Consider the following 57,671-nt stretch of genomic DNA (forward strand, 5'->3'; position numbering starts at 1 on the left):
AACTCCTCTGCCACTACAACAAAATATTGCAAATGCCGTAATTCCATTTTGGACACCCTTTTCACTTTCAATTAATACATCTAATATATTAATAACATATAATTTATATATTAGACAAATTTTTCGAATGAACGTATAGTAGAAATTGTTAATTCTTTTTTACAATTTTTATGTAAAAAAAGAAAGAGGTGGGTACTGTATGAAATGGTGGAAATTAGGCGGACAAATTTTATTATTATTTTGTTTCGCTTGGACAGGTGAATGGATTGCAAAACAGGCACACCTCCCAGTTCCAGGAAGTATAATCGGTATTTTTTTATTGTTAATTTCATTAAAATTTAACCTAGTGAAAAAAGAGTGGATACAGGACGGAGCAGACTTTTTATTAAAAGAACTTATTTTATTTTTCATTCCTTCTGCAGTCGCTATCATACGCTACAAAGATACACTATCACAATATGGAATCGATATCATTTTAATTATTATGATTAGTACACTTTGTGTCACTCTCGCTACAGGACTCCTAACAGAATTGCTACTAAAGCGGAAAGGATCAACACAATGATCGGCTTTCTTTGTTTACTATTAACACTATTCACATATTGGATATCGAAGAAAATGTATCAACGCTGGAATTGGAGCTTACTTTCTCCTCTTCTCGTCTGCCCTATTATTTTAATTGCTTTATTACTCGGACTAGACACACCTTATGAAACATATGAAACAGGTGGTCAATGGTTAACAGAATTATTAAAGCCTGCAACAGTTGCTTTCGCATGGCCAATCTATAAATACTTTGATTTACTCAAGAAACATGGAATAGCTATTTTACTTAATGTCATTGTCGGTTCATTTTTATCAGTTATTACTTCAGCACTACTAGCTAATTATTTTCAAATTGATTCATCGTTAGAACATAGTTTAGCGCCTCATATTGTAACGACACCAATTGCAATGGCCATTTCAGAAATGATCGGTGGTATGTCACAATTAACAGCTGTATTTGTTGTTTTAACTGCGTTAACAGGAGCATTGCTCGGACCTGCTCTCATACGTATATGCCGTATTAAAACAGCGCTCGCAAAAGGCATTATGTTAGGCACTAGCGCAAATGGAACTGGTACATCAAAAGCATTCGAAATCGGCCCTGTAGAAGGAACCATTGCAAGTTTATCTATGCTTTTAACAGCAGGAGCTAGTTTAGTTATCGTTCCGCTTTTCTTGTCGTGGATACATTGAAAAAGCAAGTGTTTAAACACTTGCTTTTTTATTTATATATTTATTTAAAACCTCATAATCCTCCGGGAAAGATAGCGTTAATTCCTTCATTTCATCTATCCTCTTCCAAGCAATTTCATGTATTAACTCATCAGGATCTTGGATTTTCATACTACCGCCTATTTTTTTAACGACATAATAATGAACGTATACAGGAACCCCGTATGTAATACCCTCTTTTTCGTATATTTTATTTACAACTTCCACATTGTAACCTGTTTCTTCCCAAACTTCTCGAATACAACATTCTTCTAGTGTCTCTCCCTTTTCAAGCCCTCCACTTGGAACAGACCACCTTTTTTCTTCACCCTTTTGCCCTTGCAACACCATTAAAACTTCATTTTTTTCATTTATACATACTGCTGCACAACCTATCCATCTTTCCATATACATCCCTCCCCCTACAAAAATTCACCTTCTTTATCATTTTCTCCTTGAAAAAGGAGGAAAAAAGTAAACTAATGACGAAAAATCACATTAACTTCATAGACAATCCCTTCTTAGAAATTAAAAACGGAAGGATGAAAATATGATTTCTAAATATGTTGTGGAATGTGTCTTTTGTGAAGAAAATCGAAAATCACGCCAAGCTATCGTAACAGTTCCCGCCACTACTCAGCTACTAGCCATTGAAAAAGTTCGTGCGGAATGTAAACGTCGTTTCGGAAAAGCTTTATTATTGCAAACAGAAATTAAAGAAGAAATAACTTTTGAACAAAAAGAAAGCCGACCATAAATTGGTCAGCTTTCTTATCCGATCATATTTTCACATGAAGATTAGGGGCATCCTCTTTAAGGATCGGGATTTTCCCATTATGTACGTTCCATAATGGTCATCGAACAATATATTTCTATGCAATTAATTATTGAATAGAATAGGGCAAAACTTGTTCGCATTTTTAGAAAAGGGATAGGGATATAATTCAAGTAGTACTTCGAATACTCGAACTTTACAATCATTATATTAAAGCAAATCCTTTTATATGGGAAATATGAATTACTTACATAATTCATTCGTAAAACATATTAGTTTGCTATATTATTTTTATTCCATCAATAACATACATCCAGCTACAACTGGTGTCATAATCATTGAAAGCTTCAAAAGCATACGTGGTGCATAATTTGTAAACTTCGCCCCGATATACGCTCCTAACATCGTGCCAATTAATACTTGCAATAACAGTATATAATCTAGGTAGCCTTCTGAACTATATCCTAGCCCACCTCCAATCGCAATCGGCAATATGACAAGCATTGTTGTTCCTACAGATTGCTGGATTGTTAATCCTAATAGAACCATTAATCCAAGTTGAATAAATGGTGCAGAACCAATCCCAAATGAACCAGCCATCATTCCAGTGACTAATCCGAGACATATACATTTCATTATATTGTCTTTCGAAAAATCTTTAATTTCTGCTAAAAGTAGTTCTTCCCTATTTTGAAACTTAATTAATTTAACAAACATAAAAATTGCAGATAAAAATAACATCCCAGCTGTAAACCAATGAAGAAGATGCGGTGGTATAAGTGAACCAAGCTTTGCACCAATATAAGAACCAAGTGCTCCACATCCACCAACAATCCCTCCTATAGTAACTACAACATTTCCTTCACGATAATGACTTATAACCCCAGATAATGTCGTAAATGCCATTGCAGTTAAAGACGTTGCAAGCGCAACATGAATAGGAATGCGGAATACTAAAGTGAGTATTGCAATAATAAAACCAGCTCCCCCTGCTCCAACAAATCCTAATAAAACTCCCATTACTAACATCGTTATAATAATTGCCACAGACTTTCCCTCCAGTAAAGCAATTATCCATCATATTCTTCCTTGCATACAAATAAAAAGCATCCTAGATGGATGCTTTTTATTTCAATAATATGTACTTAATCTTGATTAATCAAAATAACTGCAGGGCCAGCGACTACTACTCCAGCTACTTCTATCTTTTCAAATTCCTTTACTGTAATAGATATAACTCCTTCTCTTTCCATTAATTCTTTACTCAGGACATCAGTCGGGATTGCTTTCACCGTCTTACCTCCTTTTCATTTATACAATATGATAAAGTGAAACTTTGAAGTGGGAGTCTTATTGCCCGCAAATATCGAGATAAAAACAACCCAATGCATCCATATATATGCATCACCTCCGCTTTCATTCCTTATTCCCTTCAAAATCCTTCTCTCCCTTCTGTAACATATTGAAAAATAAAAAAGAAGCTATAACATATAGCTTCTCTCTAAATTTATTTAATCTCTTAGTATCTCATATTTCATAACTCTACTATTTCTATCAAATTGTAAAACAAGCTGTTCACTATCTATTGAAATAAAGCCACGTTCAGTTCCAAGATAGTACGAAGTGGTAATCCCTTCTTCTCCATTTCTCGTTTCAGTAGGTGCTCCTAATAATTTTGTAATTTCTTCATTTGATTTCCCTGTTAATTTATATTTTTGCATTAGATCATCTACCATATGTACCCGTTTCTCTTCAGCATGTAACCACCGATTTTGATTAAACTTTGAAGTGTATGTATTCATACTTAATTGTGCAGTACACACTATTAACGGAATGAGTGCTACTATTAATACTCCCGACATTTGCTTCTTTTCTTCATTACGATTTTTAGAAACATATAAGATAGATTTTTGAATCATGATTAATAAAGCAAATGGCATGATTACTACAAAAATACTCTTTACACTTAATAACGTATGAGTTATATCGATAATGTAAATAAACGCAAGATACATTAGTATATACAAACAAACATAAACATACAAAATACCCCTTAATATAGCACGCAGAAAGCCCACCTCTTTTTAATTCATTTTATAATTCATCCGATTAATGATTTCTCGAAGTTTTTCTAACTCTTGATCTGTATATATTACTTTCCCTGTTAAGATCTCATTTCTAAAGAACATTACAATTTGCTCTCTATCTTTTAATCTCGGCGTTTTTTCTTCAGACAGATCTAGCACTTCTTTCCCACTCTCATTATAAAAATATACAATCGGTTTTACGTTTTCCTTTACAATATCAACTTGTATTTCTTTCAAACAATTGTATAGAATATGGGATAGTTTCTTCGCTCTATATACTGGATTCCCTTCATTTTTTACTTGTATCGTTAATGAATCTTCACCTGTAATACATTCAAACGTCTCTTCTTTCTCTACTTCTTGTTGATACTTGCCAATTTCATCAATCATAAATGAATATATACTAGCATTTTCTTTCGTTAAGCCATGAATTAATTTCCCTGTCCATTCTTTCGTCTCAAGTAGATACATACCCGTTTTACTTAAGACAAGATGATGAATGCGAAAATCATTTCCTCCGTGCTGACTTTTAATAAAAACATTCGGCATAATATGAAATTCATTGTCTAGTATTATGCCTTGTTCTACGAATCCACGCTTCATATAATGTAATGTTTCGTGTGTATTCACTTCAGCTCCATTTTTCGTATACTCTCGCAAATTTGCAATTAACTTTTGAAACATGTGTATTTCGTTACTATGTTTCTCTTGTATTTCACTTCGTTCTTTACTATGTTGCATAGCTAATTGATTTTTCATCATACGCATATTTTCAAGTTCTCTAGCTGCACTTATTTGTAAATCATTGTATTTCTTCTGTTCCATATTTTTTAATGTATTTTGTTGTTCTTTATGCTCTGTAACTGTAGCTGCAATTTCAGTTTCATACGTTTCAATTGCTTGTTTCTTTTCAAATTCTACTTGCTGACTCTCTGATTCTAGCTGTTTATTTTTATAGAACAGCACGAATACTACAGCTAATAATAATAAAATCACACCTATTAGCACATAATCCATATCCTTACTCCTTTATTCCATTTTCATTTATTTTTATAAACATCCAATATATTATACTATGCTTTCAATATACACTTTGTAAAAATTACATATTTTTAATGAAGAGAGACTTTAATAAGCGATTTTTCTCATTCCCCACTGATTGTTTCAGGTTGCCCGCAAATAGCAGAATAAAAGGAATCTCAGGCGAGATACCTTTTACGTGCATTTTATTGTACACCATACTGAATATAACTTGAATCATAGTATATCCAGCCATTTCCACCTAAACCAAGCCAACCATCTTGCTTACACCATACTCTATAAGCCTCACCGCGATGTAACTGTCTTATAACATTTCCATTTAATGATGGAGCATCCCGCAGATTCACATTATCACCAGTAATAGTCGCCACATAATGTTTATACTGAATGTAACTTGGATCATAGTATATCCATTCGTTTCCACCTAAAGCAAGCCAACCATCTTGTTCACTCAAAACTTCATACGATTCTCCTCTATTTAGCTGGCGAATTACACTAGATTGTAAAGATGGTCCACTCCGTAAATTTACATTATCGCCTTTAATTACAGCAACGCCGTAGACTGCAGTAGCAGTACTAGGTGGAGAAACATTTCCACCACCATTTGTTCCATTTCCTTGCAAAGCTTCTAATGAAACCGCTGCTGATACGTCACAGTTTCCTACTACACCTGAAATTTGACCAGAATCTGTGTATTGCCATGCTGTCCACTCTGTCCATCCACCAGCATCAGCAGGCGGCGTACTAGAGTATTTAGAAATCCAAAGTGGAATATCACTTAATCCGTTAATTCCAAATTCATTAATATACCAAACTCCTGTATATAACATGACATCTTTTCCAGTAGCCTGTTTCACATAATTTATGAAACTTCTTGCCCAATTAGATATAGCAGTACCAGTTAAATTACTATTACTCGGATCTATCGGTGATTCTAAATCTAAAACTGGTATTAAGTCTGTCTGATTGCTTTGTAATATGTTCACAAAATGTTTCGCTTCTGAAATTGCATCATTTAGTTCTGGATGTGCAAAATGGTATGCACCGATTAATACATTCGCATTTCGCGCTGCTTGTACATTTCGAACCAAAGTAGGATCAAGATTATTCACACCTTCTGTCGCTTTTGCATACGCCGCTGAAATACCCGATCCCTTCACTGCATTCCAATCAATGTTCCCTTCCCAATGAGACACATCGATAAACGTAATATTTGAACTAGATCTATCTTGCATATAAAAGCTCCTATCAATTTTTTTCATTTCGTATACATACAATATGTACAACTTTAATAAAGGGTCACGACGTTTATACTATCGACATTGAGAGCAAACATATTTTATAAACAAAGTAAAAAGGCCTTGTAATTACAAGGCCTTTTGTAAAATTCCTTTATTTTGTAGTAAATACATATTATAATACAACCCTTGCTCACTCAGTAATTCTTGATGTGTTCCTCTTTCTACTATTTCTCCATCATGCATAACAAAAATTTGATCTGCATCTTGAATTGTAGATAATCTGTGTGCAATTGCTATAGTCGTTCTCCCTTTTCGCATTTGCTGTAATGCTGTTTGGATCGCCTCTTCTGTTTCTGTATCAATATTAGCTGTTGCTTCATCTAATACTAATACTTTCGGATTCGTTGCTATCGTTCTAGCAAAAGCAATTAATTGTCGTTGACCACTAGAAAATGCAGCTCCTCTTTCTACTACTTCCGTTTCATACTGTTCTGGTAATTTTTCAATAAACGTATTCGCTTGCACAAATTGTGCCGCTTCTTTTACTTCTTCATCCGTAATTTCTTCATTGTACATACGAATATTTTGTTTTACATTTCCCGCAAATAAAAATGCATCTTGCAATACGAGTCCTATTTTCTTTCTAATTTCTCTTTCTTCAAATTCCTCTAAATCTACACCATCTATTACAATATTTCCGGACTTAATATTATAAAATCGCATTAACAAATTCATAATGGTACTTTTTCCGCTACCAGTGTGCCCAACGAAAGCCACCGTTTGCCCTTGTTTCACGTGAAAAGATACATCTTTTAAAACATCACGTTTTCCATCATACGAAAAAGTAACATTTTTAAATTCAATTTCTCCATTAACGACTTGAGGATTTCCATCTCCTTTTTGAACTGGTGCTAAATCTTTCTCATCCATTAAATGAAATACACGTGATGATGAAACAAGTGCCTGTTGGAAAAATGATAATTTCATCATCATCTCATTTACAGGCTGGAAGAAACGATGTATATAGTTAACAAACGCATATAAGACACCTACTTCAACAGGACTCTTCAGCGCATCAATTCCAAATAAACCAAGTACTAACGCAATTGCTATAATATGAACTAAATCCGTTGCTGGGCGTAAAAGTAACGCGTCTAACTTTAACGTCCGTCGCCCTGCACTATAATGTTTATTATTCACTTCTTCAAACTCTTTTCTCATACGCTTTTCTTGTCTGAACACTTGAACAATATTCATTCCTTGAATGGACTCATTCAACTTTGCATTTAACACGCTTAATTGATTACGTACTTCTAAATAAAAGGCTGCACTCTTCCGGCGATATAGCACCATAATTGCAAACATTATCGGAATTAATACGAGAGAAAATAGCGCTAGTTTTACATTTAATAAAAACATTGCTACTAAAATACCTATTAAAAAGACTACATTTTTGACAAATGTGGATAATACACTGACATAAAAATCTTTAATTGCTTCCGTATCATTCGTTATGCGCGATACAAGCGTACCAATCGGCGTACGATCAAAGAAACTTAATGACAACTTTTGAACATGATTATATACTTCAACACGCATATCTTGAACAATTTTAAAAGCGATATTTTGAAAATACAATAAGTCTAAATAAGTAAATAATACTTTTAATAAGTGAGCAATAAGATACACTACAAATAGAGTAACAAGTGCTGATTGATCAAAGTTACGTGGTACTAAATGTTCATCAAGAAATTGTTTAATTAAAAAAGGACCCATCATTTCAGTTACAGTTGCACCAACTAAAAAGATAAATGCTAAAGATAGTAACCTTTTATATGGCTTCATATAAGAAAGTAATCTACTTAAATCACTCCGCTTCTTCCCGGTCATCATACGCCACCTTTCTCGACTAATGCTTCTAACTGCTGGCTCTCGTACATTTCTTTATACCAACCGTTTTCTTTCATTAATTGTTCATGTGTACCTCGTTGCACAATTCTGCCTTCATCCACAACAAGTATAAGATTGGCATGTTGAATTGCACTTAAACGATGAGCAGTAATAATCGTTGTTTTTCCTGCTCTTTCCCTCTTTAATGCATTTAAAATCGTTTCTTCTGTTTTTGCATCGACCGCTGATAAACAATCATCTAAAATTAAAATTTCCGCATTCGTTAATAAAGCACGTGCAATAGAGATTCTCTGTTTTTGACCTCCAGATAACGAAACGCCTCTTTCTCCCACTACCGTTTCATACCCTTCTGAAAATTGGAGGATGTCATTATGAATACAAGCAATCTCTGCAGCGCGGGTTATTTCATTATATGTAGCATCCGCCTTTCCGAAGGCAATATTCTCCCCAATACTCGCTGAAAATAAAAAATGATCTTGCGGCACGTATGAAATGGCAGAACGGACACCGTAAAGTGTTACATCGCGAATATCCCGCTCCCCAACTTTTAATTCACCACTAAAATGATCATACTCACGGATTAAACATTTTAATAAAGTCGTTTTCCCTGCTCCTGTACGTCCGACAACGCCTAGTGTCTCACCCTTCTTCAAATCAAAGTGAACATCTATTAGCTGTAACAGTTCATTTTTCTTATATGAAAATGAATCGACCGCAAATGTAACATCACCGCTTGCTACTTTATGTACAGCATCTTCTCTATTTACTACATCTGATTTTTGCGAGAGAATTTTTTCTACACGGTCATACGAAGCACGCCCACGCTCCATAATATTAAACAACCATCCAAAGGCTAACATTGGCCAAACGAGGGTACCTAAATACGTTGTAAATGTAACGAGATCACCTACAGTTAATTCACCCCTCACAACTAATACTGACCCGTAACACACTGCAATTAAAAAAGAAAATCCAACGATAAGAGAGATTGTTGGATCAAACAACGAATCAATACGTGCGACTAACATATTTTTATGTACAACATCTTCTGATTTTTTTCGAAATGCTTGTAAATCTTCTTTCTCTTGTCCAAGTGATCGAATTACCTTCATCCCACTCATACTCTCTTGCACTTTATCATTGATTTCTGAAAACGATTGCTGCGCTTTATGAAACCTTTTATGTAATAACGTTCCATAATAATTTGTCGAAATCGCTACAATCGGCATTGGAATTAAGCTTAACAATGTTAACTTCCAACTAATTGTAAAACCCATCGCTACGAGTACACATCCCCCAACCGCTAATGAGTCAACAAGTGTTAAAACACCCGATCCAGCAGTTTGTTGAATCGCCTGAATATCATTAGTCGCATGCGCCATCAAATCACCCGTACGACGTGATTGATAGAAAGATGGGCTCATCCTTGTAAAATGTTCATATAAATTCTTTCGTAATTGACGGGCTAGTTTTAACGAAGATCCAAAAATCATAATACGCCATAAATAACGTAATATGTACATAGTAATCCCTACAACTACTAACAGAATAACCCACTTCAACAATTTTTCAGATGTTAATGTTCCATTATTAATTTCATCTACTACAATACCTAGTACTTTCGGAGCTACAAGTTCAAGAAGCGCGACACCAAATAACATAATAATTCCGATTATGTACGCTCGTTTTTCTTGTTTAAAAAACCACGCTAAATTAATAAATACCTTCATTTTTATCCTCCTCCCTTAAAATGAGCGATGTTTTCAGTTTACCAAGAATACTGAATTTTTAAAAGTTTTAAACTACATAACTAACAAAAAGAAAAGACACTCTTAGCGAGTGTCTTTTAGCGCTTATTTCGTTTGTTGCTTATTCATCGCGCTCATCATTTGATTGATTTTCTTTTGGGAAGGTTTTTGTCCCATTTGCATCATCATCATTTTTAACATTTGTTCATTAATTGGTGGATTTTTTTCTAAGTAGTTCATCATGTATTTGCGGGCAATGAAAAATCCTAACGCCACGCCTGCTACTAGTGCTACTACGCCCACTAGAATACCTAACCAAATTGGCATATATTTTCCTCCTTCATGTTGTCTACCTTACAGTGTACTAAAACCTTTTCAATAAGACAAGATACAATTCGACATTTTTTACACATATGTTCGTACTTGTTTTAGAGGATTCAACCATCCGTACTTTGTATTTTCATAATCCATAGCTAAAAATGTTAATTCACACTTTCTTAACACCTCAAAGAAAGTCGTTTCCATAGAAACGTTTCCAGAGGTATTCATGCGAATATAGTGCGGTTTCACCATTATTTCGCCGTATTCCGCTCCTGTATAAAGTGTATGTGTATGATGTGTTCGATCATATTTACCAAGAACGCGCAAAGCTTGTTCTAATTTATGGTGAATTTTCATTACTTGTAATGGCATCGTTATATACATCATTTGTTTATATAACACTTTTTTCTCCGAAAGGGACCCAGATTCTGAAAATCTAGCAAATAAATCAAAAAACAAATATTCACGACCAAAGTAAGCTTTCGCAATATCCTCTTGAATTAAATACAATTCATACGTTTTCATCTTTCGCCTCCCAATCTGGACAACCTTTTCCCTTCATTATATAGAAGAAATTTTGCAATGATTGTCTGACTGCGGAGAGATAAAAAACTTTTTCTGTCGAAAAAACTCATTTACATAGAAAAATCTCTCCATGCCGGAGAGATTTTTCTAAAATCATTAAAGCATTTCTTTTACTTTACGAACAACGTTCTCTACAGTAAATCCATACTCTTCCATAATCTTCTCACCAGGAGCAGAAGCACCGAATGTATCGATACCTAACACATCTCCGTCAAGACCTACGTAACGGTGCCATCCGAATGTAGCACCCATTTCGATTGCGAAACGTTTTGTTACTGCTTTTGGTAATACAGATTCTTTGTACTCAGCTGTTTGAGCTTCAAAGCGATCCATAGATGGCATGCTGACAACAGCTGCGTCAACGCCGTCTACTGCTAACGCTTTTTGCGCTTCAACAGCTAGACTTACTTCAGATCCAGATGCAAGTAAGATTACATCAGCTGTTTCTTTCTTGCTTGCAGAAACTACATATGCACCTTTTGCTACTTTTTCATACGTATCTTCTTTTGCACCTTCTAATGTTGGAAGGTCTTGACGAGTTAATACTAAAGCAGTTGGTTTGTTTGTAGATTCTAGAGCTAGTCTCCAAGCTGCAACAGATTCGTTACCATCAGCTGGACGAATAACAGATACATTTGGCATTGCACGTAGCGCTGCTAATTGCTCGATTGGTTCATGTGTTGGACCATCTTCACCAACAGCGATACTGTCGTGTGTGAATACATACGTTACTGGCAATTGCATTAATGCTGCAAGACGAATTGCTGGACGTAAATAGTCAGAGAATACGAAGAACGTACCACCGTAAGTTTTTAAACCGCCATGTAGTGCAATACCGTTCATTGCTGCACCCATTGCGAACTCACGTACACCGTACCAAATGTTTTTTCCGCTGTAATCATCTCTTGTAAAGTCTTTTTCGTTATTCATGTATGTTTTGTTAGAACCAGCAAGGTCAGCAGATCCACCGAAGAATGATGGTACAGACTCTGCAATTGCATTAATTACAGCACCTGAAGAATTACGAGTTGCTGCTTTTGATCCTAATTCATAAGTTGGTAAGTTTTGCTCCCAACCTTCTGGAAGAAGACCATTCATTGCCGCTTGTAATTCGTTTGCTAATTCTGGATATGCTTGTGCATATTCACCTAGCATAGTGTTCCAGGCTGCTTGCGCAGTTTCACCAACATCTTGTACAGTTTTACGGAAGTTGTCATATACTTCTTCTGCTACATGGAAGTCTTGCTCAGCAGTCCAAGCATATGCTTCTTTCGTTAATTTTGTTTCGTCTACACCAAGTGGAGAACCATGTGAAGCTGATTTTCCTGATTTGTTTGGAGAACCGAAACCAATTGTCGTTCTTACTTCAATTAGCGTTGGGCGTTTTTCGTCAGCTTTCGCTTCTTCGATTGCTTTCGCGATAGCTTCAATATCGTTTCCATCCTCAACACGGATTACTTGCCATCCGTATGCTTTGTAACGATCTTCTACACTTTCAGAGAATGAACGATTTAAATCGCCATCTAATGAAATATCGTTTGAATCATAAAGCACAACAAGACGACCTAATTGTAAATGAGCAGCTAATGAAGATGCTTCAGCAGAAACGCCTTCCATTAAATCTCCATCACCACAAATAGCGTATGTATGATGATCTACTACATTATACGCATCACGGTTATATTTAGCCGCTAAATGTCTTTCAGCCATTGCCATACCTACAGCAGTTGCAATACCTTGTCCAAGTGGACCAGTAGTTGCGTCTACACCTGCTGTATGACCGTACTCAGGATGTCCTGGAGTTTTGCTTCCCCATTGACGGAAGTTCTTTAAGTCATCCATTGTTAGATCATAACCAGATAGGTGAAGTAGGCTGTATAGTAACATTGAACCATGACCTGCAGATAATACGAAACGATCACGGTTAAACCACGTTGGGTTATTTGGATTGTGTTTCATAAATTGAGTCCATAATGTATAAGCCATTGGTGCTGCACCCATTGGCATTCCTGGGTGACCAGAGTTTGCTTTTTCAATCGCATCGATGGATAATGTGCGAATCGTGTTGATAGAAAGTTGTTCGATTGAATGTGACATGCTATTCTTCCCTTCGCTTATATTAGTAAACGTTTTATACATTTATATGATAGCTTCCCACGCAAGATTATACAACATGTATCGACAAATATGTTGATATTTTTTTGGTTTTTCATAAAAAAATCAATGATTTCGGGAATGTATGGGTATTCAATATGACATACTTTTTCATTATTTTTATTTTAAAAAGAAAGGGAATTATCTGTATATTTATTCATCATTTTCAAATTCCATAATGCAAAATATATCCTTCCCCATTTTTCACTCTGCAAAGCAAACGAATAAAAGAATTTAAATCTTGGCATAATTTATCTCAATCAAATACGTATCTTTCATATTCTCCATCAGTATTATTATCATTTTCCCATTGAAACTGCCCTGTCAGTTCGATTGTTTCTGGCGCTAGAGAAAACATGTTAACTAGCGAACAAAATAACTGTTCTGCTATCACTGCCCCTTGCTGTTCTATTTTCGTAATACCATAATAGTGAATTCCAAATCCTTCTGCTCTTTTCGCTGGATAATAAGTCGGAAGCCAATGGGTAAAATCTAATAGATATACGATTAGCTCATCACTTAATACAACACACTCATCTATCGTTGCCTCTTCTTTATATAGAAAACAAAGTTCAATCCAATCTATACCTATAAAATCCAACCCTTTTTCTTCATTCGAAACAAATACAAACTCGTGCTGTAAAGCCAAATTATCCCCCCTATTGCTCACATTTATTATTCTTATTATATAAAAAAGCACCTTTTATAGGTGCTTAAAATAAATTATACAATTTTCTTCCGTATCGAACTTGAAATAAAATCAATGATAATTACCATTAAAATAATACCCAATAAAATAATACCCACACGAGACCAATTGCGTGAACTCAGTGCAAAAATTAGAGGCGTACCAATCCCACCTGCTCCAATAACACCTAAAATAGCAGCGGATCGTACATTAATTTCGAACCTGTATAACGTATACGATAGAAAATCCGGTAATACTTGTGGCAATACTGCATACCAAAGTATTTGAAAGCGATTCGCACCTGTAGCTATTAACGCTTCCGTCGGTCCTTTATCTATATTTTCAATTCCTTCTGAATATAATTTCCCTAACATTCCGATAGAGTGTAATCCTAAAGCTAGAACTCCGGCAAAGGAGCCTGGTCCAACAGCTTTTATAAATAAAAGAGCCATAACTAATTCAGGAAATGTACGAACAAAACTAAGTACAAATTTCCCAGTTCCTGCCGTTAATTTTCCACCGCTCATATTCGTTGCCGCCCAAAAAGCGAATGGAACAGATAAAAAGGCAGAAATAAATGTACCTAATATCGCAATTGCCAACGTATCAATTAAGCCATGTAATAAATCTTCACCATCTGGCAAAGATACATACGACCAATCTGGATTCAATACACCTGTCATAATTGCTTTTGTAATTTCTCCTGCCGTATCCTTTATTCCGATACGATAAACTTAACTAAATCTATACAATTCAATCAAATTTACACAAGTTAGTGCTTCATCGTGTTCTCGCAACCCCGAAGGGACGAGGGGTATAACACTCCACACAAGGCAGTATCGTTACCTCCTATTATCAAGCATTTATTTTACCCATCTTGATAAATTTATCGACGCACTTACATCCCTATCGTGATGGCTATTGCACCCAACACAACGCCACTCACGTATTTTTAAACTCCACTGTCCTTCTGGTTGAACTGAATGGTCGTATATTTTACTCCGCAACATGAGCAAATCTTGCTTGAGGCGAACCATTTATCAGCTTTTACATACGCAATGCCATACTTCTCGCACTTGTATGACAAACATTGAAAGAAGAAGTTTAATTTTTGAAAGGAAAATGCTTTCGATAGTTTTTTGTTTTTTAACAGGTTTGAGATAGGTAAGTCTTCCACAACAATTCTCATTGGTTTGGTTTTCACCAATGTAGCTGTTGCTTGATGGATATGGTTATTTCGGATATTCGTAATTTTCCTAGATAACCGCAGGTGCTCAATTTTAGCTTTTTCATATCCGGCAGATTGAATTTTCACACCTTTTTTAAATCTTCTAGACATATCTCTTTGTGCTGACTTTTTCCTTTTCAAAAGTTTTTTAACCTTGGCATCTTTGTTTATATTTCGTTCTTTCGTACCATTAGAAGCTACAAACAGCTCTTTAAACCAACATCCACACCAATCAACTCATCGGTTAGTTCTTGTGATTCAAAGTCTTCTTGGAACCCTACACTCATCCACCAGTGACGACCATCAAATGTAACTCTTGGATTGGATGGTTTTTTATTTCTTGGTAGTTGTTGGCTTGTTTTCACTACTCCAATGGACTGCATATGAACTACTTTCTTTCCTATAGTCAGTCTTTCATAATTGGCATAAAATCCTTGGATTAAATCTTTTTTGGATTTATAAGAAGTGTGATAACCATTTTTGTACTTTTTGAACGAATTTTTTCTCGCCGTATCAAAATCTTTTGAAGCCTGTTTGGGAACTTGTGCATTGATGTCTTTTAACCACTCATAATTCTTTCGCTTCTTGATCTTTGTAAATCGTTTCTGTAAAGCTAACTGTGAAACAGATTTTCCAAATAGCTTATAATATCTATCACTCATTCTTTTACAATAGTTATAAGCAAATCTTGCGGCACCAGCATGGTTTCTAAGCATTTTTTCTTGTTCAGGCGTTGGAATCAGTCTGACTTTCTTCGCCAATATCATCAGAATGTAACTCTTTTAATGGAAGATTTGTTCTTCTGAATCGTAGCGTGTTCCACCAGCATTCTCCTGAGACTACTAGGATACAAACCTGTTAATTCCGATACTTGACTAACTCGTGAAAATTTCATTATTATTCTCACCTCATTGAATTTACCATGATGCATAGATTCGGTAGATTCAATGAGACTTGATAGATTTAATTAAATTTATCTCGTTCAACTAGGGGCGCAATTCCTTAGCCAGTTCTCTTATGAACTTCTCATGTTTTCACATGAGCGCAGACTATATGTTTATCTCTTTAGAGATAGAGGATTTTTCCATCACCATAGGCTTGTGATGTACTCTCGTCAGTTATACGAGATAGTCGTTGAACGTTCATCTTATCCATTTTGACTTAGATGATTCGAGGCGGAAGACCCATTGTTCTAGTGTTTAGGATTTAACCTTGCACCATCTGATTGATTTTTTCTGCTTTCGCAACATTCACGCTCACCATTTCTAGCCACGTTGTAGTTCAATCAGCTTTAGGGATTGCCCGCAGTTAACCCTCACTACTAGCCAATCACTTGACTAGCAGGGCTTACTGATATATTTAATTAACTTTGGTTATAATTGGTTAAATAAATCGTAACAGTTAGTTACCCTCTAGCGGGACTCCTGAAAAAGCCCATACATAAACAAATGTAATTGCTATAAAAATAAACCAGCGATACACACTCGGTTTCTTCGGTTTTGGTACAATTATCGTCGTTTTACTCATTATAATTTCTCCCGCAACAATGTACTTACATAATCAATTAACAATACAATAACAAGAGTATAAATAATAATAGATGCAGTTTGTTGATATTGTAAAAATCCAAGTGTACGGTCATAATACAACCCAATACCACCCGCTCCTACTAAACCTAAAACAGCTGCTGCACGTACGTTCACCTCAAATGTATAAAGAACATAGGAGACAAAATGTGCTTTCACTTGCGGAATTACCCCATACACAATCCATTGCACTTTATTTGCTCCTACTGCTGTCATCGCCTCTAATGGACCTGGATCAATCGATTCCATTGACTCATACAACAATTTCGCCACGAGCCCAATTGAGAAAAAAGTAAGAGCTAAAATACCTGGAAGTGGTCCTATTCCAAAAATAGCTACGAAAATTGCCGCTAATAATAAATCTGGTATCGTTCGGATAAAATTTAAAACCAATCGAGCTGGACCGTACAAAAATGTACTAGTAAACACATTACTTGCCGCAAATAGTGCCAGTGGAATAGCTAAAATCGCTCCTAAAGTCGTCCCAATAATCGCCATACGTATTGTATCTAACATCGCTGTTGTAATAACTTGAAAATAACTCCAATCAGGCGGCACCATCTCTTTTAACAAATCAATCATATTAGGAAAACCAACTACTAGTTTTGAAAATGATGCGTCGACCTGTACACTACTTCCCCACAACAGTAAAATGACTAGAATAGCCGTTAACATATGTTTCAACTTACTCGGCGGCTTCGGTATCGATTTTGAATATATCGTCGCGTCATTCATTTAACTGCCACCTCTAATAATTCACTTTTCTGCGCTACGTCTCCATAAATTTCAGCAAATTTTTCATCCGTTGCCTCTTCTACTGAACCATTAAAAACAATTTCGCCTGCATGTAATCCAATAATGCGTGTCGCATATTGCCTAGCTAAATCAATAGAATGTAAGTTTACAATTGTTGTAATCCCAAAATCTTCATTAATTTTTTTCAAATCATCTAATACTTGCTTTGTTGTTAGCGGATCTAACGACGCAACAGGTTCATCTGCCAATATGATTTTTGCTTCTTGCGCCAACGCTCTAGCAATCGATACACGTTGCTGTTGTCCTCCTGATAATTCATCAGCTCGCGCATATGCTTTTTCTAAAATATTCACCCTTTTTAACGATTGAAAGGCAAGCTCCAAATCTTCTTTTGGAAATAGACCTAACGTTGTACGAAAAGTCGAATGGTATCCAACACGCCCAGCTAATACATTCTTCAAAACCGTTGATCGTTTTACAAGGTTAAAACTTTGAAAAATCATACCAATATCCCGGCGCATGCGTCGTAATTCTTTTCCTTTCGCAGCAGTAATAGACTCACCTTCAATCAAGATTTCTCCTTCTGTAATCTCATGAAGGCGATTTACCGATCTAAGAAGTGTAGACTTTCCAGCCCCCGACAGCCCTACCATTACAACAAACTCACCTTTTTGAATGTTCAAGTTTATATTATTCAATCCTTTTGTACCATTCGGATACATTTTGGAAACATTTCGAAATTCTATCACACATCTTACCTACCTTCTATGTATTCAAAATGGCAAACTAACTGGAAACATATACCTTCCAGTTAGCTGCCATTTCCATATGTATTATTGCGTTTTTACTTTCTTTCCATATTCACGAACGATATCAAATTTACTATCATCAGATTTAACATATCCTTCATGTGAATATACTTCTTTAATGATTTTGTGACCTTCCTCATTCTTTCCTATTTCAATGAAAGCGTCCTGTAATTTCTTACTCCACTCTGCATCTAAATCAGAACGTACCGAAATCGTATCGTTTGGAATTTTTTCCGTAAATTTCACTATTTTCGTTTGATCGAATATATTCGGATAATCTTTTTTCACAATATTACGAGCATCTTGGAATACAACAGATGCATCTACATCACCATTTAAAAGAGCAATCAGCGACTGATCGTGACCTTTTAATGTAACAGGTTTCACATCCTTTAGCGGATCAATTCCCTCTTTTAACAATACAGCCGCAGGCCATACATACCCCGCTGATGACGTTACATCTTGATAACCAATTTTTTTACCTTTTAAATCTTTTACACTGTTAATATTTGAATCTTTCTTAACTACAAACTCAGATTTATAAAAGTCTACTAAATCCTTTGTAGGAGCTCCCGTTTCATCATCTACTCCAAAACGTTGTGCTTGTAAAATTACGTTTGCAGCCTTTTTCTCATGCGCTAGCACATACGCTGTTGGAGGTAAAAAACCTACATCTACTTGCTTAGACGCCATCGCTTCTACAATTGTATTGTAATTCGTTGAAATGCTAACTTTTACCGGAATATTTAATTTATCACTTAATAACTTTTCCAATGGTTTTGCCTTTGCCTCTAACGTATCTGCATTTTGAGAAGGAACAAATTGAACATTTAAAGTCTTCGGTACATAACCTTTTTTCGTATCTTCAGTTTTACTTGCACTTGATTCTTTCGTTCCACAACCACTTAATAATCCCGCCGCTAGTACAACTGTCGTACTCATTGCAAAAACTTTTTTCAACATATTAATGCCTCCAATTTTGTTGTTATAAAATTGCCTTCCGTAAACATGAAGAAATATATCACACATTTTCACGTACAATTGCTTATTTACAGAATCTTTACACATTCTATACATTCTCATTAAAATTCTCTTCATATATTTGATATGCTTAATTAGTAGATAACAATAGAAAAGGTGAATGATATTGAATCCAAATCAAATTGTAACTTTAAACATTTTATTAACAAGTGATATACATGGCACTGTTTATCCAATTCACTACCAAGATAACTCCCAAGCTGAAATTGGTTTAGCCAAAATTTCTACTCTTATAAAAAAAGAACGTTCCCAAAATAGAAACGTTCTTTTAATTGATAACGGTGACTTAATACAAGGAACACCCTTCACTTATCATTACGCTACATATGAAGAAGATAAGAAAAATCCAATGTCTTTATTAGCGAACTATTTACGTTATGATGCTGCAGTTATTGGGAATCATGAATTTAATTATGGAATGGACATATTAAATAATGCTATTTCTACTGCAAACTTTCCGTATCTATCAGCAAATATTTTAGATAAAAACAGAAAAGAACCTTATTTCGGGAAACCATATATAATAAAACATATTGAATCAAATATAAAAATTGCTATTTTAGGGATGACAACGCATTACATTCCCAATTGGGAACAACCCCATCACATTCAAGATTTACAATTTGAAGATGCATTAGAAACAACAAAAAGATGGGTTTCTTACATTCGCGAACACGAGAAACCCGATTTATTAGTCGTAGCCTACCATGGGGGATTTGAACGCGATTTACAAACTGGGGTACCGACTGAAGTTTTAACAGGTGAAAACCAAGGATATGCAATGTGCCATGAAATTGAAGGTATAGACATTTTACTAACAGGCCACCAACACCGGGAAATCGCTCACACCGTAATGAATGGTGTAACAATTTTACAGATTGGATGCAATGGACACTCCGTTGGAAAAGTAACAGTAACATTCGAAAAAACAGAAAAAAAATGGGTAAAAAAAGAGAGTTATTCACAATTATTGCCCGTACAAGGAATTGAGGCTGACCAAGATATTCTTTCCTTGGTTGCCGATTATGAAGAAAAAACACAAAATTGGCTCGATCAACCTATTGGAGTAATCTATGGGGACATGCAAATTTCAGATGCTATGCAAACTCGTTTGCAAGACCATCCTTTTATTGAATTCATAAATAAAATACAGATGGATATAGCTAATGTTTCCATTTCTTGTACAAGCTTATTCCATAATACATCTCCAGGTTTCCCTAATCGCGTAACAATGCGTGACATCGTTTCTAATTATATTTATCCAAATACATTAAAAGTAATTAGAATAACTGGAGCGGATATAAAAGATGCCCTTGAACTCTCTGCTTCTTATTTCATATTAAAAGCAGATGGAACTATCATCGTAAACCCTACCTACATAGAACCAAAGCCGCAACACTATAATTACGATATGTGGGAAGGAATTTCGTACGTATTAAACATTTCCAAACCAATTGGCGAGAGAGTAGAATCCTTACAGTATAAAGGCGCTCCACTTCATATGAATGAAGAATATGACGTCGTTATGAATAATTATCGCGCAAGTGGCGGAGGGAACTTCTTTATGTTTCAAAATAAGCCCGTAATAAAAGACATACCAACAGATATGTCTGAACTTATCGCTAACTATATATTGAAGCACAAAAATATAGAAGCAACCGTCAATAACAACTGGAAAGTTATTAAATAACGGATATAATAAATAAAAAAGATGGGCTTCGCCCATCTTTTAGTTTAATTTTGCATTATCTTGCTTTTTTAAAGCTTTTAATTTCGCCGGTGTAACATCAGTACCTTCTTCGTTAACAACTTTAATTCCTTTAAGTTCGTTTAACATATTTTGACGAAATCCTTTTAAATATTGTTCACGTAGCGATTGGCGCTCACGTTGTTCTTCTTCAGTTAAACCTTCAGCTTTTGCTTTTTTCGCTAAGAAGTTAATGCGTTCAATGAGTTCGTGACTTTGCATCTCGAATCCCCCTTTTACTCAAAACTGATTATTATCATACAATAGTTAGTCCTCTTTATCAAGCAATTGCTTTGTATATTCTACATATCTTCGATGTACAGTTGCTTTTGAAACATCATGACCAAAACCACGAAGTGTTGCTGCAATTTCTTCAAAAGTTAATTCATTCCGGCGTAAACGTACAATTTCCTCAATTGGCACTTCTTTTTTCTCACGTCCTATACTTAAATGACGATTTTTCAAATTATTCTCTGGACGAAATCCTTTCTCTACCGCTCTTTGCATGCCACGTTTAATTTTTAAATTGTGGATCTTTCTTTGATACTCTTCAACAATCCCAATTATATCTAGTACCATCGAATCAGAGTCAGAGAGTTCTAATTCTCCATTATGCGTATGCGTATATACTTTTATTCCCTCTTTATGTAAACAGTGCATTAATGCAATCTTTGCATTCCCTCTACCAAGGCGCGTTTCATCTTGTATGAGAAGTACATCAACTTGTTCATCGCGAATTGTATCTAGCACTTCTAATATGCCATCACGTTCAATTGTATAACCACTAGCCTGCTCCTCAATCACCTTTACAACATTCATTTGATAGCGCTCAGCTAAATGCAATAATTCATCTTTTTGACGCAATAATGATGTTTCCTGTTCTTCTTTTGTTGTGCTCACACGCGCATAAATAATTGCATTCATTTTGAACCCTTCTTTCTCACTATATTTTCCTTATAGTGTATCATAAATTCGTCTTTCGTTCGAACTTATGTTTGTAGAATGTTTTTTCGCATGTTATACTTATTAATAAGAAAAATGAAAGAAAACGAGGTGTTAGAAAACATGGAAAAGTTAACGAAACGCCAGCAAGACATTCTCGACTTTATTAAGCTAAAAGTGCAAGAAAAAGGATATCCACCTTCCGTACGTGAAATCGGTCAAGCAGTCGGCCTCGCTTCTAGTTCTACAGTGCACGGACATTTATCACGACTAGAAGAAAAAGGATATATTCGACGCGATCCAACAAAACCACGAGCAATTGAAATTTTAGGTGACAACCGAATGGATACAGAGACACAATCTGTTATTCAAGTTCCAATTGTCGGAAAAGTTACTGCTGGATTACCAATTACAGCAATTGAAAGTGTAGAAGATCACTTCCCACTTCCAGCTAGCATTGTTGCTGGAGCAGACCAAGTATTTATGTTACGTATTTCCGGAGATAGTATGATTGAAGCTGGTATTTTCGATGGGGATTTAGTTGTTGTTCGCCAACAACAGTCTGCATACAACGGTGAAATTGTAGTCGCTTTAACAGAAGATAACGAAGCAACTGTTAAACGTTTCTATAAAGAAAAAGACCATTTCCGTCTACAACCGGAAAACTCTTCATTAGAACCTATCATTTTAAAACAAGTATCAGTTATTGGAAAAGTAATTGGCGTATATCGTGATTTACATTAAGAATAAAAAAAGAAGATAATTACCTTATTTATATACGGTAATTATCTTCTTTTTTTGTATTTTGATAGATTTTCATGCATTTTATTTCTTATGAACGAGTTTCAATCGTCACATCGCCAGCAGCTGTTTTACCACTAATCTTTTTACTACCATTGCCAATTGTTATATTTTTATTTTCTTCATTAAAAATCATTACTTCACCAGCAGCACTTTGCCCAGTTATAACTGCATCTTGTGGTTTTTCTAATAAAGTAATATCTACATCCCCAGCAGTTGAACTTGCCTCTACATCATATTTAGGATCATGATCCATAATATGCACTTCCCCGCTAGCCGACTTCGCAGTTACTTTTCCTATTACCTTCTTAAAGCTCACCTCACCAGCTTTTGAAGATCCTTCCACACTTCTTGCTGTGACATTTTTCAAATCTACTTCTCCAGCGAGTGTCCCAACACTTAAACAATCACTTTTCACATCACTTATTTCTATTTGTCCAGCTGATGAATTTATTTTTATCTCTTGGTATGAACGTTCAGGCACGAGGAGAGTTATTGTAGACGTTTGAAATCTAAAATCGTAAAAAGAAAAATCAAATGAAGCACCTTTTTCTCTTTCCCCAATAATTTTTAATGTGTCACCATCTTCGGCAATACGAACCTCGTGTTTACGTACATCTCCTGATTGCTTTACATAAAAAGAAGAGTCGGGAGATTTTTGGACAACAATATCCCCAGCATCTAACTTAACTTCTATATTTTTTAGTGTTTCGTTTTTAATTACGTCTTCTTTATTTCCTTCTTCTGCAGTTTGCACTGCTTTTTCATATGTTTGTGAAATCCCTATTACTCCAATAATGATACAAGCGATAGCTACTAACAATATTTTCTTCATCATCTACTCTCCTTTTATCATTTTGAAGTTCCATATTACATAACGTACGCATAACTTTTTAAACCACTTCGTACTATAATAAGCGATAATACATAACAACAAACCTACCCCAACAAACGTTATACTAACGAATAAATCCAACCATATAAAAGTACCCATAAATACTTTTCCAATAACGAAAAATGGTGTCACTACACTAGCAATTCCACCGATCCAGAAGGAAAATATAAAAGCAATAATTGCAACTAACGGGCCTAACACAATAATAAAATTAAACAAACTAAGTCCAATCGCTGCCATAACAGCCCTTGTTATATTAGTAGTAGATGGGTCCTTTTTCATTTCATCAAAGCGATACAAAGCAAGTAAGTCTTTCGCAATTACTTTCGGAGAGCCAAGACCCTTTATTATTTCCGATTCAGTTTTTCCTTCTTCTATTCCAAACTGAAAATGCTCTTCATAATCAAATAAAATATCTTTCCTCTCTTCTTCCGGTAACTTTCTAAGATGACTTGATAATTCTTTAAGAAACTGTTCTTTACTCATCCCACTCCACCCCTTCAATAATTTCTTGTACGCCTTTTGCAAAATCACGCCACTCCGTTACTAACAACTTTAGTTGCGTTTCCCCTTGCTCAGTTAGTTGATAATATTTACGAGGCGGTCCCTCTGTAGATTCTTTTAAATACGTTTGAAAATATCCTTCTTTCGTTAAACGACGTAATAAAGGATACACTGACCCTTCCGATATTAAAAATTTATTTGAGATTTGCTGTACAAGTTCATAACCGTAACAATCTTTACGTTTCACAAGTGCTAAAACACACAGTTCTAACACACCTTTTTTAAACTGAACGTTCAAGGTCAATCCCCCTTTCTCATTTCAGTACTGTTCAATACACGGTACCTGTTATATCCATAATATACCACTTAGTATTATTCATTGCAAGGTACTCATTTATATTTACTCCCAAAATGTAGAAAACGTACAAATAAAAGCCTGAATAATGTCCTGTTATAACTGGCCATCACTCAGGCTTTTATTCGATTCGAACTGTATGAATACAAAAATTCATTCACTCTTTCCCTTCTAAGAACCAACTTCCATTTGTGCCCCTAATAAACTTCGGAATACACCTTTTCTCTCTTTAGCCAATTGATTAAATTCACCTTTTTGGACAATTTCACCTTTTCCTAAGACGATAACTTGATCTGCATTACGTATCGTAGATAAACGATGCGCAATCACAACAATAGTCATTGTTCCTTTCAATCTTTCTATTGCTGATTGGATCTTCACTTCATTTTCAGTATCTAACGCACTCGTAGCTTCATCTAATACTAAAATCGATGGCTTTCTTAAAATAGCCCGAGCTAATACAAGTCGTTGACGTTCACCACCTGAAAGTCTCACCCCACGATCTCCAATCAGTGTATCAAGCCCATTAGGAAGCATTTGTACAAATTCAGCGGCGGCCGCAAAATTTAATGCATCCCAAATTTCTTCCTCACTTGCATTCGGTTCAATCATCAATAAATTATTCCTTATGCTCGCATTAAATAAGAAAGGATCTTGTGGTACATAACTAATAGCCCGTCTTAATGACAATAAATTATCTGTTGTAAGTGGCGTACCATCTATTAACACTTGACCTTTTTCTGGCTGGATTAATCCCATTAATACATCAATTAATGTACTTTTTCCTGCACCAGAATGCCCCACAATGGCCGTCATACTATTTATTGGAATTTGCACATTAATATTTTGAAGTGCGTATAAAGATTCTTGCTTATTATAACGAAAGTGAACATCCTTACACTCAATACCTTGCTCAATACAAATCGGCTTTATATACTTTTGCTGATGTATATCCTGCATTTCAACCGCTTCCTTACATTCCTCTTGCAGCTCCCATAATGACTTAAAAGCCGGAATACTTGCAGCTAGTTGTTCTAAATTTGATTGAATTGTCATGAATCTCGGCCATAGTCTAGAAAAAATGAGGATGATTAATAGTAATTGGGTGGATTGCGCTTGAAACATACTTACTGATAATAATAAAAAACATGCAATTAATATAGCCATTGAAACTTTATAAAACAATTGAGAGCTCGATCTTATTCTCATATACTCCATTTGCTCATTGCTCATCTTTTCTGTTATAGATTGTAACCAATCTATACGTGATGATTCCAAAGTATTACTCTTTATATCTTTAATTCCATTAAAATGATCTGTTATACCAGAAAGATAGTTTTTTGCCAATTCTGAGGTCTTACCGCCTAGTATTCGTGCTTTTTTTATAAAAACACGAGAAGCTACCAAGAATAATAAGCCAAAGACCAAAACAAATATAGTTATTTGAGGAGATAGTAAAAACGCAATCCCCACCTGTATAAATGTAAACAGAATAGCAGCTAACAATTGTAAAATTAAATTAACCCCATAACTTACACGAGCTAATTCTGTAGTTAATATATTTATTAGGTTTGTTTTCCTTTTCTCTAAAAAAAAACTCCACTTTGCTTTTAAAATCATACTATATGTTTCTATTCTTAACTCTCGTACAAAAGCTTGTTGCGTTCTCGCATCCCTTAGCGTTATATTTCTTTGTAGTAAATTTTGACCTAACACTATTAGTATATATATACCTAAAATAGAAGCTAGACTTGTTGTTTTGGGGAAATCCTGCAAAAATCTAGAGACAGGTGCAATAAAAGTAGTCTCCTCGTCTATATTAATTATTCCAGTCATACTTATCATAGGAATTAATAAAACAATACCTATCCCTTCAAGTAAACTTATTAAAACCATACCAAATAAATTCACATACAGTATTTTTCCCGCTGAAGAATATAATTTCTTCATAAAATATATAATATGATTCATCGATGTTCCCCCTATAACAAAGCAAGCTTCTTTGTTTTCCTCCAAAGGCATAAAAACGGACGTAAAGGAAAATATAAAAAATGAAGAAATTTAGGTAACGGTAAGGTTTTTTCATCAATTGGATAAGGATAAAGTTGGCTCAAAATAAATATAATTTTTTGCTGATTAGACATCAGTGAAAATAAATGTCTACTATGATAGGAACGTACTTCTTCAGGAACAGGTTCTGAATGTAAATTTATCATTTTCTTGAAATAAAACAGTGCTTCTTGCGCTAACTGCTTCGACTGTTTTTTAGCTACTAATTCCGTCATCCTTTCATCTAGCCGTACACCTAGCAATTGTGATGCCAAAATTAATGCTTGTCCTCCTAAATGAAGCACTTGATATTTTCTCATTAATTTATGAATCTCATTCCAGTTAAGATCTTGACCGACAATTTTTTTTATGTCTACTAACCAACGTAACCTGGACCAACCATGTCTAGCACCATGAGATACAAGAAATAAAAATAAGTCTTCCTTTCCTAACATATATACCGAATTACTTGTAAGTGTACTTTTTCTCTTTCGCTTCCAAAGTTCTTCAAACCCAGGTTCCTTACCAGGTCCGGGATTTAACCTCCAATGAATCTCAAGCTTAATCTGCTTTGTTGGATGAAAAAATGTTATATGATGATGCCTCCATTTCCAATCATTTAATATCGTTTGAATATAATCATCTTTTACATACCCCTGCTCTAAAAGTAGCATTTCTACTTTTTCTAAATTTCGCATCGGAATTAGAACGTCCAAATCACAGGATGTTCGTAAAGAAATATCCCCATATAAGTCCTGAGATAGTACAGGTCCTTTTAGAAAAATCATACGAATTTCATTTTCATTACATAGTTTATTTATTCGTTCCATTTCAGCGCTTAAATAAAGCATGTGAAATGTATTTTTTTTATATTTTCTATTCAAGGTTTGTACAATATGTGAAGGAATTAGTTCCTCATCCACCTGTTTAAGTTTTTGATATATCACCGGATAAATGCGATGATGCACAGCTTGCTCAAGAAACACCTCCCAATCAATATCCGAAAACCATTCATTACTGTAAGTTTGTACTGTTTCATCATCTTGTAACTTCAAAATTGCAAAAAGAAGTTTCAATTCCTTAGACATGAACTCTACATCCAGACCAAAATCTTTCTCCATTTTATTCTCCTTTAATAATGTCCTCACTTAGCCTCTTTGCAAATGATCCAACGACAGTAAATTTCTCCATTCCTTCTGATCCAGTAACATAAAAAGAACCGCTCCGTAACCATGCATGCGCAATTAATTCCCCATGACTATCCTTAGCAGTTCCTAAATAAAGAGTACTCTCAATGTGACGTTTTTCGAGCATTTTCATCCCAGCTATAGCTTTAACAAGACACTGACTTTCCCAAAAAGTATAACGACTCATAATAGAAATAGCTTCAGATACCTTCTTTAGTGTATCCCCGTGTGGCTGAATTTGGGCAACTGATGTTTCGTTCATGTAATCCCCTAAAGAAGGTGCAACTTTGGAAAAGGTAATACTTTTTAGTACACGCGCCCACCCTAAAAAAATAAAAGCCTCTAAAAATAAAAGCTTTGTTTCCATGTTCAGCGATAAAAATGCCCTTAACCTTTTCACAATATTCATTAATCCCTTCCTAACAGTTCTCTTGAAATTACGAATTTATCTATTAGATTGATCTTCTATTTGAATTAAGCCTTCTTGAAATAAACACTCTAAAAAGGAAAGAACTTGCTCTTCACAATCTTTTCGTTCAATATCATAGTTAGATACTAACATAGTAACAAGCTGATTAATTTTTATCGGCTTTTCAATACGCTCCCATATTTCTCCGCCTATTTCACCTAAGTTATAATAATTTCCTTTTTGGACATTTAACATAACTTTTTCTCCATCCATATCACTTACTATATTACCTTCACTCTGTACAACATTATGTTCTAATGATATGTTTCTCGAATGAACAACCATCAACCATACTCCCTTTCTGTATAGTATTTAAAATAACTTGCACAAGCTCATGAGCTGTAAATTTCGAATCCGGGCGTCTTAATTGAAACATTTCCATTCCACTTGCAATATTAGATGAAGTTTCAAAATGCCATTCCATCAATCCTAATTTAGAAATCAAAGAATTCCTAAAAGTATGTTGGTATAACTTGTACAAGCGTGTGAGACCTTCTATACGGATCATTTCAATATCTTCTCCCTGTGTTTTTACTAATTCAATAACACCAGCAAGAGGTAATGGATCGGGGAAAAATTGAGAATTCACAGGAACAGCATACTTCGTTTCTCTTTCAAACAAAGGGCTAAATTGCGCTACTTCCATTCCTAACTCATTTATGCTCTCTTGCCATAATTTTTGTTGTGCGTAAGAAGGATGAACTACTGTAGTATTTTTATCCAAAAGAGATACAGCAACTACATCATCACTTAAAAGCTGATATCCTGCATTCAAAAAAGCCGAGGCTAACGTTGATTTTCCAGCTCCTGAATCACCAATTAACGCATACGCTTTCCCATCTATGGCAATTACACTTCCATGCAATGGAAGTAATTTTCGCTGCATTAAAAGTGCCCCCATACAAGTTCCCAGAATGTATAATCGAATTTTATCTTCTTTCGCCTCTGGCATAGGTGAAAAAGTAATTTTCTCACCCGCTTGGACAGAAAATATTGCAGTTTGAGGAACATGAAACATAACTACATCATCTTCCACTACAATTGTTCTTTGCTGTTCTTCGTTATATCCACTCCATCGTTCAGATAAATCAGTCATTTCTATTTGAATATCTGCCATCTCTTTCTTTTCATTCAGCTGAGACAATTCAGGTAATGGAATTTCACTTACTATCTTTAACCCGAAGGCTTTGTATAACACATTTCCCCTCGAATCGATCATCCTATTCACCCCACATTGTCAATTTTTTTGAAAGCTCTTATATAATAAAACTATATAAGAGCTTTATTTTTCCAATGACTCAACTATACTTCACTGGATCATCTGGATCAGGTTGAACTGCGTCAGGAATTTTATGTCCTGGCCCAGCCATAGTCATATTAATATTAAGTACTTCTAATACAGGTTGTTTCCATTCCTTTTTCATACGTATCACCTCCTTTCATATTAAATTTTTTTATAAATCGATAGAAGATTAAGCTACGCATTAAAATTCTAAAATCTAAATCAAATGCATATTCTGGTCGAGGTTCTTTACATATTTTTGAGATAGCTTTCTTAATTACCTCTACATTTAGAAATTCAGAGATTATTGGATCTACACTAAGTTCTTGAACTTCCTCAATGAATTCGTTCCAAAATGGAGTCATACGGTAAACACCATCTGCACCTTGAACACCTCGAACGCGTTGATTTAATCGTACTTTATCCGGAAGGAAATTTTTTGTGGCTCTGCGAATAAGAGATCGATCTAAACCATTTTGAACATACTGTTCTTCTGGGACTGACAAACAAAATTGAATAATCCGTAAGTCATTTGTAGGATCACGATCCCATAAAGCATAACGTAGCGATAATTTCGTTTCATACGTTCCATTTATGCTCCAATAATATGGTTTTTCAAATTGTTCTCTTTTCATGTCATATGCAGTTGCGCTAGAGGTACCTGTTATATCAACATCCTGTTCTTTGAGCCTATCAAAAACATTCATTTTTTTTGCAAATTCCGGATTGATTATTATAGGAAAAACATCTTGTTCCTCTGAAGAAAGTAACTGAAACAAATACGGAAAAGCCTTTCTTCTTACCACTTCAAAAACACGTGCTTTTTTCACTCCTAGATTTCTACTATATAAATGTAGTTCACGATAAAAACGAATCCAATGTAACTTTTTTAACAGCATTGCTTGGTAATCTAACATTGGCCCCCACGATACTGTCCAATTACCTCTTTGGCCGCTAAGGAGTACTCCTATTTCATGTTGAGATGCTTTTTCATAAACTCCACTCAACCAAAAAGTATTCTCAAAAAATTTATATGGCATCTCCATTGTTTCCAGCCAATCATCAATTTCCGATAGTGGGCTTCTCTCCGGCAATGCTAAATAATAATCCTGTATATTCCCTACATGCCCTACAGTTGATTGAATAAAAGGTCTTTCATCAGCTATCCTACCTTTATGTGTCCAATCTTCAAAACCTTCTACTGGAACATAACTAAACGTATGTAATTTTTTATTTTCAGCGCGTAAATCTTTTGCAGCAAAGCTAACAACAGACCCTGAGTCTAGCCCTCCACTCAAATGAGCTCCTACTTCGTGATGTGTTCGTAAACGTGCCTTCACTGCACTTTGATACACCTCTCGAAACGCCTCTTCATACTCTTCATTTGATTTTAAATTAAGCATTTTCCCAGCAGTTGGTATATAGTATCGCGAAAATTCGACTTTTCCATCCTTTACCAAAACAGTGTGTGATGGAGGGACCTGTTCTATATATTTATAGACTGTTAGCTGTGGATCTACTGACTCGAAATTTACAGGTATAGCTAAAAATTCAGCAATCCACTGCTCATTCAATGTTTTTTCAACATATGGTAGAGTAAATAACGGCTTTATGATAGTACAAAAAGCAAATTTATTCTCACTACGATAAAAATAAAGTGTTCGGCTCCCAGAAAAATCTCTAGCTCCGAACAGAATTTGTTTTTTCTCATCCCAAATCATAAAGGCAAAATCGCCCACCAAATATTTCGGTGCTGCTTCTCCCCATTTCTCATAAGAGAGCAAAATCAACTCACTATCTGTCATATTTTTTCTATCCGCATAATCTACTTGTAATTTTTCAAACAACTCATCACGGTTATCAATAATAGCATCTGCTGTAATTACCAGTTGTTTTTCATAATTATAGAAGGGTAATTGTTCACCAACTGACTCTGGTGTAATCCATTGTGCGTGACATCCCAGAAAAGCGTTTTCTTTACGCCATATTTGAATATCATCAGCAGGGTACTTTTGTAAGTCACCCATTAATCGTGTGCCATGTTCAATTGATACAAGTTCGTTATTAAAGTGAATAATGCCAGTTATAGCGCTCATTTTTCCCTCCTAATATATGAAAAGTTAATACAAATACTATTTATATATTAAATTCGTTAAACATGCCTCTTTATCATTCTTTTTAAAGAACAAAACCACTTATTTTATTACCGTCTCAATTTTTTACTTTAATTCGCTTGTAGATTAAGATTTTGATATTTAAAACCTAGCACCATATCCTTTTTATGTCAATTTAAACTGAGTATTCGCAAATATTTCTCACAAAAAAATTCATTATAAAGAACTTTTATTCGTACATTTACAAATCAAATTCCACTTTTACTTACTTTTTATTTCTTTCCTTCTAGAGCCTTTAAAACGCCTTGAATGACCCTTTGTTGATCTTCAACTAACATATTAGATCCTGAAGGCAAACAAACACCACTTTGAAATAGGTGCTGCGACACATCTTCATTTTTGCTGTGCGGATAGTACTTCTTCCTTTTAAAGAGCGACTGTATATGAAGTGGCTTCCACGTAGGACGTGCCTCAATATTCTCTTCTGCTAAAATTCTCAACACTTTTCCAATAGAGATCCCGGATTCCTTTTCATCAATTGTCAATGTAGTGAGCCAACGATTTGAACGAGTATTTTCTAATTCAGGCATAAAATAAAATCCTGGTATGAAAGATAGCGCTTCGTAATACCGTTTATATATAGATCTTCTAGCTTTCACCCTGTCTTCTAACACTTCTAATTGTCCTCTTCCAATACCAGCTAGTATATTACTCATTCGATAATTATATCCTACTTCACTATGCTCATAATGTGGTGCTGGATCTTTTGCTTGTGTCGCTAAAAATCTCGCTCTTTCTAATTCTTCCACATCATCAGAAACAAGCATTCCACCGCCCGAAGTTGTAATAATTTTATTTCCATTAAATGAATAAATCCCAAACCTCCCGAATGTACCACTAGCTTTTCCTTTATATGTAGAACCTAAAGATTCTGCTGCATCCTCGATTATAGGAACATCATATTGATTACAAAGCGAAAGAATTTCATCTACCTTAGCACTCTGACCATATAAATGAACAAGAATGACAGCCTTCGGTAATTTCCCTGCTTTATTAGCATCATGCAACGCAAATGCTAGAGCTTGTGGTGACATATTCCATGTTTCCGGTTCTGAGTCAATAAATACCGGTTCAGCTCCCAAATAAACAATCGGATTCGCACTCGCTACAAAAGTGAAACTTGAACAAAATACTGTATCTCCCTTTTGAACGTCTAATAATCGCAAAGCTAAATGAATGGCAGCAGTACCCGAACTAACCGCAGCCCCACCTTTAACTCCTACAAAAGAAGCAAGCTCTCTTTCAAATTCATCTACATTTGGACCAAGAGGTGCAATCCAATTTGAGTCAAAGGCATCTTTAATATATTTTTGTTCATTTCCACTCATGTGTGGAGAGGAAAGATAGATTTTCTCCTTATTTTTTATCATCATTCTTCATCTCCTCTCAATTTACTACATTAATAACTTTGGCTGGAATACCAGCAGCAGTACAATTAGATGGAAAATCATTTATGACAACAGAACCAGCTCCAACAATTGACCACTTACCAATTTGAACACCTGGAATTATAGTAGCTGATGCTCCTATATGTGCCCCCTCTGCTATAGTGACAGAACCTGTAAGCGTAGCATGTGGTGAAATATGAACAAAATCATCAATTATATTATCATGTTCTATTATTGAGCCCGTATTTATTATAGTATGGTTACCGATGAAAGTATCCGCATTAACAACCACATTTGGCATAATTACCGTTCCGTTTCCTATATAAGCATTTGAACTTATAATGGCTGTTTTATGAATTAAAGTAGCATATATGCTACTTTGTTGATTTAATATTTCTGCAATTTCCCTTCTAATTTTATTATTTCCTATAGCAATAACGAGCTTTACATCATTAAAATTATTGATAATTTCCCTTGCATCTGCAATTGCTCCAAAATAAAGATTATCTACAATATTTATACCTGTATACAAATCATCTAAATAACCGACTATTTCATATCCTTTATTTGATAAAATTATATCCCTCACAACCTTGCTATGCCCACCACATCCTATTATTAAAATTTTCATTTTCCCTCCCCCTTTATTTCTATTTTCCCTCCAGTAAATCGCTCCATTGTCACATGCCCTACATGGTTTATTCCCTCTGTTTTAAATACTTTTAATATTGTAAGTACAATTATTTTCAAGTCTAATAAAAAAGAGCGATTCTCCACATACCATACATCCAATTCAAATTTTTCTTCCCAGGCAATCAAATTCCTACCATTTATTTGTGCCCATCCCGTAATTCCCGGTTTTACATTATGCCTTTTAGCCTGTTTACTAGAATATAGGGGTAAGTATTCCATCAATAATGGTCGTGGACCTACTAAACTTAAATCACCCCTTACAACATTTATAAGTTGGGGTAACTCATCTAAACTATATTTTCTAAGAATTTCTCCAAAAGTAGTCAGTCTATTTTTATCTGGAAGTAATTCACCATCGCTATCCTTCTTATCTAGCATAGTTCTAAACTTATAAACATTAAACGGTTTTCCATGCAGTCCTGGACGCTGTTGTTTAAACAGTACAGGTGATCCTAATTTCATCCTAACTAAAATTGCTACAACAAGAATAGGAAGCAAACATACAAATAATAACAATAAAGAAATACATACATCAAAAATTCTTTTCATGTACTATCCTCCTTACTTATTTACGTTTAATACTCCTAACACGAAGGACCATTTAGAAATTTATATGCAATTAAACAAAACAAGGGGCAACTACAGTTAGTTACCCCTTGTTTTGTTTAATTACGTCATCTTTCATTAATTTTATCTCATCAAATAGTTTAAACATAGCTAGCCTATGTGAATATTTCCATACGGTATCACTACTTATTTACAAAGGACCTGTTACTCCATTAGTTTCTATAACTTTACATGTACGGATCAAAGACGCCATTAATATAATTATCCTTTTTTATATGTTCATCCCTTAACTTTATAACTACTGTGTCCACAATATTATCTTTAAAAATCAAAGTGATTGAGGATGAAATCTGATTTGCATTCAAGCCTATCATGTTTTTATTTGACCTAAATATATTATTTTCTATTAACATAAACTCACTCGTAAATGTTTCATTCCAAAAATTAATTATACTGTCTGTCGATTCCGAATTAAGGTATTCAAATGCATTATTACTAAATTCTATTCTTCCCCCAATGTCCCATAAAAAAAATGCTGAGCCCCATCTTCCCCCTCTAAAATTACTATTTTTCACTTTTAGCATCGATATCCTTTGAGAAGACTCAACAGTAAAAAGATTATAGGCATCCCAACTAAATGAACATCCATTAAATTCATATTCTGCTTGAGGAGTTTTTGTAACAAATGATATTGTACCGCTGTTCTCAAATTTACATCCCGTATATACTCCTGGCGGTAAATTCGTAATGATTCCTTGCGGGTGTTTCGTATCTATAAAAGAAATATTATTTAATCTCCATCCATTTTTCATACCAGGTGATACGCCTGTCAAACTTGTACCCTCTACAGCCCCCCCTTTAATAACACAATTTGATATAGTTTGCGGTTCTGCTGAAAAACCAATTATTGAACCCAACTGTGAAAAAGAATGAAATAAATCTCGATCACTAAAAAATTCACATTGATTCACTTGAATACAATATGCTTTATCTCTTCCCATTAACAATGCGCTATTATGGAAAATACAGTTACCAATAAGCGCTTCCTTATCTCCTTGATCTATCGTGACTCGAGTAGCATACATTTGATTATTCGTAAAAGTTACTTCTCCGCTTAAAACACAACTTACTTCCCTTAAGTGATTATTGTTTATAATCACTTTCTCTACATTTTCGCCTACTACTAATGAATTATTAGCTAATTTATTTTGAATGATATTAATATATCTACCACCGACTACAACAACGTTATATCCCTGATTATCATATATGTTATTACGCTCAATGTTTATATATTGATTTAATCGATATCCATCTTCAATATCTATTGCTCCCTGAGGTGCTGTACCTTTCATTTTGTAAATTTCACAATCTCTAATATAGATTTGTTTCGCTCCAGATACACTTACCCCAAGCCTTCTACAATCATGTATTTTACATTTCTCAATAAATACATTTCGGGAAAATTCCGGAATTCTAACAGTTATTTTACAACCGTTTTCCTTAGGTATTTCACCTTGGTTAAGAACTATTTTCGCATAATCTGCTTCTTTTGGAACACTCACTTCTTCAAAAAACTTTACTCTCTTCACAGCCGTTACAAAAGTATTATCAGCCCTATAAAATAACACATCATATAATTCTGTGTATATTTCTGAACCAGTTCCCCCATAGCCATCTCCATACAAACCAAAATATCCCCATTTTATAATGCTACTATGATGTAAGTCTATTTTTAAATTCGATCTAATTTTATTATCATCTACTATTAGGGAACCATCGACATCACTAATCCCCCCCACTTCAAATGTACCAGCAAAATCATATTCTCCAATTTGTCCCCATGTACTTTCCATTGCTATCCCATCGCCAGTACAATTTAAAATTTCCATATTATCTATTGAAATATAATTCATATTACTCCCCTCAGCAGGAGTCGTATTTCCTACTTCAATCCCATATCCCCATTCATGAGTATGAGGAATCGTTGTATAATCGTGTGTATCTTTATCCCCTTCAACCCTTCCATTCGTAATCCGAGAAAATTTTTGATTTCTTTGATATCGTACGATTGCATATTTAAATAATCCATTACTTCTTATTTTTAAAGTTGATCCACCTAAATTTAAAGTCATAAAGCTTTGTGGCTCAATTGGTGTATTTTCATCAATTAAATATGTCCCCATGGGTAAAACAACTTCTATAAATCCTTGTTGAGATGCCCATGATAATGCATTATTAATCCCTTTAGAAGTATTCTCCGCGTCCGTTCCATCATTTTTAACATTCCATCTCTCTAACTCAAGAAAATACGTGCCCGAAACCACATTAGCAGATTCTGTTTCTCCAATCAGTGATTTTCTAGACTTAGAACTTCCAAATGTATTGCTTTTAAGTTTACTTACTAACCTCTCAAATTTATTCTCCGTTGATACTTTTACATTCCCTTTTTTCGTCCCAATAAATAACTCACAAGTATCTATACAAAAACAAAATTCTCCCTCGCTTAACACAGGCAGATTCCCTTTCAAAACACATGTCACTTGAAATTTTGCCATGATTTATATATAACCTCCAACTAAGATAGAAATTGAATTTTCACAGAAAATTCAAACTTATATCGGTGCATGGGGACAAATATTTTATATTATGCTTACATACGTATCCCTTTAATAGAATACTATGCATTATATAAATACTATGTTAGGGCTAATGATTCACGTTTTCTAATTAAAATCAAGTTTCATTTCATACTAACAGGCTTCAACAACAATATACTTCCTTAATAATTCAAACCAATATAATGTCCATACTTTTTATATCTAAATAACGTTTCGTTTCTTTTTAATTTGTAAAAACATCATACTAAAGATATTCCTTATATATTGAAATTCTGTGCTTTTATAAAAAATTAAAACGTATATTACATTTGGTACTAATAAGCAAATCAAACCTTTTTCGACTAACGAAATAAAGGTACTACCTTCTATAAAATAATTACATATACTTGTAGTAATGAAACCTGTTACGACAGTTAAAAACACATAAAATACATATGTTGTAAAATACTTCCAAACTGATTTCTTAAAAAGATTTCTATATACAATATAAGGCTGAATCCAAAGTACAGTAGCAATTGTACTAATCGCCGTTCCTATGAATATACCTACCAACCCAAACATGTTAGCTAATAGAATAGATAAACTTAAATTGATTATCGCTTCAACTAATGGAATATACTTATCTTGTACAAATAATCCCGCTTTATTTTTAAAAATAGCTATCGCGGTTCGCATCCCTGTTAAATAAAAGTTAATGAGTATCACTACAAAAACTATGTTATTTAATAAATACTTCTTATCAAGCCACCACCCTATAAATGGCTCTAACAGATTAAATAAAAATATGGTACAAAAAGAAAAGATCCAAAAATTCACTAAATAAGTCACTTTAAATATTGCATAATTTTTGTCATTATTCTCAGTTGCAATTAGATTTCCTACACTTGCTTCAATTCCATTTAATATAGGATTTACTACAGCTGCTAATTGATTTATTATCATTGTATAGTTCGAATATATCCCAACCATAGCAAGGCCTACAAAAGATGAAATCAGTATATTATCCGTTCCAAATACAATATATCCTCCAATATTATGCAAAAACATCGCCTTTACATTTATAATTAATTTTTCTTTCGTATCATTATCTATAGAATATTTCTTTTTTGTCTTTATATAAGGATAGTTCTTATTAACAATCCTACCGTTTACGACATTTTGAATTACATATATACTCAACTCTATAATTAAATACAATATATAATCTTTTGTGTACATTAATATAAAAATTTTGAATATTGTAGTTAGCACTTGAAATAAGAGATCCATCCTAGCCAATATGTATCCTCTTTGATCTGCTTGTATTAAAGACCTCTTATGAGCATTTAAATAGGTAACTACATTCTTTACCACGAATATCGAATAGATTATCGCAACATTCGATATAGATGCCCCCTCTTTCATTAAATAACTTAAAAAGGGATATATCATAGCACTTATTACTAGAATAATGATTGCTAAAATCTGATAAATTTTTTTATATAATTGAACAAGTGCTATAATTTTATACTGATTATTTTCTGCCAATGGTTTATACAAATTGTATACTATACTCGCTCCTATACCAGCCTCAATTAGCACTAACATAGATAAAACATTAATTAACAAGCCATCTATCCCTAAATACTCTATTCCTAAACTATCCAAAAAAACTTTCCTAGATATAAAGCCTAGAATAACAATAACTATTTGAGAAAATATACTTATTGATATATTCTTAATTGAATGCATCGTTCGCATGATTTATCCCCTTCATAAGTTAAACTAAACCATCGAGAGGTGAATATTCAAATTATATTATTCTGGATGATCTTCATCCCCTTTTTGCAAAATTATTAATTAAAAATTTATACAATAATGGATGTAGCTTTGTTGCCAATAATAAAAACTTTACACTTTTTCCATACTCTTTTAAACGCATTGTTTTATAAAAATAACGATTCAATATACCAATAACCTTATAATATTTACTCTTATGCTCATTAAGTCTTCCACTCAATGATATTAAATTTAATACTACCATCGAACAATTTCCTAGTTTTAATATAACTAAGTTATATAACTCCTTATAATATCGCTCCATAAATTTACACATTTCATCATAAATTAAGACTGAATCAATTTTAATCTCTTTTACAGCCTGGTCCATCATACTATTATCACGCTTTATATAATGATATTTAGGTTCTCCTATGAAACATACTTTGTTACACTTATGAATAACTTTATACGTAAATGCTGTATCTTCATATGACATACCTACTGGAAATTTAATATCCTCTAATAACTGTCTTTTGAAAAGTTTAGTCCAAACAACTTCATCATACAAATTCCCTTCTAGCATCGCTTTCATCGCGCTATATCTATCATGAATAACAAAAGGATGATTGCTTGAAATTACAGTTTTATCATTGTAATGAATTTCACTGCTACAAATAGCTATATCACAATCCTGTTCTACACACATACCATATAACAATTCATACATATCCACTTCTATCCAATCATCACTATCAACAAATCCTATATAATCTCCCTGCGCTATTTCCAATCCAGCATTTCTTGCAGAAGATAACCCACTATTCTCCTTATGGATTACTTTAATTCGGCTATCCTGAGTCGCATACCCTTCACAAATCTCACCACAACTATCAGGAGATCCATCATCAACAAGTATCAACTCAAACTCTTTGAACGTTTGCTTTAATATAGAATCAATACATTTATGAATATATTGCTCAACCTTATAAATGGGAACAATAATACTAATTTTAGGATTCATAATTGCACCCTTTCATTTACAATTAACTTAGAAAACGATTTACCTTTTCTAAGTTGTTAAATTCCTCTTCTAACAAATTAGTCGTTATCTCTTCACGCACTCTTTGTTGATCCAAAAGATATTTAATCTTGTAATATAGGCTTTCCTCATTACATTCAGCAACAAAACCATTATATCCATCTTTTATTTGCTCATATGCTCCTGTAAAATTAGTCGTTACAATAGGTTTTTTTAAACATTTCGCCTCAGCTAACGTGAGGCAATACCCTTCATGCCTAGAGGTTTGAACATATATATCTGATTGATTTACATATGGATACGGATTTATTGCTGATCCTAATAATAGAAAATCCTGTTTCAAATTATACTTACATATTAATGTCTCATAATACTCTCTATCCTCCCCTTCTCCGATACAGTACCATCGTACTTCGTATCCCTCCTTACGTAGCATTGATAAAACTTTAATTGCAAGGTCTTGACCTTTTTCTTTTGAAAGTCTACCTACTGTTACTATCTTTATACCTTTATATCCATTATCAAACTCTACTTTTTCTTTCGCCATTTCATTTATTAAATCTGGAAGTACAATATTTAAAAAGACACTTGTCTTACTTTCTACTTTAGGAAATTTCTCTATTAAATGTTTTTGTGCTTCTTTAGAAACTACATATATATTATCCAACTGATCATATAATTTCTCATATAATTTTGTATTAATTTGATGTTGAAAAACATCGAAATGTATCCAAGAAATTTTCTTTTCTGAAGCTACTCTATTAACTATATAATAATCAATTATGTCAGTAGGTCCTTGATATGCTATTGCAATATCATATTTATTCTTATTGTGTGGAATGTCTTTAAAAATCTCTTTATAGAAAATATATCTATCCTTTAATTTTTTTGATACCACATAAGTGAGTAAAAAGTTTAAACCCTTAATATATCTTGTATTTTCGAAATACTCATTAATCGTTTTCTTTGGTGGTTGCATAATTTTAGGTTTTATATTTTCAAACCAAGTAACTTCTTCTATCTTTACCCAACTTGGTAATTGTTTTAAAAATCCCCCTCGCTTCTCCAACATCAATACTGTGACATCATACTTTTCTTTTGGTATCACAGATAACAAAGAAAGAAGTGATTTTTCTACACCACCTATATTCATACTACTTACCATAAATAGCACTCTCTTCATACCTGTCTCCTTCTACCACCTAAAAGTTTTATAACAAAATAAAAAAACACCCTCTCAAAGATGTTTTCACAAAAAACATAATTTATAATAATGAACCGTCCATATTTCTGTAATACGATAATAATACCTTCTAAAACAAGTTACACATTAGAATTTGCTATTTTATATAACTTTTTTAACTCTTCTCTCGTATCTACCACTTCCTTTTCTATATTTTTTCTCAACCGTCCTTCCAGCGATTTATCACTTAATATTTGTACAATAGAATCATACATTTGCTGCTCGTCAAATTGAACGATTAATCCATTGTGGTTATCGATTATCTGTTCACTTGCCCCTGTAAAATTTGTACTAATAATTGGATTATTAAAACATCTGGCTTCTGCAAGTGTTATACAGTATCCCTCATGTCGAGACGGTTGTACATATATATCACATTGTTTCATAAATGGATAGGGATTCGAAACTGCTCCTAAAAATATATAATCACCTTGAACATCGTAATTTTTCACAAGCTTTTCATACATTCCTCTTTCCTTTCCATCTCCTATACAATACCATTTAACATTGTAGCCAGCTTCTTTCAGCTTAGCTAACACAGATATTGTTAAATCCTGTCCCTTCTCTATACTCAATCTACCAACAGTAAGGATTCTTACTCCCTCAAAATCATCTACAAACCCAATTCCTTCATTCGCCATCTTACATATCATTTCAGGTGAAATAATATTAAAAAAAGTTTCTGTCTTATTTATCAATTCTGGGACAGTTTGAGTAAGTTTCATCTTTCCTAAATCTGAAACTACAAAAACATGTTGAAACTTTTTATATACTTTGTTAACAAAATACTTATTAAAATATATTTTTTCAATATCGAAATGGACCCATTGAACCTTTCGTCTAGCCTCGATTTTATTTGCCACAAAGTAACTAATAAAATCCATGGGTCCAGCATAAGCTATAGCGATATCATAATTTCTATAAACATCTTCATAATTTTGTAAACAATATTTTAAAATAACGCTCCGTTCTTTCATAATCTTAGAGATTACGTACAACACTGCCAGTTGCAACGCTTTTGTAATTTTTCGTTGTTTTATAAGATCCGCTATAACTAATCGTGATGGTCTATTTAATATATATTGCATTTCTTCATAATCCTTTACATATTCAATACGAACCTCCTTTGGAATAAAATTTAAAAAATCTCCTTTTTTCTCTAACATTAAAATTGTCACTTCATATTTGTCTTTTGGGATTTCTGCTACCATATTTAATAGGGCCTTCTCTGTACCACCTATATTCATATTTATAACCATAAAGAGTATTTTCTTTTTCATAGTTCCCCCTATTCTTTCTCTTTATAAAATCCTTTAATTGAAAGAAGCATATATCTTCTCAATTTCCTCTTCAGTTCCAACTTGCTCTTTCTTTAAATTTTCACACAACCGTTTTTTTAGCAAACCGTTTTCTATAATTTCTTTCACCCCTTCATATATTGCTTCCGAATCCATCTTCACTATTACACCATTCTGTCTATGTTTGATTTGATTATGAACTGTTATAAAATCGGTTACTACTATAGGCTTTTGAAATATTCTAGCCTCTGCTATTGCCAAGCCATATCCTTCATACCTAGAGGGTTGTACATATATATCACTTTGTTTTATAAAGGGATAGGGATTCTTGTATGTACCTAATAATATAAAAGTATCGTGTAAATTATATTTACTTATCCTATCCTCGAGTTCACTTTGAAGATTTCCTTCTCCAATTACATACCACTTAAATCTATACCCTTTTTGCTTTAACTTATAACAAGCTTCTATGGCCAGTTCATATCCTTTTTCATACACTAACCTACCAATCGTTAATATTCGTAATCCCTCAAACTGATCACTAAATCCTTTACTCTCATTTGCCATCGATTTAATTAACGTCGGCGATATAATATCATAGACAACCTGAATTTTCGACTTTATTTTAGGAATTTCTTGAATCAATACTTCCTTACAAACATCGGACACAGCTACTATTTCATTAAATTCCTCATAATATTTCAAATCAAAATCTTTATTATATGCAGCTAACCTATAATCAGTATTCACCCAGGCAATTTTTTTGCATGCGTAAACCTTATTTGCCACAAAATATGTTGGCATTCCTTGACTATAAGCTATGGCAACATCATATTCCATCTTTAAACTATCCATCCCTCTAGACACCCATCTCCAAACTACTTGAGCTGCATGTAATTTTTTATTTATGTATGGATTTCTAAGAGATATAGAAGCCCCAACTCTAAGAAATAACTCTTTAAAGTATTTATGTTTAATTAAATAATTAAATTTCTCAGCCTGTCTTTTAATAATTTTCGGTACTTCTAAAACGTTTACCTGTTTTGGTAGTAATGGTAAATACAATCCACTAGCAGAAAACATTAACAAATCGACTTCATATTTCGTATAATCAAATAAAGAAAGTAAAGAAACCAAACTTTTTTCAGCTCCTCCACTTTGTAGCGAATCTATAACGAATAAAATTTTTTTCTTCATAACTATCACTACCCTAAAGTGTTTTTATTGAGCTCAAAATATTAAAAATCATTTACTAAATTTCCCTTTATGAAAATAATGCATATAATTTATTAATTTCATTACGATTTCCATACTCACCTTTAAGAGTATTTTCTACCAGCGCTTCCCTTAATTCTTTATCTTCAATAAGCCTCTTAATCCCATTAACTAACCCGTTTATCCCCATCTCAGTTATTAATCCATCAATTCCATCCTGTACCTGACTTTTAGCAGTTGAAAAATTAGTAATAAGTACTGGCTTTCCGATTATTTGTGCTTCCCGAACTGTTACAGCTTTCCCCTCATATCTTGATGGCTGCACATATATATCACATGCTTTTATATATGGATAGGGATTTGTCTTTTTACCCAATAAAAAAAATTGTTTTTCCAGATTAAGTTCAGCTAATAACTTTCTAAGTTCAACTTCTTGTACTCCATACCCAACTACATACCATTCAATATCATATCCCTCATCTAACAACTTTCTTAAGGCATGCATAGCAATGTCTATTCCTTTTGCATATGATAACCGTCCTACAGTAACAAGCTTTATTTTTCCTGGTTTCATCTGTAATTCTTTCATAACATCTCCCTTGTCTGCTTGCTCACGTACGAACTCAGGAGATAATATATTTTCTATAATTTCAACATTTTTATTTACATTTGGTAAAATACTAAGAAATGAATCTCGACATCCTTCTGAAACTGCTACGATGTTATCCATTTTTCTCCACATTTTATACTCCATGTTTGCATTCAGATTTATATTTGAATAATCTGTATGAATCCAACCAATCTTTCGTTTCGCTCGAACTTTATCCCCAACAAAATAATGGGGCCATAAAAAACTAATTGCTACATCATACTCCTCTTCCAGTTTCGGTATAAAGGGTAAAGTTATTCTCCACCCATATTGAATAACGAAATATCCAACCTCTGCACTTTTCACATATCTCCCATGCACATCTCCTAAAATTTTCCCAAAAGTCCTTGCCACTCCAATTTTAATTTGCCCTTCTTGCAATATTTGCTTAATTGATTTTCTAAAAGTAGTATATTGTTTTACTTCCCTTAACAAATTAGGCAGTTTAGGTAATAAAAAAAGAAACTCTCCCTCATGTTTAAATAACATTAAATCTACATCATATTTGCTATAATCGATTGTATTCAACAAACCAATTAAACTTCTTTCTACCCCACCAATTGCCATATCAAATGATGTAATGAGAATTTTTTTCTTTTTCATTTCTTACTCCCTCAGCCGATTTATTTTACTAGTTTTCTTCTTATGAAAATAATTACATTTAACTATGATTCCCTATACTCTAATCCATATAATAATAGCCACTCTTGAATATTACTCTTTATATCAAAACCTAGCTTCGAGATTGTATCAGTTATTATTTCTGTATTTAATTTTTCTTTTTCCAAAACCTTTTGAATTTCTGCAGACCATATTTTAAGATTTTCATCCAAGCTAACAAATGATACTATCCCTAATCCCATATCAACATTTTTAGTTATTGTATTTGCCACTACACACGGAATACCTGCACACTGTGCTTCTAATGCAACAATTCCAAATCCCTCAAAAAGTGACGGAAAAAGAAAAACATCAAACATCCTTATAATTCTTGGAATATCTTTTCTTACTCCTAAAAATCTAACTTTTTCATAGATACCTAGTCTTTTGGATTCTAGCTCAATAGACTTCTGTAACGGACCATCTCCTACTAAAACAAGCATAAAATTAGGATCATATTTTAATACCTCATTGAAAACTTTCAATATAAATATATGATTTTTAGATTCAGAAAAACGCCCAATATGACCAATCACTTTCTGTTCAACTGGTATATTGAATTCATTCCTTATTTTATTATCATCCTGCATATTTACATTAATAAATTGATTAATATCTATTGCGTTTTTCATTATCTTTACCTTTGAATTATCAATGTTTTTTTGAAATAAAAAACGTGCAGATTCTACACTGCACGCACAATAATTTGTTCCTGCATAAGTAATAACTGTTCGTAAAAAACTCAATAAAACTTTCCCTTTTACCCCCGATCCCATCGGCCAATTATTACTATGTGAATGACAAATCCTTATTTTTATACCAGCTATTTTAGCAGCAATAGCCACAATCCCCCCCTGATAATCAGTATGTGCATGAGCCGCCACATATTGATTATCAGACATTACCTTAACAAGCTCTTTAATGTATGAAAGAGGGCCTAGCTGTCCTAAGCTAGATATTCGGTGTATTTTCCCACCTAACGCAATGATTTCCTTATCATAATCACTTTCTTCACTTTTATGGGAAACAAAATCAAATTGCACCATTTCTCTATCTATATTCCTATATACATTCATTAATAAGGTCTCAGCGCCACCTCGGTCCATCGCACTAACGATATGTAACACTCTTTTTGGTCGTTCTTGTTTAAACATTGAAAATTACTCCCATCTAAGAACGATTTTCAAATATATATTTTATCCCCAAAAACTACTCTTATAAACTATTCCTAAAGTAATAATATGTTCATATACAAAGTAAACAAAATAACATAATATTACTGCATAGTAAATTAACTTTTGATCCTTTTCTATAAATAACTTTATAACCCACGATATCAATATCAAGTGATATAGCCCAAAATATATGGAGAATCTTGCAAAAATCCAATTTTGAGTTGAAATAATCATAAAAACTAGACCTAACAATGCCATATTTACGATATAATCACTTTCCGGAAAAATCTCTCTTAATTTATGTCTCCCCATATAAGCTAGAATGAGCGGTATTGCATCCACAGCAACCCGAAGAATATTAGCTCCTCCTTCTTGAAAATCCTTATAGTGACCATATTGTGTATCCCCTATAGTTGCAAAGAAAATTTCTGCAAACTGATTAAACCCTATTACTATAAGTACCGCAACAAAGAGTAGTATAAATGATATTGTCGACCATGCTTTTCTTCGGACTACAAAATAAATAGGAATTAATACAAGGGCGCTTTGATGAAAAGTAGAAGCAAATAGGACAATCAAAAAATATCTCTTCCAATTCCCATCTAAAATATATTTTGTAGCAGTAAAAATAATCGCTGCAGTTAAATACTGTCTTACTCCATTCATTGACACTAAATACATGCCGGATGCGATATACACATATAAACTTAATTCAATCATTCTTGAATATTTATATAGAACTGCTACTATTAATATATTTGTTAATAGAGCTGTTATCAAAATCAAAACTTGCGGATCATTCGTATATACTTTTAAAATCATTTGTAAAATACTAAATCCAACGTCCTTACTACTTTGAATATAATCCCAATTAAAATCAGTAACTGTAAAAGCATGCATATAAAAATACGTATCACCAATATTATTTCTAAAACCAGATACTAGTACAAGAGAGGTCGTCGCCATTAAAATCAAGAGTCGATTCGGTTTTAACATCACAATTTCTGAAGTTACTGGCATCGCAAAATACCGTGCAAAAAACGCTAGTACGAACACTATAAAGAAATTCATCCAAAGTATAGTCATTATTCTTCCCTCTTATCAATCCTAATTAAATTTCTATATATTTACTTTCATTCTTGTTTTCAATGTAATGTAACTATATAGAATAATCCCAAATGGCACTGCACAAAGGGTAAGCACTTTGCATGGTGACTCTTTTATAAATTTTTTATTCTTCGCAATAATGCTACTTGATACATAATGTACAGCTTGTCTATATTTAAACAATCTATTTGCAAATGGTAGCTTCATCAGTTCCTTACGATAAAAAGCAAAACCTTTTGGATTTTTACAATACTGACTTAGCATATTCATCGAAGAACCATCAAGCATATATTCAACATAACAAAGTGCTTCGTTCATGAGTAACATCTCATATTTCTGATCCAACATATAGTATTTATATGCCAAACCTACATACTTTTCATTTTTAAAAACCGGATAAGGATACTTCCTAGTGAGTTCTGTTCGATATACTAATTTCTTATCTCCAGTTACACCATGTTTATTGTAAAGATTAAAAAGTGTAGAACGGTTAAGATTTAATGGTAGCTTTGAACCAATTACTGTCCCATCTTTATATAAATCAAGAGCAATAATTCCACTTACTTGGTCACTTCCATTTTCATCCCAAAATGAAATGATTTTCTCTACGGCGTCACTAGGCATTGAGTCATCTGAATCAATACATACATTAAGTTCTGTATCAATCATCTCGTAAGCTGCATTATGAGCACCATGCATCCCTTGATTTACTTGCCAGTAATACCGTATGCTTATGCAATCTTCAGAAATCCAAGATTGCACTAACTCCTTTGTATAATCATCAGACCCATCATCTATAATTAACCATATAAAATCTTTACACGTTTGCTGCTTCAAACTTTCATAACACCCCTGAAGACAATATGCTCGATTATATGTAGGGGTAAAAATCGTTAGCCTTTTCAATATGCTCACCTCGATACTGCTACATAAAATTTTTGGGTAAACCTTGTAATATTTTTTATATCGTATCCTTTTTCAGCTAATACATTTTGTTCCACACTTCGCGATACCTGCTTGTTCGCTATATTTTGTAATGGACCTACCCAATTTCTTATTTCTAACAATGAACACTGTTCAACTAAATTCAACCCCAAATCCACATCTTGTGTAATAGTGTCCGATATAATACATGGCAAACCCGCCCCTTGTGCTTCAATAAGAGTAACTGGTAAACCTTCATAAATAGATGGAAATATAAATGTATCAAATGCTTGTAATAAACGATTAATATCACTACGTATTCCTAAAAATTCAACTTTATCTGTTAGATTCAGTTTCTCTACTTTTTTCTTCATTTCTAATCGAAGCGGCCCATCTCCAACTAATAGAAGAATAGAGTTCGGCCTGTATTCTATTAATTGAGCAAAAATATCAATTAAAAAAGTATGATTTTTTGGATGTGCAAATCTTCCCACGTGTCCAATCACAAAAACATCCCCATGAAGGTTGAGTTCTTTTCTTACCTGCGCTCTAATGTCTGGATTAAATGTAAATTCATCACATTCAATTCCATTTTTTAATATTTTTGTTGCACTTTCTCTATTAGCAAACAACCATTGCGCTGCAGCTACTGAACACGCTAAAAAATGTGTAGCACACGACGTAATAAATGCTCCTGCATACCATTTATATATTTTTGCTATAGCCCCACCCTCACTGCTTGTACTATGACTATGCGCAATCCTAACTGGCACCCTTGCTTTTTTTGCTGAACGAAGGACAAATCCGCTCATTTTATCCATATGTGAATGAATGATTTTATATTGTGGATGAGAGTTAAAGAAGGTATTGAGAGCCTTTATATAACCTCTATGACCAACATCTGTAACGTATGGAATTCTATGAACTTCCCCGCCTAACTTTACTATCTCTTCATCAAATACTCCCTCTTTACAAGTTAAAAAATCAAATTGTACTTTTGAGCGGTCTATATTACGATACAAATTCATAATTAAAGTTTCGGCTCCGCCTCTATTCATATTTACGACTACATGTAATACTCTTAATGGAGTGCCCAATTTAAATCCTCCATTTCATCCATATAACTTGTATAAATTTCTTTTTTCTCTTTCAACACTTCATTAACTGAATATTCATTCGCAATAATAGTACGTCCATACTGTCCAAACTGCGCTTGTAATTTAGTATTTTTAGAAATAGTATTGATTCTTTCAGCCATCGTCTTTATGTCATCGCGTTCTATAGTCCAACCATTTTTATTATTAATAATTAACTCCCTGTGCCCTCGGTTACTTGTAGCTACAACCGGAAGTCCACAAGCCATGGCTTCCATAATATTAACTGGCAAACCTTCCCTGTAACTGGATGCAACAGCTAGATCACACATCAGTAGCAAATGGGCTATATCATTTCTATAACCAAGAAAGTGCACCATACTACTCACACCTAGTTGCGTCGCTATTTTTTTGCACTCTTCCATTAACGGACCTTCTCCAGCAAGCAAAAGCTTTACATGTGGCATTTCATTTTTCAATTGTGCTAATACATGGATTAAAAAGCTTTGATTTTTATTCTTATTAAATTCAGCAGCATAAAACATTAAAAAATCTTTAGACTTATAACCATTTTTATGTCTTATTTTCTCCTTTTCACTTTCAGTAACAGGAACATATCGTTCTATATCTACCCCTACACCATGAACGAGTTTAATATCTTTAGCTTGAAAACGATGTTTAACCGCTAAATTGTAATCTTCTTGATTAATTGTTATGAGACAATCTGTAGTAGTAGCTAAACTTCTTTCGATTGGATAGTATAAAAGCCAATTTATAAACGGCGATCCTTTACAAAAGTGAAATCCATGCGCCGTATATATTACCTTTGTCCCTTCCCGCCGTGCTTTCCGGGCAGCTATTCGAGCAATTACACCTCCCATAGGCGTATGACAATGAATGATTTTATATTTATTTTGGTGAATAATTGATTTTAGTTTTTTATATGCATGAAGGTTTTGTATGCTAAGAGGTGATCTTTGAATAGGAATATTATATTTTTGAGTTACGTACGGAAGGTGCATATTCCCATTCGCTGCAACATGTACTTCCCAACCTTGGTCTGCAAACCATTTCAAATACGGTAAATGAAATGCTTTAAAATGATAATCCACAGTTGCACAAAACAGAACTTTTTTAGACACCATCCCACGCACCCGTCTTATTATAAATTTTTGCCTTTAACCTGATACTGGTATTAATAGCTTTAAAGTTTTACGCTGATTCACTAAATTTAACAATCGCTTTCTTAATTCTAATTCACTTAACACTGAATATTCAGAAATCAATTTTTCTATCTCATCTATACGAACATTCATTTCTTGCCCTACATAAATTCTCGGGTGGACTTGCTTTTCATTCATTTCATCTTCTTTTAGTAATTCTTCAAACAATTTCTCTCCAGGGCGTATACCCGTAAATTCTATTCCTATTTCATCCACAGAGTTTCCTGATAATCGAATGAGGTTTTTAGCAAGATCCACTATTTTTACTGGTTCTCCCATATCCAGTACAAAAATTTCTCCACCTTTTGCTAACGCACCGGCTTGTACTACCAGTCTAGATGCCTCCGGAATAGTCATAAAATAACGAACCATATCTGGGTGAGTAACTGTAACTGGCCCCCCTTTTTGAATCTGCTTCTTAAATAACGGGATAACACTCCCTCTACTTCCTAAGACATTTCCAAATCGTACAGTAACAAACTTTGTATGACTTATTTTATCTTTATGTTGTATTACCATCTCAGCTAATTTCTTTGTCGCCCCCATAACACTCGTTGGGTTCACTGCTTTATCCGACGAAATCATAACAAACGTTCCTACTCCATGTGTTTTTGCCGCCTCTGCTATATTCATAGTCCCAATCAAATTATTTTTAACTGCCTCTTCAGGATTGTTTTCCATCAATGGTACATGTTTATGTGCAGCAGCATGATATACAACATGAGGAAGATGTTTATTCATGATTAAATGCATCTTCTTTTCATCTTGAATATCTGCGATTTCTGGAATAAACACGCCTTTTTTATCATTATGTTTTTCATTTAATTCCATTTCTATTGAATATATACTGTTTTCTCCGTGCCCTAATAAAATCAATTTTTTCGGCTTAAATTTCGCAACTTGTCTACAAATTTCTGAACCTATTGATCCACCTGCACCAGTAACTAAAATGACTTTATCCGTTATATAATCTGAAATGATATCCACATCTAACTCTACAGGATCACGCCCTAATAAATCTTCTACTTGAACATCTCTGAATTCATTCACTGAAACTTTACCTGTTACTAAGTCTTCTAACATTGGAAGAATTTGCGTTTTTACATTTGTTTTTAAACAATCTTTTAAAATATTATTTCTATCTTTCTTGTTTAGCGAAGGAATTGCTAAAATTATCATTTCAATATTCAGTTTTTTGATAACGTAATCAATTTGGTTCGTACCACCAATTACCGGAATCCCCCAAATATCAAGATTATGTTTTTTGACATTATCATCAATAAACGCGACTGGCATTAATTCCGTAGCACTATTCTTCAACAACTGTCTTACAACCATTGTCCCAGCGGATCCCGCACCAACAATTAACGTTCTTTTCTTACCTCCTTTTTTTACATAATAAATATCTCTGTACATTCTCCAAATAAAGCGAGAACCACCTATTAATAAAATATGAATCATCCAAGTAACAACTAACAATCGAAAATACATTTTCCCCATGACTAGTTGCTGCACAACCGCTGTAGTAAGTATAGAAAATGTAACAACCTTGCATATAATTAGCAATTCTCCTATACTTGCATATTCCAATGCCTTTTTATACAACTTATAAATAAAAGCAAACAAATGATGACTAACTAATAAAGTGATAGAGCTAATAACTGATGATAAAGTGATAACACTGAAGCTAGCATTTACAAAAAAATAACTAAAAAAAATAGCAGTTAATACTATCAGTGAATCCATTAAAAGCAATAACGATATCCTCCGGCGATACGTCATATAACTTCCTCCTTTAATCAATTCCTTACTTAACTCTTTCAAACTTAAAGTTTCTAACTATATTCTCTTTATTAAAAACACATAGTTAGAAACTTTAATAAAACATGGGCATCTAACCCTCCCTCACATTACACTTTTGACGACTGGCATCTAAGGTTGTTTTCACAACCCACAGCATAATCGAGTGCCTCCATTGATAGCGGTCAGGAGACATCACCACATCACGATTCTATTTTCTTCTTTATAACGAACAATTCCACTTGTGAAAGTTTAATTTAAAAATAGCCTTTATACTTTCCCATTCAAAATCGCACCCAACATTCTACTTTTCGTAAAACTTAGTGCCCTTTTCGTTTCAAGTGCGTCTTCGTTCACAGTGCGATTATATCGGATCACCAAAAGTACTCCTTCACACTTATCAGCTAATACGCTCGTATCTGTTACTTCTAATACAGGGGAAGAGTCAAATAATATGATGTCATACCGTTCCATCGCCTTTTGAATCAACATATCCATTTCCTCTGAACTAAGTACTTCTGACGGATTGAATGGTACTGGACCGCTAGTTAATACATCCAGACTCTCCATCCTTGTTTTTTTTACAGCACCTACCAAATTTGTTTTTCCGTTCAATATGTCAGTTAATCCAATTGTATTTTCTACTTCTAACATTTCATGAATCGTTGGTGTTCGTAAATTCGCATCTATTACCAATACTTTTTCACCTTTTTGTGCTATTGAGACTGCTAAATTTACTGTAATCGTTGATTTCCCTTCACCGTACCTCGGAGAAGTAATCACTATCGTCCTGATTTTATGCATAGACGAAGATAATTGAATGTTTGTTCGAAGCGAACGATACTGCTCCGAAATTTTCGATCTTGGGGCGGTATACGCAACTATACTTTCTCCTTTAACTTTATTTGTTTTCCGTCTATTTTTGTATGCCACTCCGTTCCCTCCCCCAATAACACTGTATTTTTCCCACTAAATTTATCTTTCATATTCTTCTTATTCATTTTAGAAATTCCACCCAAAACAGGGATATCTAACAATTGTTCAATTCGTCGTTCTGATTGGATTCTCTCATCCAATGAATCCAATAAAAAAATAAAACCGATACTGAGCACCATACCTAACGTGAATGCGATTAGTATCGTCTTAAAGTGATTTATATTTATAGGCATAGAATTTTTTTGAACTGGATCCTCTGGTAATATACTTACATTATTAAAATTCAGTATATTTGCTACTTCTTGCTTATAAACAGCCGCTGTAGTATTTGCAATTTTATGTGCAAGCACAGGATCCATATCCACTACATTTATCCTCATAATTTGAGAGCCTTGTACACTTTCTGTACTTATTTGTCCACTTAATGCACCTGCTGATCTGTTTATATTCAATTCAGCAGCTACTTTTTCTAATATTACAGGCTCATTTACCATTGCTTTCAATGTATTCATCGTTTCGGCATTAGCTTGAACAATTACCCTTGCCGAAGAAGCATACAAAGGCGTTTTCATATACATACTATACAGGACTCCTCCTACCGTTGTGAGAGTCGTAAACAATAGTAGTATCCACACCCTTTTCCGCATTAAAGTGAATAGATTTTTCAAATTTATTTCCTTATTCATTACTTCTCCCCCTCATTTAATACCAATGAGATTTCAGTTGAGCATTCCATAAAAAAACAAAAACAAGATTATTATTTTTATTTTTCGAATATACAAAACTTCCTAATTACTGTCATTTTAGTTCTTTATATAGAACGAGTCAATATAATTTATTTTTGTTTAATCACTTCTTAATTCCAGCTCAAAAATTACGACAATATTCTTCATAATTCACTGTAGATAAATGACGAAAATCCCCTATCACTGCAGTATCAAGGGGTTTTTCTTTGTATTGAAACGTAATTGAGCTAGGCTTTTTAACCCATTTAAATAGGCCATATATATTAAATAACTCACTTTTTCAAATGATATTCATTTCGTATAAGTATTAGCAAGTACATTTTTGAATTTATTTGCTCCTTTATATTCCTCCTATAAAAATGCCCGATAAATAAAAAAACCCTCAACACGTTATGTGTCAAGGGTTTGAGCCTCTTAGTATAGAGACATATATTGATCGCGTTCCCATTGGTGAACTTGTGTGCGGAAGATGTCCCACTCAATCTCTTTTGCTTCGATGAAGTGCTCAAGTAAATGTTCTCCTAGTGCACCGCATACTACTTCATTAGATTGTAATGTAACTAATGCTTGCGCTAATGTTGCTGGTAAGTCAACGATACCTGCTTCTTCGCGCTCTTCTTTTGTCATTACATAGATGTTACGGTCTACTGCAGCTGGTGGAGTTAATTTGTTTTTAATTCCATCAAGACCTGCTGCTAATAATGTAGCCATTACTAAATATGGGTTTGCAGCTGGGTCAACACTACGTACTTCTACGCGTGTACTAATACCACGAGATGCAGGGATACGTACTAATGGGCTACGGTTTTGTGCAGACCATGCTACGTAACAAGGAGCTTCGTATCCAGGTACTAAACGCTTGTAAGAGTTTACAGTTGGATTTGCTACCGCTGTAAATGCTGGTGCGTGTTTTAAAATACCTGCGATGAAGTGACGAGCATCATCACTTAATTGTAAGTCACCGTTTTGATCGAAGAATACGTTCTCACCATTTTTGAATAGTGATAAGTTACAGTGCATACCTGAACCGTTCACACCATATAATGGTTTTGGCATAAATGTTGCGTGTAAACCGTGTTTACGAGCAATTGTTTTTACAACAAGTTTGAATGTTTGAATGTCATCACATGAGCGAATTGCATTTGCATATTTAAAGTCAATTTCGTGTTGCCCTGGAGCAACCTCATGGTGAGACGCTTCAATTTCAAAGCCCATTTCTTCAAGTTCAAGAACGATATCACGACGACAGTTTTCCCCTAGATCCATCGGCGCAAGGTCGAAGTATCCACCGTTATCGTTTAATTCTAATGTTGGATTTCCTTTTTCATCTACTTTAAATAGGAAGAATTCTGGCTCTGGTCCAAGATTGAAATCTGAGAATCCTAATGCTTCCATTTCTTTTAATACACGCTTTAAGTTGTTACGTGGATCGCCATCAAATGGAGTGCCATCTGCATTGTAAATATCACAGATTAATCGAGCTACTTTTCCTTTTTCAGCTGTCCAAGGGAAAATTACCCAAGTATCTAAATCTGGATATAAGTACATATCAGATTCTTCAATACGTACGAAACCTTCAATAGAAGATCCATCAAACATCATTTTGTTATCAAGAGCTTTTGTTAATTGGCTCACTGGAATTTCTACGTTTTTAATTACTCCTAAAAGGTCCGTAAATTGTAAGCGGATATACTTTACATTCTCTTCTTTCGCCAAACGGAAAATATCTTCTCTTGTGTACCTAGCCATTATAAATTCCTCCTTAGTCCCTCTAAACACCTTCAGAATCAGTTATCTTTAGTGAAAAAACCTTGAAATGTCACCTTGTCGCAATGAAGTCCGATTAAATCTACCTGTATGTTGTAGTTCATCTCGAAGTATTTTGCGAAGCTCAGTTTTTGAAATTTCTTTCGTTTCTTCTTTTACTTTCACTGTTTCTGTTTGATTTACTTTCATTAGTAACACTTGTTTAATACCAGCCATATTCAAGCCTTGATCTAATAAATCTTTAATCTCTAACAACTTATCTACATCGTTAAATGAAAATAGCCTACGATTCCCCTTTGTACGGGTTGGAGAAACAAGATTATGCTCTTCATAGTAGCGAATTTGACGTGCAGATAATTGTGTTAAATCCATAACAATACCAATAGGAAACAGCGGGGCAGAACGTCTATCTTCTTTCATTGTTTCAGTTCCTCCTTCGCCTTAACTGCTTCTCATTTTATACCATGTTATGTTTAGTGTCAATAGATGTTAGCTTTTCTTACATGATTTTTTTATAAATTTTTTCATTCTTTTTTCTAATGAGATTAATCATTACTTTCACACGAAAAAAGCTGTCGAAATCGACAGCTTCCCCTTAAGAAATTGTTAATAATTCTTTTTCAATTAACGCATCAATTGCAGAACAAATCGCGATCTTCACATGTGAATAAGTTAACCCACCTTGCACGTAAGCAACATAAGGCGGACGAATTGGACCATCAGCTGACAATTCAATACTTGCACCTTGAATAAACGTTCCCGCAGCCATAATTACATCATCTTCATAACCCGGCATATAGTTGGCATATGGAGTGAAGTGAGAATTAATTGGAGATGCATATTGAATCGCTTGGCAGAATGCAATCATACGATCTTTATCATCAAATTGAACAGACTGAATTAAATCTGTTCTTGGTGCATTCCATGCTGGTGATGTATTCATTCCTAACTTCTCTAAAAATGCAGCTGTAAAAATCGCACCTTTTAGCGCTTGTCCCGCTACATGCGGTGCTAAGAAGAAACCTTGATACATTTCTTGCAGACTGTATAAAGATGCCCCTGCTTCCGCACCGATTCCCGGAGATGTTAAACGATATGCACACGCTTCAACATACTGTTCTTTACCAACAATATAACCACCAGTTTTAACAATTCCACCACCAGGGTTTTTAATAAGCGAACCTGCCATTAAATCTGCACCAACATGACATGGCTCTTGCTCTTCAATAAACTCACCATAACAGTTATCTACAAACACAACAACATCAGGTTTAATTTCTTTAACGAATGCTATCATCTCTTTAATTTGAGAAATAGTAAACGATGGACGAGTAGCATAACCTTTTGAGCGCTGAATTCCAATCATCTTCGTATTACTATGAATTGCAGTCGCAACAGCTCCAAAATCAACAAGCCCCTCTTTAGTAAGCGGAACTGCATTATAACCAATATTATATTCTTTAAATGAACCTACACCTCTTCCGCGTACACCAACGATTTCTTCTAACGTATCATACGGTTTGCCAGTGATGTACAATAACTCATCTCCCGGACGTAAAACACCAAATAACGCTGTAGAAATAGCATGAGTACCTGAAATAATTTGCGGACGAACAAGACCAGCTTCCGCTCCAAATACATCCGCATACACTTTTTCTAACGTATCACGGCCAATATCATCATAACCGTAACCTGTCGTCGGAATAAAATGCGAATCACTTATTTTATGTTTACGGAAACTTTCTAACACTCGAAACTGATTGCTTTCAATTACTTCATCCGCGCGTTTATGTACTTCTGTAATCTGGCTCTCTACTTCTTTTACGATTGGAGCAATTTTTTCTCCATTTTTCAAACGATCAAACATTTTTATTTTCTCCTTCTTCCACTAAAAATCTCTTTAATTGCACATTAAGCGATGAATGAGCAAAAATATACCCCACGCAATCATATACAAATTTATCTTCCAGAAACTCCATCTTTGTTAATAGCGTCTCCGTCTTTAATAGCGTTAACAGCTTACCTTCACTCGGTGGAATTTCCACTTGATAACGATTCATTTCTTCCTTCATTTTCGTTTCTATCGCTTCTTTTATATGTAATAAATCACTTTGTTCAAAGGCACTAGTCAT

At 34.0% G+C, this 57,671-nt stretch carries 52 protein-coding genes and 5 pseudogenes (1 of these 57 running past the window's edge); 5 read left to right on the forward strand and 52 right to left on the reverse strand.

The genetic code is table 11. From position 1 onward, the window contains the following. The first annotated feature begins 199 nt into the window (after positions 1 to 199). Both DN394_RS26690 and DN394_RS26695 read left to right on the forward strand, forming a co-directional pair. Entirely contained in the window at positions 200 to 565 is a 366-nt protein-coding gene (locus DN394_RS26690; protein ID WP_097917401.1) for a CidA/LrgA family holin-like protein, read from the forward strand. After that, positions 562 to 1,239, forward strand: coding sequence for an LrgB family protein (locus tag DN394_RS26695; RefSeq protein WP_000578955.1), 678 nt, complete (start codon positions 562 to 564; stop codon positions 1,237 to 1,239). The genes DN394_RS26690 and DN394_RS26695 overlap by 4 nt, the downstream gene beginning before the upstream one ends. 12 nt (positions 1,240 to 1,251) lie before the next feature. Here DN394_RS26695 and DN394_RS26700 read toward each other — a convergent pair whose 3' ends face one another. Beyond that, positions 1,252 to 1,665: an NUDIX hydrolase gene (locus tag DN394_RS26700; protein ID WP_000442959.1), complete on the reverse strand. Its 414-nt coding sequence runs from the start codon at positions 1,663 to 1,665 to the stop codon at positions 1,252 to 1,254. A 142-nt stretch (positions 1,666 to 1,807) separates the two neighbouring features. On the opposite strand from DN394_RS26700, the gene DN394_RS26705 reads away from it, so the two are divergent. Next, positions 1,808 to 2,014, forward strand: coding sequence for a DUF3903 domain-containing protein (locus DN394_RS26705; protein ID WP_046957703.1), 207 nt, complete (start codon positions 1,808 to 1,810; stop codon positions 2,012 to 2,014). Positions 2,015 to 2,323: 309 nt separating this feature from the next. On the opposite strand, the gene DN394_RS26710 is transcribed toward DN394_RS26705, so the two are convergent. The 17 genes and pseudogenes from DN394_RS26710 to DN394_RS26790 form a co-directional block, all read right to left on the reverse strand. Then, positions 2,324 to 3,079 carry a sulfite exporter TauE/SafE family protein gene (locus DN394_RS26710; RefSeq protein ID WP_000974679.1) on the reverse strand — a complete coding sequence of 252 codons (756 nt, stop codon included), beginning with the start codon at positions 3,077 to 3,079 and terminating at the stop codon, positions 2,324 to 2,326. 98 nt (positions 3,080 to 3,177) lie between these two features. Continuing rightward, positions 3,178 to 3,324, reverse strand: a complete 147-nt coding sequence (locus DN394_RS26715) for a BC1881 family protein (RefSeq protein WP_000644411.1) — start codon at positions 3,322 to 3,324, stop codon at positions 3,178 to 3,180. Between the two features lie 219 nt (positions 3,325 to 3,543). Next, on the reverse strand, positions 3,544 to 4,110 hold the full coding sequence (locus DN394_RS26720; protein WP_097917403.1) for a hypothetical protein: 567 nt from the start codon (positions 4,108 to 4,110) through the stop codon (positions 3,544 to 3,546). 6 nt (positions 4,111 to 4,116) lie between these two features. Next, positions 4,117 to 5,136: a nuclease-related domain-containing protein gene (locus DN394_RS26725; RefSeq protein WP_097994571.1), complete on the reverse strand. Its 1,020-nt coding sequence runs from the start codon at positions 5,134 to 5,136 to the stop codon at positions 4,117 to 4,119. Positions 5,137 to 5,345: 209 nt separating this feature from the next. Next, positions 5,346 to 6,395, reverse strand: coding sequence for a GH25 family lysozyme (locus tag DN394_RS26730; RefSeq protein WP_098150256.1), 1,050 nt, complete (start codon positions 6,393 to 6,395; stop codon positions 5,346 to 5,348). Positions 6,396 to 6,527: 132 nt separating this feature from the next. After that, positions 6,528 to 8,291, reverse strand: coding sequence for an ABC transporter ATP-binding protein (locus DN394_RS26735; protein WP_097917406.1), 1,764 nt, complete (start codon positions 8,289 to 8,291; stop codon positions 6,528 to 6,530). Then, entirely contained in the window at positions 8,291 to 10,042 is a 1,752-nt protein-coding gene (locus DN394_RS26740; RefSeq protein WP_048544175.1) for an ABC transporter ATP-binding protein, read from the reverse strand. Before DN394_RS26740 ends, DN394_RS26735 begins: the two co-directional genes overlap by 1 nt. Positions 10,043 to 10,165: 123 nt before the next feature. Further along, entirely contained in the window at positions 10,166 to 10,387 is a 222-nt protein-coding gene (locus tag DN394_RS26745) for a YneF family protein (RefSeq protein WP_001123315.1), read from the reverse strand. Positions 10,388 to 10,465: 78 nt separating this feature from the next. Continuing rightward, positions 10,466 to 10,906 carry a sporulation inhibitor of replication protein SirA gene (gene sirA, locus DN394_RS26750; RefSeq protein ID WP_000860645.1) on the reverse strand — a complete coding sequence of 147 codons (441 nt, stop codon included), beginning with the start codon at positions 10,904 to 10,906 and terminating at the stop codon, positions 10,466 to 10,468. A 156-nt stretch (positions 10,907 to 11,062) separates the two neighbouring features. Beyond that, positions 11,063 to 13,063: a transketolase gene (gene tkt, locus DN394_RS26755; protein WP_000019750.1), complete on the reverse strand. Its 2,001-nt coding sequence runs from the start codon at positions 13,061 to 13,063 to the stop codon at positions 11,063 to 11,065. Positions 13,064 to 13,286: 223 nt separating this feature from the next. Continuing rightward, positions 13,287 to 13,769 (reverse strand): annotated as a pseudogene (locus DN394_RS26760) (coproporphyrinogen III oxidase). Positions 13,770 to 13,843: 74 nt separating this feature from the next. Further along, positions 13,844 to 14,530: pseudogene (gene phnE / locus DN394_RS26765) on the reverse strand (phosphonate ABC transporter, permease protein PhnE); the annotation flags it as partial. A 141-nt stretch (positions 14,531 to 14,671) separates the two neighbouring features. Beyond that, positions 14,672 to 15,803: pseudogene (locus tag DN394_RS26770) on the reverse strand (RNA-guided endonuclease InsQ/TnpB family protein). Positions 15,804 to 16,443: 640 nt separating this feature from the next. Further along, positions 16,444 to 16,563: pseudogene (locus tag DN394_RS26775) on the reverse strand (phosphonate ABC transporter, permease protein PhnE); the annotation flags it as partial. Then, a complete protein-coding gene (gene phnE, locus DN394_RS26780; RefSeq protein ID WP_097918154.1) occupies positions 16,563 to 17,357 on the reverse strand; it encodes a phosphonate ABC transporter, permease protein PhnE in 795 nt (264 codons plus the stop codon). The gene phnE (DN394_RS26780) and the pseudogene DN394_RS26775, both read right to left, overlap by 1 nt. Beyond that, complete coding sequence (gene phnC, locus DN394_RS26785; RefSeq protein ID WP_149294415.1) at positions 17,354 to 18,127, reverse strand: phosphonate ABC transporter ATP-binding protein; 774 nt, start codon at positions 18,125 to 18,127, stop codon at positions 17,354 to 17,356. Before phnC ends, phnE (DN394_RS26780) begins: the two co-directional genes overlap by 4 nt. 84 nt (positions 18,128 to 18,211) lie before the next feature. Then, a complete protein-coding gene (locus tag DN394_RS26790; RefSeq protein WP_000915072.1) occupies positions 18,212 to 19,150 on the reverse strand; it encodes a phosphate/phosphite/phosphonate ABC transporter substrate-binding protein in 939 nt (312 codons plus the stop codon). A 184-nt stretch (positions 19,151 to 19,334) separates the two neighbouring features. Here DN394_RS26790 and DN394_RS26795 point away from each other — a divergent pair, with 184 nt between their 5' ends. After that, positions 19,335 to 20,918, forward strand: coding sequence for a bifunctional metallophosphatase/5'-nucleotidase (locus tag DN394_RS26795; protein ID WP_149294416.1), 1,584 nt, complete (start codon positions 19,335 to 19,337; stop codon positions 20,916 to 20,918). 39 nt (positions 20,919 to 20,957) lie between these two features. Here DN394_RS26795 and DN394_RS26800 read toward each other — a convergent pair whose 3' ends face one another. Beyond that, positions 20,958 to 21,197, reverse strand: a complete 240-nt coding sequence (locus DN394_RS26800) for a DUF896 domain-containing protein (protein ID WP_001190582.1) — start codon at positions 21,195 to 21,197, stop codon at positions 20,958 to 20,960. Between the two features lie 45 nt (positions 21,198 to 21,242). Then, entirely contained in the window at positions 21,243 to 21,899 is a 657-nt protein-coding gene (locus DN394_RS26805) for a YneB family resolvase-like protein (RefSeq protein WP_046956545.1), read from the reverse strand. 141 nt (positions 21,900 to 22,040) lie between these two features. Here DN394_RS26805 and lexA point away from each other — a divergent pair, with 141 nt between their 5' ends. Beyond that, positions 22,041 to 22,661, forward strand: a complete 621-nt coding sequence (lexA, locus tag DN394_RS26810; RefSeq protein ID WP_046958085.1) for a transcriptional repressor LexA — start codon at positions 22,041 to 22,043, stop codon at positions 22,659 to 22,661. A gap of 88 nt (positions 22,662 to 22,749) precedes the next feature. Here the strand turns inward: lexA and DN394_RS26815 are convergent, their stop codons facing one another. From DN394_RS26815 to hflX, 32 genes and pseudogenes are all read right to left on the reverse strand, one after another. Continuing rightward, positions 22,750 to 23,556, reverse strand: a complete 807-nt coding sequence (locus tag DN394_RS26815) for a DUF4097 family beta strand repeat-containing protein (RefSeq protein WP_097994459.1) — start codon at positions 23,554 to 23,556, stop codon at positions 22,750 to 22,752. Continuing rightward, positions 23,557 to 24,099 (reverse strand): DUF1700 domain-containing protein, encoded by a 543-nt coding sequence (locus DN394_RS26820; RefSeq protein WP_149294417.1) that lies wholly within the window; start codon positions 24,097 to 24,099, stop codon positions 23,557 to 23,559. It lies immediately after the preceding gene. After that, the gene (locus tag DN394_RS26825) at positions 24,092 to 24,415 is read right to left on the reverse strand and encodes a PadR family transcriptional regulator (RefSeq protein WP_046957694.1); all 324 of its coding nucleotides are present in this window, start codon (positions 24,413 to 24,415) and stop codon (positions 24,092 to 24,094) included. The genes DN394_RS26820 and DN394_RS26825 overlap by 8 nt, the downstream gene beginning before the upstream one ends. 228 nt (positions 24,416 to 24,643) lie before the next feature. Next, positions 24,644 to 26,443 (reverse strand): ABC transporter ATP-binding protein, encoded by a 1,800-nt coding sequence (locus DN394_RS26830; protein ID WP_149294418.1) that lies wholly within the window; start codon positions 26,441 to 26,443, stop codon positions 24,644 to 24,646. Positions 26,444 to 26,454: 11 nt separating this feature from the next. Further along, on the reverse strand, positions 26,455 to 27,642 hold the full coding sequence (locus DN394_RS26835) for a nucleotidyltransferase domain-containing protein (RefSeq protein ID WP_046957692.1): 1,188 nt from the start codon (positions 27,640 to 27,642) through the stop codon (positions 26,455 to 26,457). Position 27,643: 1 nt separating this feature from the next. Then, complete coding sequence (locus tag DN394_RS26840) at positions 27,644 to 28,117, reverse strand: lasso peptide biosynthesis B2 protein (RefSeq protein WP_046957691.1); 474 nt, start codon at positions 28,115 to 28,117, stop codon at positions 27,644 to 27,646. A gap of 36 nt (positions 28,118 to 28,153) precedes the next feature. Further along, positions 28,154 to 28,462, reverse strand: coding sequence for a lasso peptide biosynthesis PqqD family chaperone (locus DN394_RS26845; RefSeq protein ID WP_046957690.1), 309 nt, complete (start codon positions 28,460 to 28,462; stop codon positions 28,154 to 28,156). After that, the gene (locus DN394_RS26850; protein ID WP_046957689.1) at positions 28,425 to 29,396 is read right to left on the reverse strand and encodes an aldolase; all 972 of its coding nucleotides are present in this window, start codon (positions 29,394 to 29,396) and stop codon (positions 28,425 to 28,427) included. Before DN394_RS26850 ends, DN394_RS26845 begins: the two co-directional genes overlap by 38 nt. 79 nt (positions 29,397 to 29,475) lie before the next feature. Next, a complete protein-coding gene (locus DN394_RS26855; RefSeq protein ID WP_016086744.1) occupies positions 29,476 to 29,601 on the reverse strand; it encodes a paeninodin family lasso peptide in 126 nt (41 codons plus the stop codon). A 25-nt stretch (positions 29,602 to 29,626) separates the two neighbouring features. After that, positions 29,627 to 31,555: pseudogene (locus DN394_RS26860) on the reverse strand (asparagine synthase-related protein); the annotation flags it as partial. Between the two features lie 290 nt (positions 31,556 to 31,845). Continuing rightward, positions 31,846 to 33,003, reverse strand: a complete 1,158-nt coding sequence (locus DN394_RS26865) for an aminotransferase class I/II-fold pyridoxal phosphate-dependent enzyme (protein WP_046958084.1) — start codon at positions 33,001 to 33,003, stop codon at positions 31,846 to 31,848. A 16-nt stretch (positions 33,004 to 33,019) separates the two neighbouring features. Next, entirely contained in the window at positions 33,020 to 33,652 is a 633-nt protein-coding gene (locus DN394_RS26870) for an acetyltransferase (RefSeq protein WP_000697621.1), read from the reverse strand. Next, positions 33,649 to 34,263 (reverse strand): sugar transferase, encoded by a 615-nt coding sequence (locus DN394_RS26875; RefSeq protein WP_097918157.1) that lies wholly within the window; start codon positions 34,261 to 34,263, stop codon positions 33,649 to 33,651. The genes DN394_RS26870 and DN394_RS26875 overlap by 4 nt, the downstream gene beginning before the upstream one ends. A 245-nt stretch (positions 34,264 to 34,508) precedes the next feature. Then, positions 34,509 to 36,839 carry a right-handed parallel beta-helix repeat-containing protein gene (locus DN394_RS26880; RefSeq protein WP_098128203.1) on the reverse strand — a complete coding sequence of 777 codons (2,331 nt, stop codon included), beginning with the start codon at positions 36,837 to 36,839 and terminating at the stop codon, positions 34,509 to 34,511. Between the two features lie 264 nt (positions 36,840 to 37,103). After that, on the reverse strand, positions 37,104 to 38,642 hold the full coding sequence (locus DN394_RS26885) for a lipopolysaccharide biosynthesis protein (RefSeq protein WP_097918159.1): 1,539 nt from the start codon (positions 38,640 to 38,642) through the stop codon (positions 37,104 to 37,106). Between the two features lie 73 nt (positions 38,643 to 38,715). Then, positions 38,716 to 39,684: a glycosyltransferase family 2 protein gene (locus tag DN394_RS26890; protein ID WP_097918160.1), complete on the reverse strand. Its 969-nt coding sequence runs from the start codon at positions 39,682 to 39,684 to the stop codon at positions 38,716 to 38,718. A gap of 22 nt (positions 39,685 to 39,706) precedes the next feature. Next, a complete protein-coding gene (locus tag DN394_RS26895) occupies positions 39,707 to 40,885 on the reverse strand; it encodes a glycosyltransferase (RefSeq protein WP_097918161.1) in 1,179 nt (392 codons plus the stop codon). A gap of 140 nt (positions 40,886 to 41,025) precedes the next feature. After that, positions 41,026 to 42,225 carry a glycosyltransferase gene (locus DN394_RS26900; protein WP_000727032.1) on the reverse strand — a complete coding sequence of 400 codons (1,200 nt, stop codon included), beginning with the start codon at positions 42,223 to 42,225 and terminating at the stop codon, positions 41,026 to 41,028. Between the two features lie 33 nt (positions 42,226 to 42,258). After that, entirely contained in the window at positions 42,259 to 43,440 is a 1,182-nt protein-coding gene (locus tag DN394_RS26905; RefSeq protein ID WP_061672875.1) for a glycosyltransferase, read from the reverse strand. 67 nt (positions 43,441 to 43,507) lie between these two features. Next, positions 43,508 to 44,710, reverse strand: a complete 1,203-nt coding sequence (locus tag DN394_RS26910) for a glycosyltransferase (protein ID WP_046957682.1) — start codon at positions 44,708 to 44,710, stop codon at positions 43,508 to 43,510. Between the two features lie 62 nt (positions 44,711 to 44,772). Next, positions 44,773 to 45,921: a glycosyltransferase family 1 protein gene (locus DN394_RS26915; protein WP_000476157.1), complete on the reverse strand. Its 1,149-nt coding sequence runs from the start codon at positions 45,919 to 45,921 to the stop codon at positions 44,773 to 44,775. A 42-nt stretch (positions 45,922 to 45,963) separates the two neighbouring features. After that, positions 45,964 to 47,028, reverse strand: a complete 1,065-nt coding sequence (locus DN394_RS26920) for an EpsG family protein (protein WP_046957681.1) — start codon at positions 47,026 to 47,028, stop codon at positions 45,964 to 45,966. Positions 47,029 to 47,061: 33 nt separating this feature from the next. Then, positions 47,062 to 47,955 (reverse strand): glycosyltransferase family 2 protein, encoded by an 894-nt coding sequence (locus DN394_RS26925; protein ID WP_046957680.1) that lies wholly within the window; start codon positions 47,953 to 47,955, stop codon positions 47,062 to 47,064. A gap of 5 nt (positions 47,956 to 47,960) precedes the next feature. Further along, a complete protein-coding gene (locus DN394_RS26930) occupies positions 47,961 to 49,070 on the reverse strand; it encodes a glycosyltransferase family 1 protein (protein WP_097994466.1) in 1,110 nt (369 codons plus the stop codon). After that, positions 49,055 to 50,212: a glycosyltransferase family 4 protein gene (locus DN394_RS26935; RefSeq protein ID WP_046957678.1), complete on the reverse strand. Its 1,158-nt coding sequence runs from the start codon at positions 50,210 to 50,212 to the stop codon at positions 49,055 to 49,057. Before DN394_RS26935 ends, DN394_RS26930 begins: the two co-directional genes overlap by 16 nt. A gap of 33 nt (positions 50,213 to 50,245) precedes the next feature. Continuing rightward, on the reverse strand, positions 50,246 to 52,072 hold the full coding sequence (locus DN394_RS26940) for a polysaccharide biosynthesis protein (protein ID WP_046957677.1): 1,827 nt from the start codon (positions 52,070 to 52,072) through the stop codon (positions 50,246 to 50,248). A gap of 288 nt (positions 52,073 to 52,360) precedes the next feature. Then, positions 52,361 to 53,023, reverse strand: coding sequence for a CpsD/CapB family tyrosine-protein kinase (locus DN394_RS26945; RefSeq protein ID WP_000323607.1), 663 nt, complete (start codon positions 53,021 to 53,023; stop codon positions 52,361 to 52,363). Further along, positions 52,972 to 53,712 carry a YveK family protein gene (locus tag DN394_RS26950; RefSeq protein WP_046957676.1) on the reverse strand — a complete coding sequence of 247 codons (741 nt, stop codon included), beginning with the start codon at positions 53,710 to 53,712 and terminating at the stop codon, positions 52,972 to 52,974. The genes DN394_RS26945 and DN394_RS26950 overlap by 52 nt, the downstream gene beginning before the upstream one ends. A gap of 474 nt (positions 53,713 to 54,186) precedes the next feature. Further along, entirely contained in the window at positions 54,187 to 55,521 is a 1,335-nt protein-coding gene (gene glnA, locus DN394_RS26955) for a type I glutamate--ammonia ligase (protein ID WP_000135338.1), read from the reverse strand. Positions 55,522 to 55,569: 48 nt separating this feature from the next. Continuing rightward, entirely contained in the window at positions 55,570 to 55,959 is a 390-nt protein-coding gene (glnR, locus tag DN394_RS26960; protein ID WP_000656785.1) for a transcriptional repressor GlnR, read from the reverse strand. 175 nt (positions 55,960 to 56,134) lie between these two features. Further along, entirely contained in the window at positions 56,135 to 57,406 is a 1,272-nt protein-coding gene (locus DN394_RS26965) for a methionine gamma-lyase family protein (protein WP_149294419.1), read from the reverse strand. Beyond that, a protein-coding gene (gene hflX / locus DN394_RS26970) for a GTPase HflX (RefSeq protein ID WP_149294420.1) crosses the window boundary here: on the reverse strand, positions 57,399 to 57,671 show its end. Its footprint extends 1,002 nt past the window's final position; the window shows 273 of its 1,275 coding nt (coding positions 1,003-1,275); its start codon lies beyond the right edge, outside the window; it ends in the stop codon at positions 57,399 to 57,401. Before hflX ends, DN394_RS26965 begins: the two co-directional genes overlap by 8 nt.

The sequence above is a fragment of the Bacillus sp. BB081 genome (assembly GCF_008368895.1).
Lineage (GTDB): Bacteria > Bacillota > Bacilli > Bacillales > Bacillaceae_G > Bacillus_A > Bacillus_A wiedmannii.

Coding starts and splice junctions, on each gene's coding strand:
- DN394_RS26690 (WP_097917401.1), top strand. CDS start 200: ATGAAATGGTGGAAATTAGGCGGACAAATTTTATTATTATTTTGTTTC.
- DN394_RS26885 (WP_097918159.1), bottom strand. CDS start 38,642: ATGCGAACGATGCATTCAATTAAGAATATATCAATAAGTATATTTTCT.
- DN394_RS26965 (WP_149294419.1), bottom strand. CDS start 57,406: ATGTTTGATCGTTTGAAAAATGGAGAAAAAATTGCTCCAATCGTAAAA.
- DN394_RS26895 (WP_097918161.1), bottom strand. CDS start 40,885: ATGAAGAGAGTGCTATTTATGGTAAGTAGTATGAATATAGGTGGTGTA.
- lexA (WP_046958085.1), top strand. CDS start 22,041: ATGGAAAAGTTAACGAAACGCCAGCAAGACATTCTCGACTTTATTAAG.
- DN394_RS26950 (WP_046957676.1), bottom strand. CDS start 53,712: ATGAATAAGGAAATAAATTTGAAAAATCTATTCACTTTAATGCGGAAA.
- DN394_RS26935 (WP_046957678.1), bottom strand. CDS start 50,212: ATGGTGTCTAAAAAAGTTCTGTTTTGTGCAACTGTGGATTATCATTTT.
- DN394_RS26740 (WP_048544175.1), bottom strand. CDS start 10,042: ATGAAGGTATTTATTAATTTAGCGTGGTTTTTTAAACAAGAAAAACGA.
- DN394_RS26875 (WP_097918157.1), bottom strand. CDS start 34,263: ATGAAAAGAATTTTTGATGTATGTATTTCTTTATTGTTATTATTTGTA.
- DN394_RS26790 (WP_000915072.1), bottom strand. CDS start 19,150: ATGTTGAAAAAAGTTTTTGCAATGAGTACGACAGTTGTACTAGCGGCG.
- DN394_RS26870 (WP_000697621.1), bottom strand. CDS start 33,652: ATGAAAATTTTAATAATAGGATGTGGTGGGCATAGCAAGGTTGTGAGG.
- DN394_RS26805 (WP_046956545.1), bottom strand. CDS start 21,899: ATGAATGCAATTATTTATGCGCGTGTGAGCACAACAAAAGAAGAACAG.
- DN394_RS26700 (WP_000442959.1), bottom strand. CDS start 1,665: ATGGAAAGATGGATAGGTTGTGCAGCAGTATGTATAAATGAAAAAAAT.
- DN394_RS26880 (WP_098128203.1), bottom strand. CDS start 36,839: ATGGCAAAATTTCAAGTGACATGTGTTTTGAAAGGGAATCTGCCTGTG.
- DN394_RS26735 (WP_097917406.1), bottom strand. CDS start 8,291: ATGACCGGGAAGAAGCGGAGTGATTTAAGTAGATTACTTTCTTATATG.
- DN394_RS26820 (WP_149294417.1), bottom strand. CDS start 24,099: ATGAGTAAAGAACAGTTTCTTAAAGAATTATCAAGTCATCTTAGAAAG.
- glnA (WP_000135338.1), bottom strand. CDS start 55,521: ATGGCTAGGTACACAAGAGAAGATATTTTCCGTTTGGCGAAAGAAGAG.
- DN394_RS26905 (WP_061672875.1), bottom strand. CDS start 43,440: ATGAAGAAAAAAATTTTATTCGTTATAGATTCGCTACAAAGTGGAGGA.
- phnE (WP_097918154.1), bottom strand. CDS start 17,357: ATGAATGACGCGACGATATATTCAAAATCGATACCGAAGCCGCCGAGT.
- DN394_RS26800 (WP_001190582.1), bottom strand. CDS start 21,197: ATGCAAAGTCACGAACTCATTGAACGCATTAACTTCTTAGCGAAAAAA.
- DN394_RS26730 (WP_098150256.1), bottom strand. CDS start 6,395: ATGCAAGATAGATCTAGTTCAAATATTACGTTTATCGATGTGTCTCAT.
- DN394_RS26890 (WP_097918160.1), bottom strand. CDS start 39,684: ATGAATCCTAAAATTAGTATTATTGTTCCCATTTATAAGGTTGAGCAA.
- tkt (WP_000019750.1), bottom strand. CDS start 13,063: ATGTCACATTCAATCGAACAACTTTCTATCAACACGATTCGCACATTA.
- DN394_RS26940 (WP_046957677.1), bottom strand. CDS start 52,072: ATGACGTATCGCCGGAGGATATCGTTATTGCTTTTAATGGATTCACTG.
- DN394_RS26900 (WP_000727032.1), bottom strand. CDS start 42,225: ATGAAAAAGAAAATACTCTTTATGGTTATAAATATGAATATAGGTGGT.
- DN394_RS26745 (WP_001123315.1), bottom strand. CDS start 10,387: ATGCCAATTTGGTTAGGTATTCTAGTGGGCGTAGTAGCACTAGTAGCA.
- DN394_RS26705 (WP_046957703.1), top strand. CDS start 1,808: ATGATTTCTAAATATGTTGTGGAATGTGTCTTTTGTGAAGAAAATCGA.
- DN394_RS26725 (WP_097994571.1), bottom strand. CDS start 5,136: ATGGATTATGTGCTAATAGGTGTGATTTTATTATTATTAGCTGTAGTA.
- DN394_RS26830 (WP_149294418.1), bottom strand. CDS start 26,443: ATGAATCATATTATATATTTTATGAAGAAATTATATTCTTCAGCGGGA.
- DN394_RS26850 (WP_046957689.1), bottom strand. CDS start 29,396: ATGATCGATTCGAGGGGAAATGTGTTATACAAAGCCTTCGGGTTAAAG.
- DN394_RS26845 (WP_046957690.1), bottom strand. CDS start 28,462: ATGGTTGTTCATTCGAGAAACATATCATTAGAACATAATGTTGTACAG.
- DN394_RS26840 (WP_046957691.1), bottom strand. CDS start 28,117: ATGAATATTGTGAAAAGGTTAAGGGCATTTTTATCGCTGAACATGGAA.
- DN394_RS26865 (WP_046958084.1), bottom strand. CDS start 33,003: ATGATAAAAAATAAGGAGAAAATCTATCTTTCCTCTCCACACATGAGT.
- glnR (WP_000656785.1), bottom strand. CDS start 55,959: ATGAAAGAAGATAGACGTTCTGCCCCGCTGTTTCCTATTGGTATTGTT.
- DN394_RS26910 (WP_046957682.1), bottom strand. CDS start 44,710: ATGAAAAAGAAAAAAATTCTCATTACATCATTTGATATGGCAATTGGT.
- DN394_RS26915 (WP_000476157.1), bottom strand. CDS start 45,921: ATGTTTAAACAAGAACGACCAAAAAGAGTGTTACATATCGTTAGTGCG.
- DN394_RS26855 (WP_016086744.1), bottom strand. CDS start 29,601: ATGAAAAAGGAATGGAAACAACCTGTATTAGAAGTACTTAATATTAAT.
- DN394_RS26920 (WP_046957681.1), bottom strand. CDS start 47,028: ATGACTATACTTTGGATGAATTTCTTTATAGTGTTCGTACTAGCGTTT.
- DN394_RS26695 (WP_000578955.1), top strand. CDS start 562: ATGATCGGCTTTCTTTGTTTACTATTAACACTATTCACATATTGGATA.
- sirA (WP_000860645.1), bottom strand. CDS start 10,906: ATGAAAACGTATGAATTGTATTTAATTCAAGAGGATATTGCGAAAGCT.
- DN394_RS26815 (WP_097994459.1), bottom strand. CDS start 23,556: ATGATGAAGAAAATATTGTTAGTAGCTATCGCTTGTATCATTATTGGA.
- DN394_RS26835 (WP_046957692.1), bottom strand. CDS start 27,642: ATGGAGAAAGATTTTGGTCTGGATGTAGAGTTCATGTCTAAGGAATTG.